Origin of the sequence: Sphingobium nicotianae (assembly GCF_018603885.1) — a bacterium.
GTDB lineage: Bacteria > Pseudomonadota > Alphaproteobacteria > Sphingomonadales > Sphingomonadaceae > Sphingobium > Sphingobium nicotianae.
Map to the genome: position 1 here is coordinate 110,730 of NZ_JAHGAW010000012.1, position 56,559 is coordinate 167,288.

General features: G+C 65.3%; 53 protein-coding genes and 1 pseudogene (2 of these 54 running past the window's edge). 22 read left to right on the forward strand and 32 right to left on the reverse strand.

Translation table 11 applies throughout. From position 1 onward, the window contains the following. Window positions 1–1,243, reverse strand: partial view of a phosphoglycerate dehydrogenase gene (gene serA, locus KK488_RS17475; protein WP_214624988.1) — the 5' portion only. 335 nt of this gene lie to the left of the window's left edge; only the first 1,243 of its 1,578 coding nucleotides appear in the window; its start codon is at window positions 1,241–1,243; its stop codon lies off the left edge, out of view. Window positions 1,244–1,360: 117 nt separating this feature from the next. Beyond that, complete coding sequence (locus KK488_RS17480) at window positions 1,361–2,503, reverse strand: phosphoserine transaminase (protein ID WP_214624989.1); 1,143 nt, start codon at window positions 2,501–2,503, stop codon at window positions 1,361–1,363. 221 nt (window positions 2,504–2,724) lie between these two features. Here KK488_RS17480 and KK488_RS17485 point away from each other — a divergent pair, with 221 nt between their 5' ends. Then, window positions 2,725–3,426 carry an extensin family protein gene (locus KK488_RS17485; protein ID WP_214624990.1) on the forward strand — a complete coding sequence of 234 codons (702 nt, stop codon included), beginning with the start codon at window positions 2,725–2,727 and terminating at the stop codon, window positions 3,424–3,426. A 68-nt stretch (window positions 3,427–3,494) separates the two neighbouring features. After that, entirely contained in the window at window positions 3,495–4,373 is an 879-nt protein-coding gene (locus KK488_RS17490) for an LOG family protein (RefSeq protein ID WP_214624991.1), read from the forward strand. 72 nt (window positions 4,374–4,445) lie between these two features. Here KK488_RS17490 and KK488_RS17495 read toward each other — a convergent pair whose 3' ends face one another. Continuing rightward, on the reverse strand, window positions 4,446–5,078 hold the full coding sequence (locus KK488_RS17495; RefSeq protein WP_214624992.1) for a c-type cytochrome: 633 nt from the start codon (window positions 5,076–5,078) through the stop codon (window positions 4,446–4,448). A 184-nt stretch (window positions 5,079–5,262) separates the two neighbouring features. Here KK488_RS17495 and KK488_RS17500 point away from each other — a divergent pair, with 184 nt between their 5' ends. The 4 genes from KK488_RS17500 (at window position 5,263) to KK488_RS17515 (ending at window position 8,714) form a co-directional block, all read left to right on the forward strand. Continuing rightward, complete coding sequence (locus KK488_RS17500; protein ID WP_214624993.1) at window positions 5,263–6,156, forward strand: prephenate dehydratase; 894 nt, start codon at window positions 5,263–5,265, stop codon at window positions 6,154–6,156. 214 nt (window positions 6,157–6,370) lie between these two features. Next, on the forward strand, window positions 6,371–6,709 hold the full coding sequence (locus KK488_RS17505) for a P-II family nitrogen regulator (RefSeq protein ID WP_214624994.1): 339 nt from the start codon (window positions 6,371–6,373) through the stop codon (window positions 6,707–6,709). Between the two features lie 17 nt (window positions 6,710–6,726). Beyond that, window positions 6,727–8,148: an ammonium transporter gene (locus tag KK488_RS17510; protein ID WP_214624995.1), complete on the forward strand. Its 1,422-nt coding sequence runs from the start codon at window positions 6,727–6,729 to the stop codon at window positions 8,146–8,148. 161 nt (window positions 8,149–8,309) lie between these two features. After that, window positions 8,310–8,714: an MAPEG family protein gene (locus KK488_RS17515; RefSeq protein ID WP_214624996.1), complete on the forward strand. Its 405-nt coding sequence runs from the start codon at window positions 8,310–8,312 to the stop codon at window positions 8,712–8,714. A gap of 10 nt (window positions 8,715–8,724) precedes the next feature. Here KK488_RS17515 and KK488_RS17520 read toward each other — a convergent pair whose 3' ends face one another. Next, window positions 8,725–9,159 (reverse strand): protein tyrosine phosphatase family protein, encoded by a 435-nt coding sequence (locus tag KK488_RS17520; protein WP_214624997.1) that lies wholly within the window; start codon window positions 9,157–9,159, stop codon window positions 8,725–8,727. 67 nt (window positions 9,160–9,226) lie between these two features. Continuing rightward, on the reverse strand, window positions 9,227–11,614 hold the full coding sequence (locus tag KK488_RS17525; protein ID WP_214624998.1) for an HAD family hydrolase: 2,388 nt from the start codon (window positions 11,612–11,614) through the stop codon (window positions 9,227–9,229). A gap of 263 nt (window positions 11,615–11,877) precedes the next feature. Here KK488_RS17525 and KK488_RS17530 point away from each other — a divergent pair, with 263 nt between their 5' ends. Beyond that, window positions 11,878–12,069, forward strand: a complete 192-nt coding sequence (locus tag KK488_RS17530; RefSeq protein ID WP_214624999.1) for a hypothetical protein — start codon at window positions 11,878–11,880, stop codon at window positions 12,067–12,069. A gap of 20 nt (window positions 12,070–12,089) precedes the next feature. Here the strand turns inward: KK488_RS17530 and KK488_RS17535 are convergent, their stop codons facing one another. Then, complete coding sequence (locus KK488_RS17535) at window positions 12,090–13,247, reverse strand: GNAT family protein (RefSeq protein ID WP_214625000.1); 1,158 nt, start codon at window positions 13,245–13,247, stop codon at window positions 12,090–12,092. 187 nt (window positions 13,248–13,434) lie between these two features. Here KK488_RS17535 and KK488_RS17540 point away from each other — a divergent pair, with 187 nt between their 5' ends. Beyond that, complete coding sequence (locus KK488_RS17540) at window positions 13,435–14,499, forward strand: fatty acid desaturase family protein (RefSeq protein ID WP_432653870.1); 1,065 nt, start codon at window positions 13,435–13,437, stop codon at window positions 14,497–14,499. A gap of 69 nt (window positions 14,500–14,568) precedes the next feature. Here KK488_RS17540 and lptG read toward each other — a convergent pair whose 3' ends face one another. The 8 genes from lptG to obgE form a co-directional block, all read right to left on the reverse strand. Further along, on the reverse strand, window positions 14,569–15,663 hold the full coding sequence (lptG, locus tag KK488_RS17545) for an LPS export ABC transporter permease LptG (protein WP_214625002.1): 1,095 nt from the start codon (window positions 15,661–15,663) through the stop codon (window positions 14,569–14,571). 3 nt (window positions 15,664–15,666) lie between these two features. Beyond that, complete coding sequence (lptF, locus tag KK488_RS17550; RefSeq protein ID WP_214625003.1) at window positions 15,667–16,878, reverse strand: LPS export ABC transporter permease LptF; 1,212 nt, start codon at window positions 16,876–16,878, stop codon at window positions 15,667–15,669. Window positions 16,879–16,971: 93 nt separating this feature from the next. Continuing rightward, window positions 16,972–19,002 carry an ATP-binding protein gene (locus KK488_RS17555; protein WP_214625004.1) on the reverse strand — a complete coding sequence of 677 codons (2,031 nt, stop codon included), beginning with the start codon at window positions 19,000–19,002 and terminating at the stop codon, window positions 16,972–16,974. Between the two features lie 81 nt (window positions 19,003–19,083). Further along, a complete protein-coding gene (gene spt, locus KK488_RS17560) occupies window positions 19,084–20,343 on the reverse strand; it encodes a serine palmitoyltransferase (RefSeq protein ID WP_250890642.1) in 1,260 nt (419 codons plus the stop codon). A 4-nt stretch (window positions 20,344–20,347) separates the two neighbouring features. Next, window positions 20,348–20,596 (reverse strand): acyl carrier protein, encoded by a 249-nt coding sequence (locus KK488_RS17565; RefSeq protein ID WP_214625005.1) that lies wholly within the window; start codon window positions 20,594–20,596, stop codon window positions 20,348–20,350. A gap of 277 nt (window positions 20,597–20,873) precedes the next feature. After that, window positions 20,874–21,782: an NAD-dependent epimerase/dehydratase family protein gene (locus tag KK488_RS17570; RefSeq protein ID WP_214625068.1), complete on the reverse strand. Its 909-nt coding sequence runs from the start codon at window positions 21,780–21,782 to the stop codon at window positions 20,874–20,876. An 11-nt stretch (window positions 21,783–21,793) separates the two neighbouring features. Further along, on the reverse strand, window positions 21,794–22,924 hold the full coding sequence (proB, locus tag KK488_RS17575) for a glutamate 5-kinase (RefSeq protein WP_214625006.1): 1,131 nt from the start codon (window positions 22,922–22,924) through the stop codon (window positions 21,794–21,796). Between the two features lie 193 nt (window positions 22,925–23,117). After that, the gene (gene obgE, locus KK488_RS17580) at window positions 23,118–24,182 is read right to left on the reverse strand and encodes a GTPase ObgE (RefSeq protein WP_214625007.1); all 1,065 of its coding nucleotides are present in this window, start codon (window positions 24,180–24,182) and stop codon (window positions 23,118–23,120) included. A gap of 266 nt (window positions 24,183–24,448) precedes the next feature. On the opposite strand from obgE, the gene KK488_RS17585 reads away from it, so the two are divergent. Together KK488_RS17585 and KK488_RS17590 are read left to right on the forward strand one after the other, a co-directional pair. Next, the gene (locus tag KK488_RS17585; RefSeq protein WP_214625008.1) at window positions 24,449–25,417 is read left to right on the forward strand and encodes a magnesium and cobalt transport protein CorA; all 969 of its coding nucleotides are present in this window, start codon (window positions 24,449–24,451) and stop codon (window positions 25,415–25,417) included. Continuing rightward, window positions 25,414–25,944: a GNAT family N-acetyltransferase gene (locus KK488_RS17590; RefSeq protein ID WP_214625009.1), complete on the forward strand. Its 531-nt coding sequence runs from the start codon at window positions 25,414–25,416 to the stop codon at window positions 25,942–25,944. The genes KK488_RS17585 and KK488_RS17590 overlap by 4 nt, the downstream gene beginning before the upstream one ends. Window positions 25,945–25,969: 25 nt before the next feature. Here KK488_RS17590 and KK488_RS17595 read toward each other — a convergent pair whose 3' ends face one another. The 4 genes from KK488_RS17595 to KK488_RS17610 all read right to left on the reverse strand — a co-directional run bounded on the left by KK488_RS17595 (window position 25,970) and on the right by KK488_RS17610 (window position 28,699). After that, window positions 25,970–26,542, reverse strand: coding sequence for a GNAT family N-acetyltransferase (locus KK488_RS17595; RefSeq protein ID WP_214625010.1), 573 nt, complete (start codon window positions 26,540–26,542; stop codon window positions 25,970–25,972). A gap of 231 nt (window positions 26,543–26,773) precedes the next feature. After that, window positions 26,774–27,043, reverse strand: coding sequence for a 50S ribosomal protein L27 (gene rpmA, locus KK488_RS17600; protein WP_214625011.1), 270 nt, complete (start codon window positions 27,041–27,043; stop codon window positions 26,774–26,776). Between the two features lie 28 nt (window positions 27,044–27,071). Then, the gene (gene rplU / locus KK488_RS17605; RefSeq protein WP_214625012.1) at window positions 27,072–27,437 is read right to left on the reverse strand and encodes a 50S ribosomal protein L21; all 366 of its coding nucleotides are present in this window, start codon (window positions 27,435–27,437) and stop codon (window positions 27,072–27,074) included. Window positions 27,438–27,565: 128 nt separating this feature from the next. Beyond that, complete coding sequence (locus KK488_RS17610) at window positions 27,566–28,699, reverse strand: citrate synthase (RefSeq protein ID WP_214625013.1); 1,134 nt, start codon at window positions 28,697–28,699, stop codon at window positions 27,566–27,568. Between the two features lie 80 nt (window positions 28,700–28,779). Between KK488_RS17610 and KK488_RS17615 the strand changes: the two genes are divergently transcribed. Both KK488_RS17615 and KK488_RS17620 read left to right on the forward strand, forming a co-directional pair. After that, on the forward strand, window positions 28,780–29,862 hold the full coding sequence (locus KK488_RS17615; protein WP_214625014.1) for a citrate synthase/methylcitrate synthase: 1,083 nt from the start codon (window positions 28,780–28,782) through the stop codon (window positions 29,860–29,862). 42 nt (window positions 29,863–29,904) lie between these two features. Then, window positions 29,905–30,438 (forward strand): hypothetical protein, encoded by a 534-nt coding sequence (locus tag KK488_RS17620; RefSeq protein WP_214625015.1) that lies wholly within the window; start codon window positions 29,905–29,907, stop codon window positions 30,436–30,438. Between the two features lie 41 nt (window positions 30,439–30,479). Here the strand turns inward: KK488_RS17620 and KK488_RS17625 are convergent, their stop codons facing one another. The 5 genes from KK488_RS17625 to KK488_RS17645 form a co-directional block, all read right to left on the reverse strand. Next, window positions 30,480–31,076, reverse strand: a complete 597-nt coding sequence (locus KK488_RS17625; RefSeq protein WP_214625016.1) for a gamma carbonic anhydrase family protein — start codon at window positions 31,074–31,076, stop codon at window positions 30,480–30,482. A 121-nt stretch (window positions 31,077–31,197) separates the two neighbouring features. Then, the gene (locus KK488_RS17630; protein ID WP_214625017.1) at window positions 31,198–31,788 is read right to left on the reverse strand and encodes a GNAT family N-acetyltransferase; all 591 of its coding nucleotides are present in this window, start codon (window positions 31,786–31,788) and stop codon (window positions 31,198–31,200) included. Continuing rightward, entirely contained in the window at window positions 31,785–32,330 is a 546-nt protein-coding gene (locus KK488_RS17635; protein ID WP_214625018.1) for a GNAT family N-acetyltransferase, read from the reverse strand. Before KK488_RS17635 ends, KK488_RS17630 begins: the two co-directional genes overlap by 4 nt. Further along, on the reverse strand, window positions 32,323–33,327 hold the full coding sequence (hemB, locus tag KK488_RS17640) for a porphobilinogen synthase (protein ID WP_214625019.1): 1,005 nt from the start codon (window positions 33,325–33,327) through the stop codon (window positions 32,323–32,325). Before hemB ends, KK488_RS17635 begins: the two co-directional genes overlap by 8 nt. 147 nt (window positions 33,328–33,474) lie before the next feature. Continuing rightward, window positions 33,475–33,696 (reverse strand): hypothetical protein, encoded by a 222-nt coding sequence (locus KK488_RS17645; RefSeq protein WP_214625020.1) that lies wholly within the window; start codon window positions 33,694–33,696, stop codon window positions 33,475–33,477. A gap of 442 nt (window positions 33,697–34,138) precedes the next feature. On the opposite strand from KK488_RS17645, the gene parC reads away from it, so the two are divergent. Both parC and KK488_RS17655 read left to right on the forward strand, forming a co-directional pair. After that, complete coding sequence (parC, locus tag KK488_RS17650) at window positions 34,139–36,430, forward strand: DNA topoisomerase IV subunit A (RefSeq protein ID WP_214625021.1); 2,292 nt, start codon at window positions 34,139–34,141, stop codon at window positions 36,428–36,430. A 95-nt stretch (window positions 36,431–36,525) separates the two neighbouring features. Beyond that, the gene (locus tag KK488_RS17655; RefSeq protein WP_214625022.1) at window positions 36,526–38,310 is read left to right on the forward strand and encodes a putative bifunctional diguanylate cyclase/phosphodiesterase; all 1,785 of its coding nucleotides are present in this window, start codon (window positions 36,526–36,528) and stop codon (window positions 38,308–38,310) included. Here KK488_RS17655 and KK488_RS17660 read toward each other — a convergent pair. The 3 genes from KK488_RS17660 to KK488_RS17670 are packed head-to-tail and all read right to left on the reverse strand — an operon-like array spanning window position 38,274 to window position 40,692. Continuing rightward, complete coding sequence (locus KK488_RS17660; RefSeq protein ID WP_214625069.1) at window positions 38,274–39,482, reverse strand: CCA tRNA nucleotidyltransferase; 1,209 nt, start codon at window positions 39,480–39,482, stop codon at window positions 38,274–38,276. The two genes, KK488_RS17655 and KK488_RS17660, sit on opposite strands and share 37 nt — an antisense overlap. A gap of 8 nt (window positions 39,483–39,490) precedes the next feature. After that, window positions 39,491–40,114, reverse strand: a complete 624-nt coding sequence (locus tag KK488_RS17665; protein WP_214625023.1) for a CoA pyrophosphatase — start codon at window positions 40,112–40,114, stop codon at window positions 39,491–39,493. Continuing rightward, window positions 40,111–40,692: a DUF1285 domain-containing protein gene (locus KK488_RS17670; RefSeq protein ID WP_214625024.1), complete on the reverse strand. Its 582-nt coding sequence runs from the start codon at window positions 40,690–40,692 to the stop codon at window positions 40,111–40,113. The genes KK488_RS17665 and KK488_RS17670 overlap by 4 nt, the downstream gene beginning before the upstream one ends. A 110-nt stretch (window positions 40,693–40,802) precedes the next feature. Between KK488_RS17670 and KK488_RS17675 the strand changes: the two genes are divergently transcribed. Further along, on the forward strand, window positions 40,803–41,183 hold the full coding sequence (locus KK488_RS17675) for a DUF1330 domain-containing protein (RefSeq protein WP_214625025.1): 381 nt from the start codon (window positions 40,803–40,805) through the stop codon (window positions 41,181–41,183). Window positions 41,184–41,199: 16 nt separating this feature from the next. Here the strand turns inward: KK488_RS17675 and KK488_RS17680 are convergent, their stop codons facing one another. Continuing rightward, window positions 41,200–41,730 (reverse strand): GNAT family N-acetyltransferase, encoded by a 531-nt coding sequence (locus KK488_RS17680; RefSeq protein ID WP_250890644.1) that lies wholly within the window; start codon window positions 41,728–41,730, stop codon window positions 41,200–41,202. A 149-nt stretch (window positions 41,731–41,879) separates the two neighbouring features. Between KK488_RS17680 and KK488_RS17685 the strand changes: the two genes are divergently transcribed. Next, window positions 41,880–42,251, forward strand: coding sequence for a dihydroneopterin aldolase (locus KK488_RS17685; RefSeq protein WP_214625026.1), 372 nt, complete (start codon window positions 41,880–41,882; stop codon window positions 42,249–42,251). Between the two features lie 360 nt (window positions 42,252–42,611). After that, window positions 42,612–43,373, forward strand: a complete 762-nt coding sequence (locus KK488_RS17690; protein WP_349356928.1) for an HAD-IIA family hydrolase — start codon at window positions 42,612–42,614, stop codon at window positions 43,371–43,373. A gap of 1 nt (window position 43,374) precedes the next feature. Here KK488_RS17690 and KK488_RS17695 read toward each other — a convergent pair whose 3' ends face one another. Next, entirely contained in the window at window positions 43,375–44,274 is a 900-nt protein-coding gene (locus tag KK488_RS17695; RefSeq protein ID WP_214625027.1) for a MurR/RpiR family transcriptional regulator, read from the reverse strand. Between the two features lie 314 nt (window positions 44,275–44,588). On the opposite strand from KK488_RS17695, the gene KK488_RS17700 reads away from it, so the two are divergent. From KK488_RS17700 to KK488_RS17720, 5 genes are all read left to right on the forward strand, one after another. Beyond that, window positions 44,589–46,766, forward strand: coding sequence for a TonB-dependent receptor plug domain-containing protein (locus KK488_RS17700; RefSeq protein ID WP_349356925.1), 2,178 nt, complete (start codon window positions 44,589–44,591; stop codon window positions 46,764–46,766). Window positions 46,767–46,924: 158 nt separating this feature from the next. Beyond that, complete coding sequence (locus KK488_RS17705; protein WP_250890647.1) at window positions 46,925–47,839, forward strand: phosphate/phosphite/phosphonate ABC transporter substrate-binding protein; 915 nt, start codon at window positions 46,925–46,927, stop codon at window positions 47,837–47,839. A 5-nt stretch (window positions 47,840–47,844) separates the two neighbouring features. Then, window positions 47,845–48,630, forward strand: a complete 786-nt coding sequence (locus KK488_RS17710; RefSeq protein WP_250890684.1) for a phosphonate ABC transporter ATP-binding protein — start codon at window positions 47,845–47,847, stop codon at window positions 48,628–48,630. 2 nt (window positions 48,631–48,632) lie between these two features. Further along, on the forward strand, window positions 48,633–49,637 hold the full coding sequence (phnE, locus tag KK488_RS17715; protein ID WP_349356926.1) for a phosphonate ABC transporter, permease protein PhnE: 1,005 nt from the start codon (window positions 48,633–48,635) through the stop codon (window positions 49,635–49,637). A 37-nt stretch (window positions 49,638–49,674) separates the two neighbouring features. Beyond that, window positions 49,675–51,774, forward strand: a complete 2,100-nt coding sequence (locus KK488_RS17720) for a phosphocholine-specific phospholipase C (RefSeq protein ID WP_214625031.1) — start codon at window positions 49,675–49,677, stop codon at window positions 51,772–51,774. A gap of 165 nt (window positions 51,775–51,939) precedes the next feature. Here KK488_RS17720 and KK488_RS17725 read toward each other — a convergent pair whose 3' ends face one another. The 4 genes and pseudogenes from KK488_RS17725 to glpD all read right to left on the reverse strand — a co-directional run. After that, on the reverse strand, window positions 51,940–53,427 hold the full coding sequence (locus tag KK488_RS17725; RefSeq protein ID WP_214625032.1) for an alpha/beta hydrolase domain-containing protein: 1,488 nt from the start codon (window positions 53,425–53,427) through the stop codon (window positions 51,940–51,942). 106 nt (window positions 53,428–53,533) lie between these two features. Further along, window positions 53,534–55,020: pseudogene (gene glpK / locus KK488_RS17730) on the reverse strand (glycerol kinase GlpK). Window positions 55,021–55,056: 36 nt separating this feature from the next. After that, window positions 55,057–55,866, reverse strand: a complete 810-nt coding sequence (locus KK488_RS17735) for an MIP/aquaporin family protein (RefSeq protein WP_214625033.1) — start codon at window positions 55,864–55,866, stop codon at window positions 55,057–55,059. 34 nt (window positions 55,867–55,900) lie between these two features. Beyond that, on the reverse strand, window positions 55,901–56,559 hold the final stretch of the coding sequence (gene glpD, locus KK488_RS17740; RefSeq protein ID WP_214625034.1) for a glycerol-3-phosphate dehydrogenase. Its footprint extends 826 nt past the window's final position; 659 of the gene's 1,485 nt are visible here — the last part of the coding sequence; the start codon falls outside the window, past its right edge; it ends in the stop codon at window positions 55,901–55,903.

The window sequence follows — 56,559 nt, forward strand, 5'->3', positions numbered from 1 at the left end:
TGACGCGCAGCAGCGAGTGATAGTCACCTTCGCGGTCATGTCGCACCTCCCGCACGTCGATGCCGCGCTCCTTGGCCAGGAACGGCGCATTCACCATGTTCACGGTGTCGCTGTAGCGGCGCATGATGCCCGCGAGCACCGCGCCGGTCAGCGGCTTGATGTTGAGCTCGGCCGCGCTGCCCTCGACCTCGACCGAAATGTTGGTGAGATTGTCGTGGGCGAGCTGGCCGACCAGACTGCCCAGCTTCTCGGCGAGCGCCAGATAGGGCTTCACCTTGGGCGCTTCCTCGGCTGAGAGGCTCGGCATGTTGAGCGCGTTGGTGACGCCGCCGGTCATCAGATAATCGCTGAGCTGCTCGGCGACCTGCAGGGCCACATTGACCTGCGCTTCACTGGTGGAGGCGCCCAGATGCGGGGTCGAGATGAAGTTCGGGGTGCCGAACAGCGGGCTCTCGGTGGCGGGCTCGACTGCGAACACGTCGAGCGCGGCGCCGGCGATATGGCCGTTGTCGAGGCCCGCCTTCAGTGCTGCCTCGTCGATCAGGCCGCCGCGCGCGCAATTGACGATGCGCACGCCCTTCTTGGTCTTGGCCAGATTCTCGGCCGAGAGAATGTTGCGGGTCTGATCGGTCAGCGGCGTGTGCAGGGTGATGAAGTCCGCCTTGGCGAGCAGCTCGTCCAGCGTCACCTTCTCGACCCCCATCTCGATAGCCCGCTCGGGCGTCAGGAAGGGATCATAGGCCGCGACTTTCATCTTGAGGCCGAGCGCGCGGCTCGCGACGATCGAGCCGATATTGCCCGCGCCGATCAGACCTAGAGTCTTGTTGGTGACCTCGACGCCCATGAAGCGGTTCTTCTCCCACTTGCCGGCCTGAGTGGAGGCATCGGCCTCCGGCAGCTGGCGCGCGAGCGCGAAGATGAGCGCGATGGCATGCTCGGCCGTGGTGATCGAGTTGCCGAACGGCGTGTTCATGACGACGATGCCCTTGGCGCTGGCATAGGGAATGTCGACATTGTCGACGCCGATGCCGGCGCGGCCGATCGCCTTCAGATTGGTCGCCGCGTCGATGATTTCCTTCGTCACCTTGGTCGCGGAGCGGATGGCGAGGCCATCATATTGGCCGATGATCTTGATGAGTTCATCGGGCTTGAGGCCGGTAATCTCGTCGACCTCGACGCCGCGATCGCGGAAGATCTGCGCGGCTTGGGGGTCCATCTTGTCGGAAATGAGTACCTTGGGCATGACGAATTGCCTTTCTGCAATTCGTCATCCTGGCGAAAGTCAGGATCTCGTGCGGTTGGGGTGAGCCTATCGCGCAGGAGATCCCAGCTTTCGCTGGGATGACGTTGAAAACGGGAGTTAAGCAGCCGCCAGCGCGGCCTTGGCCTCGGCATAAGCCCAGTCGAGCCACGGGCCGAGCGCGACCACGTCGGCCGTGTCGACCGTCGCGCCGCACCAGATGCGCAGGCCCGGCGGGGCATCGCGATAGCCGGCGATGTCGTAGGCCGCGCCTTCCTTCTCGAGCAAAGAGGCGATCTTCTTGATCATCGCCTCGTCGGCGCCCTCGACCGTCAGGCAGACGCTGGTGATCGACCGGCTGGCCGGATCCTGCGCGAGATGGCCGAGCCAGCTCCGGTCGCGCACGATGGCATCGAGCGCGTCGGCATTGGCCTGCGCGCGGGCGATGAGCCCCCGGGCGCCACCAATCGACTTGGCCCATTCGAGCGCAAAGATCGCATCCTCGACCGCGAGCATGGACGGTGTGTTGATCGTCTCGCCCTTGAACACGCCCTCGGCGAGCTTGCCCTTGGAGGCGAGGCGGAAGACCTTGGGCAGCGGCCAGGCGGGCGTATAGCTTTCCAGCCGTTCGACCGCGCGCGGGCCGAGGATCAGCACGCCATGCCCGCCCTCGCCGCCCAGCACCTTCTGCCAGGAGAAGGTGGCGACGTCGATCTTGTCCCAAGGCAGGTCATAGGCGAACACAGCGCTGGTCGCGTCGGCGAAGCAGAGGCCCTCGCGATCAGCCGCGATCCAGTCGCCGTTCGGCACGCGGACACCGGAGGTCGTGCCGTTCCAGGTGAAGAGCACGTCGCTCGACCAGTCGATCTGGCTGAGGTCCGGAAGCTGGCCATAGTCGGCGCGGATCACGGTGGTGTCGAGCTTCAATTGCTTGACGGCATCCGTCACCCAGCCCTCGCCGAAGCTTTCCCAGGCGAGCGTCGTCACCGGGCGGGCGCCCAACATCGTCCACATCGCCATCTCGAAGGCGCCGGTGTCGGAGCCGGGGACGATGCCGATGCGGTGCGTGTCGGGCAGGTTCAGCAGCTCGCGCATCAGGTCGATGCAGAGCGCGAGCCGATCCTTGCCGAGCTTGGAGCGGTGGGAGCGGCCGAGCACCTCGGTGGCCAGCTTCGCCGGGTCATAACCGGGCGGCTTGGCGCAGGGGCCGGACGAGAAATGGGGGCGGGCCGGCGCGCTCGCCGGCTTCGGAACGTCAGTCATGATATGCGTCTCCTTGCAGAGAGCACGCGCGGCGTTGGGACCGCGTGGCCCGCCGGCGGCCTTAGAGATTTCTCGCCTCAAGTCAATCAAGGACAGCATGTTGCGTGATGAAGCGTGATGGCGATGCGAATATGTCACGCCGACGCGGATCGGACTCGATTCGCCGCGCGGATGCGCAGATTTAACCTTTTGTTAACCATTATTAATCAGATTCCTGGCCAATGGTCGGGATGGGGTCATTCTCCCTGCTGGGCAGGCTGGCGGCGCTTCTGGCGCTGGTGACGCTTGCGGCCTGCGCCGATCACAGCGTGGTCCATCGGGGCCGGGTCGCGCGCCCGGCGCTTATGGCGCCGCCCAAGCCGCGCGTGATGCCGAGCAGCGAGAGTTTCAGGATGTGTGCGGCGCGCCTCGATGCGGCCCAGGTGCGCTACATGCCGCTGCCCAATGAGGACAAGGGCGGCGGCTGCCGGATCGTCGATGCGATCAAGCTCATGGATTTCGGCACGCCGACGGCCAATCTCGGCGCGATGACCTGTCCGCTCGCGGCGACCTTCGCAGCCTGGGCACGCAATGCCGTGGTTCCTGCGGCGCGGGTCTATCTCGGCACCGAAGTCGTGAGGATCGAGACGTTCGGCACCTATGCCTGTCGCGATGTGCGCGGGGCTGGGGGCACGATCGCCGGCAAGCTCAGCGAGCATGCCCATGCCAATGCGGTCGACGTCTCGGCCTTCGTGCTGGCCGATGGTCGGCGGGTAAGCGTACAGGGCGACTGGCGCGTCGACGGGCCGACGTCCGAGTTTCTGCACCGCATTCACGACAGCGCCTGCAAGCGCTTTCCGACCGTCCTCAGCCCCGACTATAACGCGGCGCATCACGATCACTTCCACCTGGATATGGGCGGCAAGGGCGGATTCTGCCGATAGATGGCGGCGACATGAGGTAGATATGGTCGCGGTTTCCTTCCGCCGCGAAATGGGCTAGCGGCGCGGAGATGGCAGACACACCTTCCGTCAGCGAGAGCAAGTTCCGTCCGGCGCGCGTCGAGGCGCGCGATGCGGAGCGGACCGTCCCTTCGCCCCAGACCCAGAGCAAGTCCTACAAGCTCGCCTTTCAGGACAATGAATTCCTGCTGCGGGACGATTTGCGCCCCGTTCGCTTCCAGCTCGAGTTGATGAAGCCCGAGCTGATGCTGGACGAGGCGAAAATCTCCTCGACCTTCGTCTTCTACGGCTCGGCGCGCATTCCCGAACCCGACGCGGCGCAGGCGCGGATCGATGCCGCACGCACCGATTATGAGCGCAAGGTCGCGGAGCGACTCCAGGTCAGCTCGAAATATTATGAGGAGGCGCGCCGCCTCGCGCGGATTTCCGCCCAGTTCCCCGTCAATGAGGAGGGATGCCGGAATTTCGTGGTCTGCTCGGGCGGAGGCCCGTCGATCATGGAGGCGGCCAATCGCGGCGCGGCGGATGTCGGCGCGACGACGATCGGCCTCAACATCGTGCTGCCGCATGAGCAGGCGCCCAATGCCTATGTGACGCCGGAGCTCTCCTTCCAGTTCCACTATTTCGCGCTACGCAAGATGCACTTCACGTTGCGGGCGCGCGCGCTCGCCGTGTTCCCAGGCGGCTTCGGCACGTTCGACGAGTTTTTCGAGCTGCTGACGTTGGTGCAGACCGGCAAGATGAAGCCGATCCCGATCCTCGTCTTCGGCAAGGATTTCTGGGCGCGCGTCATCAATTTCGAGGCGCTGGCCGAGGAAGGGGTGATCAGCCCACGCGATCTCGATCTGATCAGCTGGGTCGAGACGGCGGAAGAGGCCTGGGCCGTGGTCGAGGCCTTCTACGCGGACACCGACGCACCGGGCTGCTGAGCGCAACGAAAAAGGCGGGCCTTCGCGCCCGCCTTCTCGATCTCTTTGCCTGCCCCGGTAGAGTCGGCGTTTTCAGGGGTTGGCTGTCGCCGCCTGATTCGTCGGTGCCGCTGCCGCAGCATTGCCGCCCTCCGCCGGTGCAGCGGCATTGGCCGCGCCCTCGGGTGCCGGTGCCGCGTCGGCGGCGGGCAGCGGCAGGTTCGAGCCCTGCTTGTTCAGATAGGCGATGACGTTGGCACGATCCTCGGGCTTGCTGAGACCGGCGAAGCTCATCTTGGTGCCGTTTGCGAATTCACGCGGGCTGGTCAGCCAATGGTCGAGATTCTCGAAGGTCCAGGTGCCGCCCTTGCTCTTGAGCGCGTCGGAGAAGGCGAAGCCGGCCTTGCCGGTAGCGATCGCCTCGCCCACGGTCGCATAAAGATTGGGGCCGATGCCGTTGGCTCCGCCCTGATTGATCGTGTGGCAGGCCATGCACTTGGCGAAGACCTTCTCGCCGGCCGCGATATCCGCCTTGGCGAGCAGGGTATTGAGCCCCGGCCCAGCCGCCGCGCCGCCTTCACCCTCTTCCACCACGCCGGCAATGGCATAGCCCATCGGCTCGGGACGCTCGCTGTGGAACAGCTTGCTCGCGACAATGCCGCCGCCCAGCGCGATGATGCCGGCGAACAGGCTCCAGCCCGCAATGGTGTTGAAACGATCGCTCATTCGCCTCTTGTCTCCAGACTTGCCCGGGGCGCGACAGACTGCGTCGCGAGAGCCACCGGTGCCCCTTGTGGCGCTCCCTTAATGACTGCGCCGGGCGGGTGCAAGCCTGTGCGCGAGCGGGACGGCGAGGCGGGCGCGCGAGCCTTGCGGTATCGCGGTTCACGCCCTAAGCGCTGCGGCCACGATGGACAATTATCCGCTCCCAGCCCGGCGCCTCGTCGCCGAGATGACGGACGCCGCGGCTGGCGCTCCCGATCGCGCGATCGCTTTCCAGGGGGCCCCAGGCGCCAATTCCCATATCGCCTGCGTCGATTATGCGCCGGACGGCCTGCCGCTGCCCTGCTTCAGCTTCGAGGATGCGCTGGACGCGGTGAACGAGGGGCGCGCCGACCGGGCGATGATCCCGATCGAGAACAGCCTGCACGGCCGTGTCGCCGACATGCATTTCCTGCTTCCCGAATCCGGCCTGCACATCATCGACGAATATTTCCTGCCGATCCGCTATGCGCTGATGAGCGTGGACGACGCGCCCGTGGTAAGCGCGCTCAGCCATCCGCAGGCGCTCGGCCAGTGTCGCAAATATCTGCGCGCGAAGGGCATCCGCCCGATCGTCTATGCCGATACCGCGGGCGCGGCCGCCTTGGTCGCCGAAGTGCGCGAAAGCGGCGCGGCGGCGATCGCCCCGGCGCTGGCGGCGCAGCTCTACGGTCTCAAGATCCACGATAGTCATATCGAGGATAGCGAGGATAATATGACGCGCTTCGTCGTCCTTGCGCGCGAGCCGCGGCTGCCCGAGCCGGGGAGCGGGCCGGTCATGACGACTTTCCTGTTCGAGGTGAAGAACGTGCCCGCCGCGCTCTATAAGGCGATGGGCGGCTTCGCGACCAACGGCGTCAACATGACCAAGCTGGAGAGCTATCAGCGCGGCGCCAGCTTCTCCGCGACGGAATTCTATGCCGACATCGAGGGCATGCCCGGCGATCCGGCGGTCGACCGTGCGCTGGACGAGCTGGCCTTCCATACCAAGTGGGTGCGGCTCCTCGGCAGCTACCGGCAGGCCCGGCCCCGCTCGGTCTGAGGAGTCGGGCACGGTCATCACAATCATTTCCAAAAGCCTGAATCATTCCATTGATTTGACTCGGGCTGCCTAAAAAACGGGCAACCCTGCCGCTCTGCACAAAATTTGTGCGGCGCAGCGATGTGACAAGCATGTGTCACGCGCTTTAACGCGTCGTTAAGGGATTGGCACGGTCTTTGCAGAGAGTCCGCTGCACACCATACAAGGGGGCAGCATGAAACTCATCATGGCAATCATCAAGCCGTTCAAGTTGGACGAGGTGCGAGAAGCCCTCACCAGCCTGGGGATCGCCGGCATGACGGTGAGCGAAGTGAAAGGCTTCGGTCGGCAGAAGGGCCAGACCGAAATCTATCGCGGCGCGGAATACAGCACCAACATGGTTCCGAAGATCAAAGTCGAAGTCGTTTGTGACGATGCCCTCGCACCCCGCGTGGTGGAAGGCATCCAGCAAGCCGCCAACAGCGGCGCCATCGGCGACGGCAAGATTTTCGTTCTCGACGTCGGTCAGGCCGTGCGCATCCGCACGGGCGAAACCGGCGAGACCGCGCTGTAAGAAAGGGGCAGACTCTCATGAGCTTCGCAAAGAAATTATGCGGTGCTGCGTTGGCCGGTGGCCTGTCGCTGCTGGCCGCGCATCCGGCCTTCGCGGCCGATCTTATCAAGGCACCCGATGCCGCTGCAATGGCCGGCATGGTCAATAAAGGCGACGTCGCCTGGATGCTCGTCAGCGCCGCTTTGGTGCTGATGATGTCCATTCCCGGCCTTGCGCTGTTCTACGGCGGCCTCGTCCGCAGCAAGAACATGCTCTCGGTCCTCATGCAGGTGTTCATGATCGTCTCGGTCACCGGGTTGATCTGGTGCTGCTGGGGTTATTCGATCGCCTTCACCTCGGGTGGCGACAACCACTTCTTCGGTGGACTTTCCAAGGCCTTCCTGAGGGGGGTGGACGGCACGACCTTCGGCGCGACGTTCAGCAACAACGTCTATCTGCCCGAGCTCGTGTTCGTCGTCTTCCAGATGACCTTCGCCATGATCACGCCGGCCCTCATCGTCGGCGCCTTCGCCGAGCGCGTGAAGTTCTCGGCGCTGATCGTGTTCGTCGTCCTCTGGTCGACCATCGTCTATTACCCGATCGCACACATGGTCTGGTACTGGGCCGGCCCCGACTTCCTGGCTGACACGCCGACCGACTATGGCATGCTCTGGGGCTGGGGCGCGCTCGACTTCGCGGGCGGCACCGTTGTCCACATCAACGCCGGTATCGCGGGTCTCGTGGGCTGCCTCATGATCGGCAAGCGCATGGGCTATCCCAAGGAGCCGATGGCGCCGCACTCGCTGGTCATGACCATGATCGGCGCCTCCCTGCTGTGGGTCGGCTGGTTCGGCTTCAATGCCGGTTCCAACCTCGAAGCCAATGGCGTCACCGCCGTCGCCTTCGTCAACACGATGGTCGCGACTTGCGCGGCTGCCGTGAGCTGGGCGCTGATCGAGCAGTTCCATCACAAGAAGGCCTCGCTGCTGGGTGCCGTCACGGGTGCCGTTGCCGGCCTCGTCGCGATCACCCCGGCTTCGGGTTATGCGGCGCCGATGACGGCCATCGTCCTCGGCTTCGTGGTCAGCCCGATCTGCTACATCTTCGTGGCCTTCGTGAAGGGCAAGCTCGGCTATGACGACAGCCTCGACGTGTTCGGCGTCCACTGCGTCGGCGGAATCGTCGGCGCGATCGGCACCGCCATCGTCGCCGATCCCGCTCTTGGCGGTCAGGGCTTCTTCGACTACACCGTCTTCCCGGCGGTCGTCGGCAAGTATGACATGGGCGCCCAGCTGATCACGCAGATCAAGGCCGTGGTGGTTACCCTGCTCTGGTCGGGTATCGGCAGCGCGGTCCTCTACTTCGTCATCGACAAGACCATCGGTCTGCGTCCGAGCCCGGAAGCCGAGCAGGAAGGTCTCGACCTCTCCAGCCACGGCGAGCGCGCCTACAACAGCTGATCAAATTCGGACGGGGCGGTCCACTGGATCGCCCCGCCACACGATGTTCCTCCTGCGAACACGCCTGGGGCCGGTGCCAAGCGCATCGGCCCCTCTTTTCATTTGGTGCGGGCGGAGGCGGGGGGCATAGTCGGGCGCTCGACAACAGGGGGCGCGTGATCATGCCGATCGAACTCAAGATTCTCGCCTGGGGCTGCGTGCTCGCCCTGGTCCATATCTTTGCAGCGGTCCGCGTGAAGACGCAGCAATATGGCACCAAGTGGAACATGGGCGCGCGCGATGAGGACCTGCCGCCGCTGAATCCGCTCGCCGGCCGGCTGGCCCGGGCGCAGGCCAATTATTTCGAGACCTTTCCGATCGTGATCGCGGCGGTGCTGATCGATCAGGCGGCCGGCTTGCTCGGTCCGTCGACGGCGATCGGCGCGCTGCTCTGGCTGGGTGCGCGGATCGTGTATCTGCCGCTCTACGCCATGGGTGTCCCGGTGGTGCGGACACTTGCGTTCCTGGTGAGCTGCATCGGGATCGTAATGCTGCTCTGGCCGGCATTGATGACGGCCTTTCACTGACCGATAGGGGTCAGCTCTTTGCCGCGCCCGCCAGCGCGTGCATCATCTCGCGGATTGGCGTGACGTCATAGCCGGCGAGCGCAGCCGTTTCGGCAATCTCGTCCGGCGAGTCGCCGGCGCGGGCGCGGGTGAGCGACCAGAGCAGGGTGCTGCGCGTGCCGGAGCGGCAATAGCAGAGCGTGTTGCCCTCATTGTCCGCCAGCGCCTTATCCAGCGCATCGAGCTGCCAGGGCGCAAAGCCGCCGGGCGACACCGGGATGGCGATATAGGCGATGCCTGCCGCGCGCGCAGCCGCCGCGATCGCCCCGCCCGGGGTCTGGTCGGGCGATTCGTCTTCCGGACGGTTGTTGACGATCAGGGTCACGCCCAGCGCCTTGGCTTCCTCAACCGTCTCAATGCCGATCTGCGGCGCGACGAGGATCGATGACGTCAGTTGCTTGAGCATGCGTGCGTCTCCGCGGGGGTCGGTTGAGACCGAGTCCCTACGCCCTCAACGCGTTGCAGCGCAAGGCTCAGGCGGCGGCGCGCGCCTCGGCCTCGGCCGTCCGCTTGAGCACCACCGGGCGGAATACGACACTGAGCAGCAGCGGTTCGCCGGCCGGTGTGCCCGACGGTGGCGGCACCAGCAGGAACGCCGCGTCGCCGCCGGTGCAGTGCATCAGGCCGTCGCCGACATCCTCGAGACCCTCGGATATGCTGGGTGCAGGCAGGCTGTCCTCGGTTTGCTTGGGGTCGAGAAACTCGTCGACCAGATGGAAACTGGTTTCCTCGATCTGGACCCAGTCGGCGATGCGGCCGAACTGGATGCCTGCAGTGAACTGAGCCGCGCCGATCGGGACGAGCGCCTGATAATAGCCCTCGATCGTCGGGACAGCATCGACATCCACAATGGCGTGACCGCCGCTCGCATTCATCAGCATGACCGGCAGCTTGATCGCGCCGACATCGAAATCGGGCTTGCGCAGATCGAGACCGAAGCGGCGCGAGGCGAAGATCGACAGGTTGATCGGCAGGCCGTGTTGGCGCAGCTCGCCGGGAAGATACATGCGCATCGCATTCTTGATGTAGAACAGCCCGCGCCGACGCAGGCCCTGCGCGGCCGCCTCGACATCGACGAACTTGAAGGTGTCGTCGGTGCCCATGTTGACGTCGTGATTGAAATCGCCAAGCACCGCGACCTCGCTCTCGACCGGCAGGAACAGCAGGCGCGCGAGCGAGGCGGTCGCCATGCGGCGTCGCGCGTCGGGCGTGTCGCTGAGCGCCGGGCGGATCACGCCCTGGTCGGCGGCGCGGACGAAATCGAGGCAGGCGGCCTGGACGGCATTGCGCGCGACGCTCTGCGCGGCCTTCAGGCCGGCGTCCTCGCGGATCGGCGTGCCGTCCTTCTCATAGTCGATCGCCGATCCCTGCGGCAGGGTGCAGAGCTGCTCGAGGATGGCGATGGATTCCGAAAGGGCGTGGAGGATCTTGCGGTCGTGATGACCGGGGTCGATGAAGCCGGCCTTGTCCAGGCCCGGATCGAACGTCTCGCGCAGCAGCAGGTAGCGGCCGGTGACGGTGAGGTCCATGCGGTCGCGCAGCATCGGTTCGATCAGATTCTGCACCGAGCCGTTATAGCCCAGGTCCACCAGCATGACGCTGTCGCCTTCCGCCACGCCATGGCTGCGCAGATGTGCGATCAGCTTGTCGGCGGAGTGGCGTGACTTGGCCGCGATCTGCCGGACGACATCGGGCTTGACGATATGCCGTGCGAACTGGGCCTTGGGCAGAGCGGCAAGGCGCTTGGCTTCGGCGGGATCGAAATGCAGATGCCTGGCGAAGACCTCCGCCGAGCCGACCGGCAGTTCGGGCAGGATATAGCTTTCGATCGCGGCGCGGTCGGTCATGCTGGCGCGCGCGGCGGTCAGGCGGCTGATTTCGACCATGGCGGCGGTCGCGGCGCCTTCGGGATAGCGCGCCAGATAGGCCTGCGCCGGCAGATAGCCGTCACGCAGCAGGAAGAGCAATTTGGTGGGCTTGCCGGTACGCGCTTCCTGCGCGACGGCTTCCGCATGGAGCCAGCCGGCGAAAGCGTGGAAGATCGGGCCGAGCACGTCATGGCCGAGCATGGTCGTCGGCGTGTCGTCGCGGCGCAGCGCGATGGCGGCGCGATGTGGCTGATAGGCCGGGACCGAGACCCGCGTTGCCGGATCGACAATGCTCGCGGCGCTCGCCTCGAGGCGCAGCCGCTGCTCGCTCTCGCCGTCGAACTGCTCGAGATGGCAGCAATGAATGCCGAGGCGGCTGGGCGCGGTGACGTCCGCGCCGAGATTGTCGCCGCAGTGGAGGATGGTTGCGGGCGACACGCCGAGCTTGGCGAGCACCGGCACGAACAGACCGGCGGCCTTGGGCCGGCCATATTCGCTGGAACAGAAGATCCGGTCGATCATCGCGACGACCTCCTCGCCGGCGGCCCGCGTGATGAGCGTACGCAGCTGCGGCTCGGAGAGATAGGTGTCCGAAACGATGATGATCTTGAGGCCACGCGCCTTCGCCGCCTTCATCAGCGCGACGGTCGGCTCGAAGGCATAGCAATGCCGTGCTTCGGCTTCGAGTTCAGCGTCGACGAACATCGCGCGCTGCGCTTCCGTGGCGGCGGGCAGGCCGTGCGCATAAATCTCTTCGATGCTGACCTCGATGCGATCCTGCAGCAGCGGAATGGCGCGGCGCGCGCGCGTCTCGGCCCAGGCGCGCGCTTCCATGCCGGAACCGGGAAAAGGCAGGTCGGCAAAGACGTCGATGGGCAGATTGCAGTTGCGCCAGAGTAGGGTGTCGAAGCAGTCGAGCGACAGGATCTTGATGCCCTGCGGCGCGGAATCGAGAATCTGCGCGAAATCATAGGCGCGAACGGCGAGAGTCATGTGATGCGTCCCCTGCGGGCGGTCTGGTCCGCCTGCGTTTATTGACGATCAGGGTTAGCAAAGGATTAAGTGGGGCGTGGGCGACGCTCCCATTCGTGGATGCAATTCACGCAATCGCCACGTCTATTTCAGCAATGGACTCCATTTACATAGGAAGCTAACCGTTTGTCCGGACACTCGGTTGTCCATTCACCCGGAGAGGATCGAACAAGATTCGCGAGCCACGCTTCATGCCGCGCTCGCCAACAGTCCGGAGGATCATCATGGATTTCCTGCGCTTCCCCAATTGGGGCATCGGCACGGGCACGGCCCTGGCCAATCGCATGGACATTGCACCGTCGAGCAGCGGCTACGAGGATCTGGATACGGTCCTCCAGGACGCGCGTCTGCGCCGCGACATTGCGCGCCGGCCCGATCTGACGCCGTTCGTTCGCGATGAACCGAAAGCGGCCTGAGCGATCCGCCGGTGGGTCGCTCAGAGCGACTTTTCGTAGACGATGTAGCTCTTGTTGACATGGCTGTCGATCGCCTGCGCGATGGCATTCATCCCCTGATTGTCGTCGAGGATCCAGCCGATTTCCCCGCGCGTCGAGCCGTAATCGGCGATGGCGGAGCGGCGGATATATTCGATCATCATGAAAGCGAGCTGGCTCGCCATGCGCGAGCTCTGCAGCCGTTGCACGACGCCCATCAGCGGCACGCGCATCGTGCGGCATTTCGGCGCGCGCAGCCACCAGAGCAGCTTGGCCCAGTTGAACGGGAAGAGCGAGCCGTTCATGCCCTTCAGCGGCTCGTTGAGGTCCGGCAGGGTCATCATGAAGGCGACCGGCTCGCCATCCAGTTCGGCGATGCGAATCAGATCCTCGAAGACGATCGGCTTCAATTTCTTGCCGGTGAAGGCGACTTCGCTGTCGGTGATCGGCACGAAGCCCCAGTTCCTGCCCCAGGCATCGTTGAGGATGGCGAGGATGATCGCGGCCTCCTCGTCGAACCTGGACTTGTCGACCTTGCGGATGCGGATGCGCTCATTCTTCTCGCCGGACTGGACGATGCGCTGGATCAGCGGCGGGAAATCCTGCGTAATGTCGAGCTCATAGGTGTTGAGCGTCTTGGCCGGCGTATAGCCCGCGCCTTCGATCCAGGGCTGATAGGCGGGGCTGTTATGCCCCATCATGACGGTCGGCGACTGGTCGAAGCCTTTGACCAGCAGGCCCGGTTCTTCCCAGATGGAAAGAGAGATCGGCCCGAGCACACGCGTCATGCCGCGATTGCGCAGCCAGTCCTCGGCGGCGTTGATGAGCGCGCGCGCGGCATTGGCGTCCTTGGCCTCGAACAGGCCGAAATTGCCGGTGCCCGGCCCCATGCCCTGCTCGGGCGGTACGGTGAGCGCGAGATGATCGATATGGGCGCTGATCCGCCCCACGACCTCGCTGCCGCGCCGGGCGAGGAAATATTGATGCTCGGCATGCTCGTGGAACGGGTTCTTGCCCGGCGTCAGCAGACCATAGACCTCGTCCTTGAGCGGTGGCACCCAGGCCGGATCGTCGGCATAGATGGCCCAGGGCAGATCGACGAAAGCCTTGAGGTCGGCCTTGCCGGAGACGGGCGTGATCACTAATTCGGCTGTCGACACGGCTCTTGCCCCCGCCTGGTGCCCCTGTGGGCGTTCATCCAGGCGCCAGCACAGACTGGCTGGAGGGCGGCTTGTCAACCCGCGTGCCGCAGCAACGTGACGAAATCATATTGCTGCCATGATATGCGCACATTCGCGCGCCAGAAGAGCGACTAGGACCATGGGTATGAACGCGATCGACTCCGGCATGGATGCCCGCGCGGCCACACGCGAGAAGGCGGCGCGCGCGCTCGCGACGATGCCCGACGATACCGTCATGCTGCGCGCCGCGGTCGATCTCACGCGCGATCTGGTGACGGCGCGGGCGGCGATCTACTGGCCGGATTTCCTGCTGTCGGCGGCGCTCGGCTATGGCGCGCTGGCGGTGACCATCCTCGCCGGCCAGGTCTGGCTGATGCTCGTGGCGGGGCTGGTCGCGTCGCTCGCGCTCTATCGGGCCTCGCTGTTCATTCATGAGCTGACGCATATCCGTCAAGGCGCGCTTCCCGGTTTCCGCTTCACCTGGAATCTGCTGGTCGGCATTCCCTTGCTGATGCCCTCCTTCCTCTACGAGGGCGTGCACACCCAGCATCATGCCAAGACGCGCTACGGAACGGTCGACGATCCGGAATATCTGCCGCTGGCGCTGATGAAGCCCTGGTCGCTGCCGCTGTTCATCGTCGTGGCGCTGTTCCTGCCGGTCGGCTTGCTGCTGCGCTTCGGCATCCTGACGCCGCTCGGCTTGATCTTTCCGCCACTGCGCCGCTTCGTGGCCGAGCGTTATTCGGCGCTGGCGACCAATCCGGCCTATCGCCGCCGCGCGCCCGACAAGGACCTGGGCCGGATGTGGCGCTGGCAGGAGGCCGGGGCGAGCCTCTGGGCGATCGCGCTGCTGGCGAGCCCGCTCGCCTGGGGCTGGCGTCCGCTGGTCACCTGGGTGGCGGTGCTGTCCATCGCCGCCGTGATCAACCAGTTGCGCACGCTCGTCGCCCATCTCTGGGAGAATGAGGGCGATCCGATGACCGTCACCGGCCAGTTTCTCGATTCGGTCAATGTGCCGCCCCCCGGTCTGTTTCCTGCGCTCTGGGCGCCGGTGGGGCTGCGCTATCATGCGCTGCATCATTTGCTGCCCAGCATGCCCTATCATTCGTTGGGCGAGGCGCACCGGCGCCTGGTCGCGCATCTTGATCGCGGCTCGACCTATGACGGCGCCAACCATCCCGGCATGCTTGTCCTGGTCGTGCGGATTGCGCGGAGCACGATGCGGGTGTGACGTCATCCCCGCGAGCGCTGGGACCTGTGCGGAACTGCGCAGAGGCGGGAGACCCCAGCTTATGCCTGGTTATTCTTCCGTTGTGATCAGCACCGCCTCGCCGACCAGCAGGAACAGCAGGAACGGGGCCCAGGCGGCGAGCATGGGCGGATAGACGCCGAGATTGCCCATCGACAGCGCGAAATTGTCCGCCACGAAGAAGGCGAAGCCGAGCGCCATGCCGATGACGGCGCGCACGAACAGCTTGCCCGAGCGGGCGATGCCGAAGGCAGCGACCGAGCCGAGCAGCGGCATCAGCAGGGCCGAGAGTGGCCCGGTGATCTTGTGCCACAGCGCTCCCTCGAGCGAGGCGACCGGCCGGCCCGACTCGTTCAGGGTTCGGATCGCATCCTTCAGCTCCGTGAAGGAGAGGCTGTCGGGGTCGACCGACGACAGGGTGAATTGATCCGGCCGGATGCCCTTGCCCACGGTGATCGCCGCGACATCGCGGCTGGTGCCGAGCGTCACGTCGAAGATGCGGACCTTTTCCAGGCGCCAGTCCCTGCCGGTATAGTAACCGTTCTTGGCGGCGATCACGGAAATGAGGCGGTCGCCGTGGCGATCGTAAATGTCGACATTCTGCAGACGCACCTGTCTGCCGGAGCCGGTGATGGTGCCGGCACGGATCAGATCCTCCCCGTCACGCACCCATACGTTGGATTTGACGCCTCGATCGTTCGGGATCGGCCCGAAACGGGCTTCCTCCCAGGCGGTCAGGGTCGCGGTCGCGCGGGCCGTGATGCGCTCGTTGAAGACATAGCTGATGATGGCGACGCCGAGCGCTGCGAGCATGAGCGGCGCCAGGATCTGGTGCGCGGAGAGCCCGCCGGACTTCATCGCCACGACTTCGCTGTTGGCATTGAGGGTGGCGAGCATGATCAAGGTGCCGAGCAGCACGGAGAAGGGCAGGAAGCGCGAGATGATCTGCGGCATGCGCAGCGATACGTAGCGCCACAGTTCGCCGTCGCCATTGCCGGGATAGGCCAGCACGTTGCCGGCCTCGCTCAGCAGATCGAGCATCTGCAGGACCAGGACGAGCATCGCCAGCATGGCAAGGCAGCGCAGCAGGAAGGTCTTGCCGAGATACCAGGCGATCGAACGCGACGGGAAGAAGTTGAGCAGCATCGTCTAGGCTCTCGCGCGTCGCTGGCGCCGGTTGCCGAACCAGGTGAACAACGACTTGATGAGGTTCAGCAGCTTGGCGAATTGCCGTTCGAGCGCGCCGATTGGCTGGCCGCCTGGCACATAGGCGGTCTGATAATACATCCAGGCGATCAGGCCGGCGAAGATCAGGAACGGCCCCCACAGCGCCAGGAACGGATCGACCTTGCCGAGTTGGCCGACCGACTGCGCATATTGATTGACCTTATGATACAGCACGATGAACACGATCGAAAGGAAGACGCCGAGCGCCGAGGTCGATCGCTTGGGCGGAATGGCGAAGGCGACGGCCGCCAGCGGCAGCAGGAACATCATCGCCACCTCGACCACGCGGAAATTGAAATTGGCCCAGGCCTGCGCGCGGCCGATCGACGAGGTCTTGCGGGAGATGCCGGCCTTGAACAATTCAGGCAGGCTCAATTCCACGTCGCCGTCGCCGCGCGTGCGGAACTGTTCCATCTTGGGCAGGTCGATCGGCAGATCGTGTGACGAGAAGGAGAGGATGCGCGGCTCCTGGAAGTTGCGGGCGTTATGCACCAGCACACCGTCGGAGAGGCGCAGGATGATCGTGTCGGGATCGTCGGTGGCGAGGAACTGGCCGCGCGCCGCGGTCACTGCGAGCGACTGGCCGCTCTTGCTCTGCATCCGCGCGAAGATGCCCGAGAGCTTGCGGCCCTGATCGGCGCTCTGCTCGATGCGGATGGTGAACTCGCCGCCCAGATTGGTGAACTCGCCCACCTTGATCGAGGCGCCGAGCGCGCCCGAGCGCAGCTCGAACCGGAGCCGTTCGTAGGCATATTTGCTGTGCGGCTGGATGAAGCCGACGATCGCCAGATTGAGCACGGCCAGCACGAAGGCGAACATGTACGGCACCTTGAGCAGCCTGGTGTAGCTGAGGCCGACGCCGCGCAAGATGTCGAGCTCGGACGACAAAGCGAGGCGGCGGAAGGCGAGGAGGATGCCGAGCATCAGGCCGATCGGAATGCCGAGGCCGAGATATTCGGGCAGCAGGTTGGCGAGCATGCGCCACACGACGCTCACCGGCCCGCCTTCGGTCGCCACGAAGACGAACAGGCGCTGCATCCGGTCGAGCACGAGCAGCATCGCCGCGATCGCCAGGCTCGCGAGCAGGGGGACCGCGATGAGGCGCGCCATATAGCGATCCAGAGCGGTCAACATGAAGATACTCGCGGCATGCTAGGGGCTACGTTCCGGCCGTAGGATGGTTGCGGCGCCCGGGCAACCTCTGAGTGTATTGGGCGGGCCAAACGGTCAGATCGCCGCCGGAGCCTGCTGCCCGTCGCGCGGCCCGTCATGCTGCATCGTCATCGCCTCTTCGATGGCGTGGGCGAGCTGGGCAACGGTGAAGGGCTTGCGCAGGATCGGGAAACCCGAGATCTTGGCGGCCATGCCTTTGTCGCCGGCAAAGCCGGTGACGAAGACGACCGGCAGGTTCGCCACGGCGGAGCCCAGTGCCTCGATCATTTCCGGGCCGGACATGTCGGGCATCAGCACGTCGGAGAGAATGAGCGCGATGTCGTCGTGCGAGGCCAGCAGATGCGCGGCCTTGACCGGGTGATCGCAGGCGATGCCGCCATGGCCCAGCGCGGCGAGCGCCCCCAGGGTCGAGCGCAGCACGCGCGGATCATCCTCGACCACCAGGATGTTGAGCGACCGCTGCTCGCCCGCTGATGCCGGCTCGTCGCCGGCCGCCGCGCCTGCCGGCAGCGACGTGCCCTGGATGGTCGCGAAGCCCTGATCGCGGACCAGCCGGGGCATGACGAGGCGGATGCTGGTGCCTTCGCCCGGCGCGCTTTCTATGTCGATCGCCCCGCGGCACTGGCTGACGAAGCCGAAGATCTGGCTCATGCCGAGGCCGGTGCCTTTGCCGACTTCCTTGGTGGTGAAAAAAGGCTCGAACACCCGCTCCAGCACGTCCTTGCTCATGCCATGTCCGGTGTCGCGCACCACCAGGCTGACATGGTCGCCTGCCGCGCACTGGCCGATCTCATGCTCGGCCAGCGTGATGGTGCGGGTCGAGATGGTGAGCGTGCCGCGCCCGTCCATCGCGTCGCGGGCATTGATCGCCATGTTGACGAGCGCGCTTTCAAGCTGGGCGCGGTCGACCCAGATGGCCCAGTCATCTGCCTGAAGATCGAGCTCGATCTTGACGCCGCTCCCGATCACCCGCCCGATGAGTTCCTCCATCCCGGCGAGCAGCGCGTCAATGTCGACCCGGTCGGGCAGCAGCGGCTCGGCGCGGGCGAAGGCGAGCAGCCGTTCGATCAGCGCGGCGGCATGATTGGCGCCCTCAATCGCGCCGTCGAGATGCGTGACCGCCTTGGCCGGATCCTTGACCAGCTGACGGCGCGCAACGTCGATGCCGCCGATCACAACAGCGAGCATATTGTTGAAATCATGCGCGATGCCGCCGGTCAACTTACCAAGCGCCTCCATTTTCTGGAGCTGGCGCAGGCTCTGCTCGGTCTGGATGCGTTCCTCCATCTCGCGCTGGAGCTTGGCATTGGCATCGCGCAACTGCTCCGTGCGCTGAAGCACGGCGATCTCGAGATCATCGACACGCGCGGCCTCCGATGCGGCGAGGCGGCGCACGAAGACCCGCTCGTTGAGCGCGGCATTGGCGAACCAGAGCGCTCCGACCACCGCGACAAGCAGGCCGAGGCCGATCAGGCCATAGCTGTCATTGAGGCGATCGACCTGCGATTCCGACCGGTCGACCTGCACGTCGTGCCGTTCCCGCTCGATCTCGGCGAGCCGCGTGATCGCCTTGAAAGCATCGGCGATGGCCCGCACGGAGGGCTCCTTGCGCGTCGCTTCGAGCTGGCCGAGCGCGCCGAGCGCCTGATCATAGCGCACACGCAGGGCAATCTCGGTGAGCGTCGCGCCGCGCTCGGCCATGGCGGTGCGCAGGCGCGCGACGGCCGCGCCCTGCCGATCATTGGTGCGCGTGGTGCGTTCAAGCGCGATCAGCTCGCGCATCGCGGTCGTCCATGCCTCCTGGAACTGACGGCCAACTGCGGGATCGTGGCTGATCACATAGCGCGCCAGCAGCGTCTCGGCGCTGCCGATGTCGGCCTCGACGGTCTTGGCCTGCAGCATGACCTGATAGCTGTGCCGCTGCAGCGCGATGGCCCGATCACGCAGATCCGAGGCGTGGTCGGCGCGGTAGATGAGAATGCCGAGCGCGCTCGCGAAGATGATCGCGAGAGCGAACGGCACCAGCCGCCGCCAGAGCGGCAGTTCGTCGGTGTCGTCGTCCAGGCCTTCGGTATCCTCAGCCATGATCGGAAGGGTCTAGACCATGGCTCGGACGGGGGGAATCCTTTTTGCTGACCCTTTGCACGAGCGGGGCCGACCCCCGTCTCAACCCGGGATTGCGCCCGTCTGACGCCCGGCCGCCGCGAAGATGTCGAGGATCTGGCCGACCTGCGCGCTCGAATGTTCGGCGCAGAGCGAGCAGCGCAGCAGATAGGTGCCGGCCGGGGTCGCCGGTGGGCGCGCCATGTTCACATAGAGGCCAAGCTCCAGCAGCGCCTGCCACATCATCACCGCCTGCGTCTGGTCGGTGAGGATGACGGCGATGATCGCGGATTGCGGCGTCTGGGTCCCCAGGGTGAAGCCGAGATCGATCAGCCCCTTGTGCAGCCGCCGGCTGTTCTCCCACAGATGCGCGCGCTTTTCGCTCGCGTGCATGAGCTTGCGGATCGAGGTGGCCGCGGTCGCGACCACGCTGGGCGGCAGCGAGGCGGTGAACACATAGGGCCGGCACATCAGGCGCAGAACTTCGAACTTGGGATGATCCGAGACACAGAAACCGCCGACCGTGCCGACCGACTTGGAGAAGGTGCCGACGACGAAATCGATCTCCTTCTCGACGCCCTGCTCCTCATAGACGCCGCGGCCATTGGGGCCGAAGAAGCCCATGCCGTGCGCCTCGTCGACCAGGATCATGCAATTGGGGTGCTTGCGCACGGCCGCAACCATCTCCGGCAGCGGGGCGACGTCGCCGAGCATCGAATAGACGCCTTCCAGCACGACCAGCTTCTGCGCCTCGGCCGGCAGGCGGCCCAGGCGCTTGTCGAGATCCTCGACGCTGTTGTGACGGAAGCGTACGATCTCGGCATTGCCGAGGAAGCAGCCGTCATAGATGGAGGCATGGCTGTCGGCATCGAGGACGACATAGTCGCCCTTGCCCGCCAGCGTCGAGATCATCCCGAGATTGGCCTGATAGCCGGTCGAGAAGACCATGGCATGCTCGGTCCCGTAGAAGTCCTTGAGGGCGTCCTCGCATTCCCTGTGGCCCTGATAGGTGCCGTTGAGCACGCGCGAACCCGTCGTGCCGGAGCCATATTCGTCGAGCGCCCTCTTGCCCGCCGCGACCACGTCCGGATCGAAGGTCATGCCCATATAATTGTAGGTGCCGAGCAGGATCGTCTCCTTGCCCTTGATCACCGCCAACGTCGGCGACTTCACTTCGGTCATCACGATCGCGAAGGGATCGCGCACGCCGGTCGCCAGCAGCGCCTCGCGCTCGGCGATGATCGGATCGAACTTGGAGAAGAGATCCGCCTGCGCTTCGGTGACCCGCATCGTCGCGGCCGTTCCTTCGATGACATCGCTCATAAGCTCAGCCCTCCCCCTTCAGCGTCATCACGGCATCGACCAGCTGGCCGACCGTCTCGATCTCGGCCTGCATGTTCATGGTGATGATGATCTCGAACTCATCCTCGATCGCCGCGACGAAATCCATCACCGTCAGGCTGTCCCATTCAAGATCGCCGGCGAAGGTGGTCGCATCGCTGAGCGCCACGCCCTTCTTGTTGAAGGGCTCGATCTGCGCGGCGACCTGCGCATAAACGTCCTGACGATCCGACATGATTGCTCTTTCTGTGCTGGCCGTGCGGCTTTCCCGCCGAATGCCCCGTCCGGCCCGCCTATGGCAAGGGAATAAGGCGGCATTCGGGCATGAATGCGGACGAGATGAACGAAGGATTATATCCGACATGCGTAATTTTCGATCCAAAGCGGCCTGGAATGACAAGGGTGCGCCCTACCGCTTCCTGTCCCGCTCAAACCCGACCGGCGCGCGCCGTCCCGCTCGCAACCGTTCACGTCCAAGACCTTGGCGATTCTCTGCGATGGACGACGATAGTCTACGGCTTGAGTAGTCCCTTCGCCCGATAGGCCTGCGCGGTCGTGGCCAGTCCTTCCTCGGTCGGGATCGCTGGTGCCCACAGCGAGGCGGGCGGGCGCAAGGCGGCGCGGGCGACCCAGTCGTCATGGCAGAAATAGGCGGCACGATCCGGAGTCAGGCGGGCCTTGTCGCCGCGCAGCAGCCGGTCGATGCGGGCGCCGAGGCGGACCAGGGGAGAGGGCATGGCGATGGTGCGGACGCGGGGCCGGCCCACGGCGCGGCCGATCGCGCGGGCGAACTCGGTGTGGCTCCAGCCGGTGTCGCGATTATCGTCTGCCTCGTAGATCATGCGCGAGGTTTCGTCCTCGCCGCGCCCGGCGAGCAGGACGAGCAAGTCGGCGAGATCGTCGACATGGATGACCGAGAGGCGCCCGCCCGGTGGCAGCAGGACGAAGCCGCGCGCCGCCATCTGGAAGAGTTCGAGCAGTTCGGCGTCGCCGGGGCCGAAGATGGCGGGAGGGCGCACCATGGTCCAGTCGCGCGCGTTTTCCGTCACGTGCCGTTCGGCCTGCGCCTTCGACCAGCCATAGTCGGAGAGGTGCGGCTCGCGCGCGGCGAGGGATGAGACATGGACGAGGCGGGCGATGCCGGCCCGTCTCATGGCGGCGAGGAGCGCTGCCGTTCCGGTCGCGTTGCCGGCCTCGAAGCCGGCGCGGGTCGGCGCGTTGACGACGCCGGCGATGTGAATGACGGCATCGGTGCCATCGATCAGCCGGTCGAGCGCGTCATGATCGTCCAGCGATCCGGCGATCCACTCGATCCCCTCGCGCGGCGCCTGTGGCCGGCGCGTCAGGGCGCGCACCCGGTGTCCGGCCGCGAGCGCCGTGTCGAGTGTCGCCTTGCCGACGAACCCGGTGCCGCCGGTGATCGCGAAAAGGCTCAGAGCAGCACCATATAGTCGCGGTGGACCATCGCGGCGCGCTGCGTCCCGCCGAGCAGGGCGGCGACATCTTCGCTGCGCTTGCCGATGATTCGCTCGGCGTCCTTGCTGTCATATTGGGCGAGGCCGCGCGCGATGATTGCGCCATCCGGCCCGCTGATGTCGATGACGTCGCCGCGCGCATAGGCGCCGCTGGTCGCGACGATCCCGGCCGGCAGCAGGCTGCGGCCCTGTTTCAGCGCATTGGCGGCGCCGGCATCGACGCTGAGCTTGCCCTTCACCGTCAGTCGCCCGGCGAGCCAGTCCTTGCGGGCGCCCCGCCGCGCGGAGGCCAGGAAGAGCGTGCCGCGCCCGCTGGCCTGCCAGGCGCCCAACGGCGCGGGCACGCGGCCCGAAATGATCGCCAGATGCGCGCCCGCGCCAGTGGCGATCTGCGCGGCCTGCAGCTTGGAGATCATGCCGCCCGACCCCATCCCCGAGCTGCTGTTGCCGTCCGCCATCGCGAGGATCGTCTCGTCGATCTTTTCGACGCGCGGGATGATCGTCGCGGCGGGATTGCTGTGCGGATTGGCCGTGTAGAGCCCGTCGATATCGGAGAGCAGCACGACGGCGTCCGCCCGTGCCGCCTGGCCGATCCGCGCGGCCAGCCGGTCATTGTCGCCGAAGCGGATTTCCTCGGTGGCGACGCTGTCATTCTCGTTGACGACCGGCACGACGCCGAGGCCGATCAGGCGGTCGAGCGTCGCCGAGGCATTGAGATAGCGGCGCCGGTCCTCGAGATCGCCCAGCGTCACCAGCATCTGCGCTGCGGCGATGCCATGCGTCGCGAGCAGGTCCGCCCAGACCTGGCTGAGCGCGATCTGGCCGACGGCGGCGGCCGCCTGCGCATCCTCCAGGGTCGCGCGCCCGCCCTTGGGCAGGCCGAGGCGGCGCGCGCCGAGGGCGATCGCGCCGGAGGAGACGATGACGATCTGCTGCCCCGCCGCGCGCCGTGCCGCAATCTCTCCGACCAAGCTCTCCAGCCAGGCACGGTGCACCGATCCGTCCGGCGCGACCAGCAACGCCGAACCGACCTTGACGATGATGCGGCGCGTGGCCTCGGCCGGGAAGCCGGTAAGGGGGGCGGTCATGCGCTAACGTCTTCTCGAGACGATGACTGCTTTAAGACCCGCGTCACCCCGGACTTGATCCGGGATCCAGCTGCCTTTTGGACAGGATCGTCCATGATCGATGCGGTGCGAGGAAAGCTGGACCCCGGATCAAGTCCGGGGTGACGAAGTGCGTTTTCCAGCGACCCCCTCATGACGAAAGTAGCATGCCCTCTCAGATCGGCGACCATGGTTTGGCCTCCTCGGCATCCTCGCCGCTCTCCTCCTGCGCGATCTTCGCCGCATCGCCGAGCAGGTCGATGATCGCGTCGAGCAGCTTGGGGACGCCCTCGCCCGTCGCGCCCGAGATGATGAAGATCTTGCCCGCCCCGGCCTTCTTGAGTTGCTTGGCGATGTCCTTCATCAGCTCGGGGCCGAGCAGGTCGCCCTTGTTGAGCGCGATGAGCTGCAGCTTCTCGTCCAGCCCCTCGCCATAGGCCGCCAGCTCCCCCTGCACGATCCGCCAGGCCTCGACCGGATCGTCCCCGGTCGCGTCGATCAGGTGGATGAGCACGCGGCAGCGCTCGATATGGCCCAGGAACCGGTCACCGATCCCCGCGCCTTCCGCCGCACCCTCTATCAGGCCGGGAATATCGGCGAGGACGAACTCGCGCCCCTTGTGCAGCACCACGCCGAGCTGCGGCGTGGTCGTCGTGAAGGGATAGTCGCCGACCTTGGCCTTGGTGTTCGTCACCTGGTTGATGAATGTCGATTTGCCGGCGTTGGGCAGCCCCACCAGCCCGACATCGGCGAGCAGTTTCAGCCGCAGCCAGACCCAGCGCTCCTCGCCCGGCCAGCCGGTGCCGTGCTGGCGCGGCGCGCGGTTGGTCGATGTCTTGTAGCTCGCATTGCCGCGCCCGCCGTCGCCGCCGCGCAGCAGCACCACGCGCTGGCCGACCTGCGTGAAGTCGGCGAGGACGTCGCTATAGCCTTCCTCGTCCGGGTCGGAGATGACCTGCGTGCCCACCGGCACCTTGATCACGAGATCCTTGCCGCCCGCGCCGGTGCGGTCGCCACCCTCGCCGTGGCCGCCGCGCGGCGCCTTGAAATGCTGGGTGTAGCGGAAGTCGATGAGCGTGTTGAGGCCGGGCACCGCCTCGAAGATGATGTCGCCGCCCTTGCCGCCATTGCCGCCGTTGGGGCCGCCATATTCGACATATTTCTCGCGCCGGAAGCTGACCGCTCCCGGACCGCCCGCACCCGAGCGAATGAAAATCTTGGCCTGATCTAGAAAATGCATGGCGGGCACATAGGGATTTTGCGGCGAAAGGTGAAGCTTTGAGGAAAGTCGGTGCCTCGAAGCCCCTCTCGACACGAACGGAGAGGATAAGCTTCGTCGGGTTGAAGCTGTTCGTACAGCGGTTCGCAAACGACTCAGCCCGCAGATAGATTTGGTGACCTTGCCCTGGCCTGCGTTCGACCTCGTCCATCATGCAATCCCCGCCACCGGTTTTCATCGCGATTCGGCCATGCTAGTCCGCCGGCCAGAGCCAATGGGAGCCACGGATGACGGTCATTGCGGCACGACGCTATCGCGAGGGCAAGATGGCCGAGGACGTCACGCTGGACTGTGTCGCGCCCGAGCCGCTCAGTCCCAGCGAGTTCGTCTGGATCGGCCTGCACGAGCCGAGCGCCGAGGAGCTGCAGAGCGTCGCCGATTGTTTCGGCCTGCACCCGCTGGCAGTCGAAGACGCGCTGAAAGGCCTGCAGCTTCCAAAGGTCGAGCAATATGGCGACCAGCTCTTCCTGATCCTGCGCACGGCCCATCTGGAGGGCGAGCAGATCGCCTATGGCGAGACGTCGATCTTCCTGGGCAAGGGCTTCATCGTCACCGTGCGGCACGGGTCGGCCCGGGCTCACACCGATCTGCGCGCCCGGCTGGAAAGCGCGCCGGTGACGCTCGCGCACGGGCCGGACTATGTGCTGCACTCGATCATGGATTTCATCGTCAACGGCTATTTCCCGATCGTCGAGGCGCTGGAGGAGCAAGTGCTGGCGATGGAAGCCGAGGCCGAGGCGGACTTCCTGGATCGCTCGGCGATCAAGCGCATCTTCGCGATCCGGCGCGAGATCGTCCGCTTCCAGCGTCTGCTGGGTGTGATGACCGACGTCGCGGCGCACATGGTCAATCACGAGCTGCCCCACGTCGACGCGGACATGGTCCCCTATTTTCGCGACGTGCTGGATCATGTCCGCCGCGTCGAATATCGCGTCACGGGCCTGCGTGAGTTTCTCACCTCGGCGGCCGAGACGAGCAGCCTGCTGGAGCAGCAGCGCCAGGGCGACATCACGCGCAATCTCGCCGCTTGGGCGGCGATCCTCGCTGTGCCGACCGCCGTCGCGGGCATCTACGGGATGAACTTCAAGTTCATGCCCGAGCTTGACTGGCGCTATGGCTATCACATCACCGTGGCCGGCATGGCGATCGCCTGCGGTTATCTCTACTGGCGCTTCCGGCGCTCGCGCTGGCTGTGATCGCGGCCCCCATTCTCGAAACCGAGCGTCTGCGCCTGCGCGCCCATTGCCGCGCCGATTTTCCTGCCATGAAGGCGCTCTGGCAACATCCCGCGACGATCCGCTTCATCAGCGGCGCCGGCCAGGACGATCAGGCAGTCTGGTTCCGCCTGCTGCGCTATGGCGGCATGTGGCCCTTGCTCGGCTTCGGCTTCTGGGTGTTCGAGGACAAGGCGACTGGCGCCTATCTCGGCGAAGGCGGCCTGCTCGATGCCGCGCGGGGGATCGCGGCGCTGGAGCAGATGCCCGAAGCCGGCTGGGCGTTGATCCCGGAGGCCTATGGCAAGGGCCTTGCCACCGAGGCGATGCGCGCGGTCCTCGCCTGGGCCGACGCGCGTCTCGACGCGGCCCGCACCGGCTGCATCATCGATCCGGGCAACGCGCCCTCGCGACGCGTTGCGGAAAAGCTCGGATATGGTGATGTCGAGCGGGTGGACTATCGCGGCGAGACGGTCGTCGTGATGGCCCGGGAGCGTCAACGCGGTTGAACGCCGTGTGCCTCCGTGGACCGGCTCAAGCCGCCATCACCCCCGCATCGCCATACAGCTCCGCCACCACGTCGGGTCGCATGTCCGCTTCCCCGCTGTCTTCGAAGAGCACGGTGAGGACATCCTCGCCGCGCGCCGTGCTGTGGACACGGACGAACTCGCCGGTCGGCCGGAAGCCGAGTTTGCGCAGCACCCGGCTCGACGCGGGATTGTCGACGGCATGGCAGGCGCGGATCGTGCGGTGGCCCATGGCGCGGGCGGCATGGACGAGCGCACTGGTGGCCTCCGTCGCGAAGCCGAGGCCCCAATAAGGCCGCGCCACCCAATAGCCGAGCTCAACCGCGCCATCCTCGCAGGGCTTGAGCCCGCAGCCGCCGATCAGCCGCGGCGTTCCCTGCGTGCGCGAGAAAGCGAGCAGGCGCGGATGGCGATGGTCGATCGGCAGCGCGAGGAAGGCCTGCGCATCGTCGATCGAATAGGGAAAGGGCACGCGCCCGAGATTGCGAGCGACGGTTTCGTCGTTCAGGGCAGCGCTCAGCGCGGGGGCGTCATCGGCCCAGCCGGGCCGCAGTAACAGTCGGGAAGTACGGGCGAACATCTTGAAGTCTCTCCTGGCGCGCACGGCCATTGCCGTGCGTTGATGACGAACTTGCGACAGGCTTGAGACCCCCGGCCTTTGCGTACGCAAAACGGGCCAAGCGCTGTCTGGATCCCAGGGAGACAAGAAAAAAGGGAGGAGGGGCGACCCCTTCTCCCTTGGTGCAGTGCGGACCGGTCTCCCGGTCCCCAAGGGATCGCCCTTATGAGCGATCCCGTTGGTATCGCTCGATTATTCCGCGGCTTCCGCCATCATGTCGACCGATACATATTTGCGGCCGAGCTTGCCCTCGTGGAAGGCCACGCGGCCTTCGATGAGCGCGAACAGGGTATGGTCCTTGCCGATGCCGACATTGCGGCCCGGATAGAATTTGGTGCCCCGCTGACGGACGAGAATGTTGCCGCCGAGGACGGTCTGGCCGCCGAACTTCTTCACGCCCAGGCGCTTCGATTCAGAATCGCGACCGTTGCGCGACGAACCGCCAGCTTTCTTATGTGCCATGGTCTATACTCCTCGTATCTCTAGCGGCTCAGGCTTCGGCGGCTGCGGGCGCAGCGTCGTCGGCCTTCTTGGCGGCGACCTTCTTCTTCGGCGCTTCGCCGCCGATCGACACGATCTTGAGGATCGTGTGCTGCTGGCGATGGCCGTTGCGACGGCGATAATTGTGGCGGCGACGCTTCTTGAAGACGATCACCTTCTCGCCCTTGGCCTGCGCGATGATCTCCGCGGAGACGGCCACGCCCTTGCTGTCCTTGATCTCCGAGCCTTCGCCCGTGAGCAGGACATCGTCCAGCGTGATGGTGTCGCCGGCTTCGCCCGCGAGCTTCTCAACGACGATCTTGTCTCCGGCGGCGACGCGATACTGCTTGCCGCCCGTACGCACGACTGCGAACATGGGCTGAACTTCTCTATTAAAACTGCTTAGCGCGAACGACATGGCACAGCCACGGCTGCCCGCGCGGGAAAGGGCCCCTTAGTGGCGCCCTCCGATTCTGTCAACGGCGCAAATCCGGCTTTCCCGACTCAATCGGCGGTCGGCATCGCCCCGTCATAGCGCCCACGCGGGCGGATGAGCGAGCCGGTCGTCACTTGCTCGATCGCGTGAGCGACCCAGCCGACGCTGCGCCCGAGCGCGAACAGGACGAACGGCGCGTCGTCCGGCAGCGCCAGCGCGCGGGCCAGCGCGCACAAGGCGAAGTCGATATTGGGCGGCTGTCCACCCACCTCGCGCACCGCATCGCGCAGCCGCGCCATGACCGGATCGAGCGTGAGCCGATCGAGCAGCGGGACGGCGCGCACATCTCCTTGCGGATAGAGCATATGGCCGAATGCCTGCAGTTCGTGGCCGGCGGCGAGCCATTGATCCAGCGCCGCTGTGATGCCATGCCGCTCCGCCTGGCCGACCAGCATCGCAAGCGACGCACCCGCCGCGCCATGGCGCGGGCCGGACAGGGTGGCGAGTCCGGCGAGCAGGCAGGCGGCGATCGATGCGCCCGTCGAGGCGGCAACGCGCACCGTGAAGGTCGAGGCATTGAGATCATGGTCGGCGATCAGCACGAGCGCTTGTCTCAGCAAGTCGGCGCCGGTCGCATCGACGCGCCAGGCGGCGGCTAGGCGAGCATGCAGTGGGTCATCGCTCTCCGGCAGCCCGAAGCCGCTGGCGAGGCGCGCGACACCCCGGGCGCCGTCGATGCCGAGCTGGGTCGGGGAGCGGTGCAGGCTGGCCGGGGCAGCGACGGCCAGGTCGGCCAGCGCGGCGAAGGGACTGGCGAAGGCGCCGTGATCCGCTTCGGCAAAGTGAGGCGGCGCGGCCTGCTCCCACAGCAAGGCCGCGATCTCCTCCAGCGTCGCGGTTGCGGAGAGGGCAACGGCATCCTCGCCGCGATAGATCAGCCGGCCGCGATCGATCGTCGAGAGGCGGGTCGGGATGCTCGGCTCGCCCCAGCTGATCGCGCCCGCCGCGATGGCGCCGGCCTTGCGCGGACGCTTCTGCCGGGCGGCGAGCCGGTCGATGTCGCTCGCGGCATAGAGGCTGCGGCGCGGATCGGCCGGGTCCGGCCGCGCGCCGATCCAGCCGCGGCTGACATAGGCATAGAGCGTCTGCGCCCGTACGCCGAGCTGCGTCATCGCGTGGGCCCGGCCGATCCAGTCGCTCATAGTTGATTCACTTGATCAAGATTGATGAACATCGGTTGGTGCATCATGGGAGGCTCCTTCGAGGTCAAGGAGGAATGTCGATGGCCGGTGGACTGGATGACGTGATCGCGGCGGAAACCGTGCTTTCGGATGTGGACGGCGCGGCCGGTCGGCTGGTCATTCGCGGCCATGCGCTGAGCGAGATCGCCGGCAGCTGGACCTTCGAGCAGGTGCTCGCCCTGCTGTTCGATGGCTTCTTCACCGATCTGCCGGACGAGGCCGCGCTCCGGCGCGCGCTTGGCGAAGCGCGCGTTGAAGTCGGCCACGGCATCGCGCCCCTCCTGCCCGAGCTCGCGGCGCTCGGCCCGTTCGACGGGATGCGCGCCGGCGTCGCGCTCCTGCCGGACGGCGCCGGGCTCGGCGACGCCCTGCGCCTGATCGCCGCGCCGGCTGTATTGCTGCCCGCCATCGTGCGGCTGCAAGCGGGGCAGGCAACGATCGCGCCCGATGCCGATCTTCCCCACGCCGCCGACATGATTCGCATGCTGACAGACGAGGCATCGGGTCCGAAGGTCGCGGCGCTGGAAACCTATCTCGCCACGGTCTGCGATCATGGCCTCAATGCCTCGACCTTCGCGGCGCGCGTGGTCGCCTCGACCGGCGCCGGCCTCATGTCCTGCGCGCTGGCGGCCCTCAGCGCGCTCAAGGGCCCGCTGCACGGCGGCGCACCCGGGCCGGTGATCGAGATGCTGGATGCCATTGCGCAAGCGGGCGACGCGCGCGGCTGGCTGACCGATCTCGTCCGGTCGGGCGGGCGGATCATGGGCTTCGGACATCGCATCTACCGCGTGCGCGATCCGCGTGCCGATGCGCTCAAGGCGGCGGTTCGGCGGCTGGCCGGCAGCGCGGGCGACGCCCGGCTGCGCTTCGCCGAGGAGGTGGAGCGGACGGCGCTCGGGGTGCTGAGGGCGCACAAGCCCGGCCGCGTGCTGCAGACCAATGTCGAATTCTACACCGCCCTGCTGCTTGAGGCGGTGGGCTTCCCGCCCGATGCCTTCACTGCCGTGTTCGCGGCGGGGCGCATGACCGGCTGGCTGGCGCATGCCCGCGAGCAGGCGCTGACCGGGCGGCTGATCCGCCCCCGATCGTCCTATATCGGGCCGCAGACCGATCTCGCCGCCTGAGGCGGCCGATGAGTCGTTGAACCGTCACGAACGGGCGCCTACATGGCGGGGATCATGCTTCGCCGCCTCGCCGCCTTCATCGCCCTGTTCGCCCTCGCGCCGGTCCCGGCCGAAGCGCAGACACGCGCCTTTCCCTCGCTCGCCAAGCGGCCGATCGAATCGCGCGATCGCTCGACGCCCGCGCCGCAGGTGGTGCAGCCCGCACCGACCGATCCGGCGCTCGCCGCCGAAGTCGCCAAGCTGGACCAGCAGGCCTCCGGTGGCGATGCCGCCTTCCAGCAACAAATCGCCGAGGGGCGCGCCAGCACGGCCGCCGCCAGCGGATCGGCGCCATCGAGCGAGGCCTGGGTCAAGGCCCAGGCCTCGATCAGCGCGCTCGACAGCGCCCGCTACGAGAGCGTCGCCGCGATGGCCGGGCTCGACACGCTCTTTATCAATCGCCAGGACAATGCGGATGGCGCCCGCGTCGCCGCCGATCTCGCGGCGATCGATCCGGTGCGCACGAAGGTGCTGGCGCTCGTCGACGCGCAGAATGACGCGCTGGACGGGCTCAGGAACTCGCTGAAGCAGCCTTGATCCAAAACCGTGCTCCTGCTTTCGCGGGAGCACTTGCTGGTTCAATCGTGGGCCGATAGTCCTCTGAGCGCCCCGGCATGTTCCGCGCCTTCCTGGACATAGCCCTTCACGCCGCGCTGCATGCCGACGATATCCGCGTCGCTGAGGTCACGCATGAACTTGGCCGGCCGCCCGCTCCACAGCTGGCGCGCGGGCATCTTCTTCTTGGGCGTCAGCATCGCGCCGGCCGCCAGCATCGCGTCGCCCTCGATCTCGCAACCGTCCATCACGATGGCGCCCATGCCGACGAAGGCGCGATCGTGCAGGATGCAGCCATGGACCAGCGCCATATGGCCGATCAGCACATCCTCGCCGATGATCGCGGGATGGCCGCCATCGCCATAGTCGGTCTCGACATGGACCATGCTGAGGTCCTGGATGTTCGAGCGCGCGCCGACCCGGATATAGTTGATGTCCGCCCGCAGCACGCAATTATACCAGATGCTCGCCTGCGGCCCGATCTCGACATCGCCGATAATGCGGCAGCCCGGCGCGATGAAGGCGCTTTCGTGGATGCGCGGCGTCTTGCCGTTGAGGGCCAGGATGGTGACGTCCGGCCAGCGGATGGCGGCGTCGGCGGGCGAGGTGATGATCGACATGGGCGGGATATGGCGCCGATGGCGGCTGGAGATCAACGGAATATCGCTGGGCGTGATCGGAGCCGATGGGCGCTTTCCTCGACAGGCAAGGAAAAGCGCCGCGTCTTGCATGACATTCGGTTTATCCCCGAATGCGAGCCAGCCACGCTTCCCGCGTCAGCTGATAGACCATCGTCGGATTGTCCTGCGGCGGATAATCGGTGTCGACATAGTCGAGATCGGCGCGGCGGCTCATGCCGAGCTTTTCCATCAGCCCCCAGGACGCCCTGTTTCCCTGCGAGGTCTGGCCGAACAGGGTGGTGATGCCGAACCGCCCGAAGGCAAGGGCGAGTACGGCCTGCGCGGCCTCGCGCGCATAGCCCTGCCCCCAGGCATCCTCGCGCAGCGCCCAGCCGATCTGCGGCTGCCCGCGCAAAGCCGCAGGCGCCTCGTGCGTGTCGATCGTCGAGAGACCGCAATGGCCGATCAGGCAGCGGTCGTTCCGGCGCTCCAGCATCATGAAGGAGAAGCCATGCTTGGCCCAGCCTTCCGCCCGGCGCCGGAAGCTCTCATGGACCCGATCGGACGGGACCGGTCCGCCGAGATGCGCCATCACCGCGTCATTGTTCATATGCTTGAGCCAGACGGTGCGGTCGCCGGGCGCCTCGGTGCGCAGCAGCAGGCGTTCTGTCTCGACGATGATCTCGGTCTTGAGGCGCGACGGCGCGCTCATGGCCGGCGCGCGATGCTGTAGGTGACGTGGCGCCGCAGCGGGCTGTCCGGCGCCTCGGCGGGATGGTCGAAATCGAGATCGGGCTGGCGCACCATGCCGAGCCGTTCCATCAGCCCCCAGCCGCGCGTATTGGCGAGCACGGTCATCGCTCGGATGTCCGGCGCGTCGCTATTGGCGAAGCCCCAGGCCAGGCTCGCTAGCGCCGCTTCCTTGGCATAGCCCCTGCCCCAGCTGTCCGCGCGGAAGCGCCAGCCAATCTCGATGCGCCCCTCCAGCGGCGTGCCGGCCGGCCCGGGCTTGAGGCCGCAAAAGCCGAGAAAAGCCCCATCCTCACGCCGCTCGACCACCCAGAAGCAATAGCCGTGCTCGGCCTGAAATCCGCGCTGCCGATCGATGGCGTCCTGGACCTGCTCGGCCGTCTGCGGCGGTCCGAGAAATTCCATCACCGCCGCATCGGTGCAGAGGGCGAGCAGGGCCGGATGATCCGCGTCTCGCCAGCCGCGCAGCGTGAGCCGCTCGGTGGGGAGCGCGAACTCAGCCATTGAGCAGCCGCGCGGCGTCCATCGCGTGATAGGTGAGGACACCGGTGCAGCCCGCGCGCTTGAAGGCCGTCAGCGTCTCGAGGATCAGCGCATCGCGATCCCCCGCGCCGACCGCGGCCGCGGCCTCGATCATCGCATATTCGCCGCTCACCTGATAGGCGAAGACCGGCACGTCGAAGGCGTCCTTCACTCGCGCGACGATGTCGAGATAGGGCAGGCCGGGCTTCACCATCACGCTGTCGGCGCCTTCGGCGAGGTCGAGCGCGACCTCGCGCAGCGCCTCGGCGCCATTGGCCGGGTCCATCTGGTAGTTCTTCTTGTCGCCCTTCAGCAGCCCGCGCGATCCGACCGCGTCGCGGAACGGGCCATAGAAGGCCGAGGCATATTTGGCAGCATAGGCCATGATCTGGACATTGGCATGGCCCTCCGCCTCCAGCGCCTCACGGATCGCGCCGATGCGCCCGTCCATCATGTCGCTGGGCGCGATGATGTCGGCGCCGGCGGCGGCCTGGTTGAGCGACTGGCCGATGAGCACGTCGACGGTCGCGTCATTGACCACATAGCCGGCCTCGTCGAGCAGGCCGTCCTGGCCATGAACGGTATAGGGATCGAGCGCGACGTCGGTAAGCAGGCCGATGTCCGGCACCGCATCCTTGATGGCGCGGATCGCCTGGCACATCAGATTGTCGGGATTGAGCGCCTCGGCGCCATCGTCGCTCCGCCTGTCCGCTTCCGTATTGGGAAAGAGCGCGAGGCAGGGGATGCCGGCACTCGCCGCATCCTTCGCGCGCGCCACGGCAAGATCGACCGACCAGCGCGAGACGCCGGGCAGGCTGGCGATCGGCTCCTGCGTCTGCTTGCCGGCGGTGATGAACAGCGGCCAGATGAAATCGGCCGGCGAGAGGCGATGCTCGGCATGCAGCGCCCGGCTCCAGGCCGAGGCGCGCGTGCGGCGCATGCGGATGGCGGGATAAGCGGGCGCGGGGAAAGTGGGCATATGGGCGCATTAGGCCCCGGCGCGTCGCCGTTCAACCGGGAAGCCTCCGTGTTCCTGCGAAAGCAGGAACCAGGGCGCAACCGACGAGCCTAACTGCCCTGGGCTCCTGCTTCCGCAGGAGCACTGCTTTGATTGCAGGAGGTGCTTCTACAGCGTGACTGTCAGCGTATTGAGCGCGGCGACGCCTGCGGGATTATAGGCCGCCCAGACCGGCAGCAGCCCGGCCGCCCCGACCGACAGGCCACACAGCACATAGCCGACCGCGGTCAGGATCGGCGGATGCGCGACGCCCGCGCGCCGGTTGCGCGCGGCCGACGACAGAACGAAACTCAGAAGCGCGCTGTAGGTCAGCCCCGCAAATGCCAGCATGTCTCACTCATAATCTCGAAACGGAACCGGCCGCGCATCCCTGTTTGCCCGATGCGTGGCCGGCTGGTTCGATAAACCCGCGGTGGTTAATGCCGGGTGTCACGCGCGGCCGCAGTATCAATGCGACAGGACGTCCCTGTCCTACACGGCGCCGATCATGGCAGGATACGCGCCCGCTCCTTCTCATCGTTTCGTCAATCTCCATCATCCAGGCCGTTCCGCGCCCGCGACCCGACTTGTCCGCGATTTGCCATGTGTCATATGCACGAGGTTCGTGATGTTTAGATAGGTAATAAATTGATATAAATAGGTTATCTGTTTTTCATCTTCATTCCGAAACAGCCGAAGTTCACATCATGAAGAGGGTTTTCTGCGCCCGGCCCGCCAGAACGCGCGCAAATATCCCGGTGGGCAGTGCGGTCATCGCTTGCTAGGGGGCGTCATGACCGACCTTCCCCCGCCGACCGACGGCATCAAGGACCATCCGTTCGATTCCGCCTTGTCCGAGCGCTACCTGGTCTATGCGCTCTCCACGATCACCGCCCGCTCGCTGCCCGATCTGCGCGATGGCCTCAAGCCTGTGCATCGCCGCCTGCTCTGGGCCATGCGCCTGCTGCGGCTGGAGCCGAGCGGCGCCGCGCCCGACGTGCTGGTCGCCAACCCGGCGCGCAACAACACCAGCTACAAGAAATGCGCCCGCGTCGTCGGCGACGTCATCGGCAAATATCATCCGCATGGCGACCAGTCGGTCTATGATGCGATGGTGCGCCTCGCGCAGGATTTCTCGCTGCGCACCCCGCTGGTCGATGGCCAGGGCAATTTCGGCAATATCGACGGCGATAATGCCGCCGCCATGCGCTACACCGAGGCGCGTCTCACCCAGGCCGCCGCCGATCTCATGGCCGGCCTCGACAATGGCACGGTCGATTTCCGCCCGACCTATAATGGCGAGGAGGAAGAGCCCGAGGTCTTCCCCGGCCTCTTTCCCAATCTGCTCGCCAATGGCGCCAGCGGCATCGCGGTTGGCATGGCAACCAGCATCCCGCCGCACAATGTCGCCGAGATCATCGACGCCGCCAGCCTGCTGATCGAGAATCCCAATGCCGAGCATGCGGCCCTGATGACACTGATGCGGGGGCCGGACTTCCCGACTGGCGGCCTGCTGGTCGATCCGCCCTCGGTCATCTCGGATGCCTATGCGACCGGGCGCGGCTCGCTGCGCCTGCGCGCGCGCTGGCACAAGGAGGATGAGGGGCGCGGCACCTGGATCGCGGTGGTCGACCAGATCCCCTATGGCGTCGCCAAGGGCAAGCTCATCGAGCAGATCGCCCAGCTCATCGCCGACAAGAAGCTGCCCATCCTGGCGGACGTGCGCGACGAATCGGACGAGGTGCTGCGCATCGTGCTGGAGCCGCGCGCGCGCACCGTCGATCCGGACGTGCTGATGGACAGCCTTTATCGGCTGACCGACCTGGAGAATCGCTTCCCGCTCAACATGAACGTGCTGGGCGCGGACCGCACGCCGCGCGTGATGGGCCTCAAGGATCTGCTGCTTGCCTGGTTGGTCCACCAGATCGACGTGCTGGTGCGCCGCGCGCGCCACCGCATCGAGCAGATCGACAGCCGGCTGGAGCTGCTCGACGGCTATATCATCGCCTATCTCAATCTCGACCGGGTGATCGAGATCATCCGCACCGAGGACGAGCCAAAGCCGCTGATGATGGCGGAGTTCCAGCTCACCGACCGGCAGGCCGAGGCGATCCTCAACATGCGGCTGCGCAGCCTGCGCAAGCTCGAGGAAATGGAGCTGCGTCGCGAGCATACGGAGCTGACCGGCGAGCGCGACGATCTGCAGAAGCTGGTCGATTCGCCGGCGCGGCAGAAGACCCGGCTCAAGAAGGATCTGGCCGAACTGCGCAAGCGCTACACGCCGGATCAGGGCATCGGCGCGCGCCGCACCGGATTCGAAGTGGCGGGGCCGGCGCGCGAGATTCCGCTCGAAGCGATGATCGAACGCGAGCCGATCACCGTCATCATGTCCCAGCGCGGCTGGATCCGCGCGATGAAGGGCCATGTCGACCTCGGCTCGACCGACGCGCTCAAGTTCAAGGAAGGCGATGGCCCGGCCTATGCCTTCCATGCGCAGACCACCGACAAGCTGCTGCTCGCCGGATCGGACGGGCGCTTCTACACGCTGGCGTCGGACAAGCTCCCGGGCGGCCGCGGTTTCGGCGAACCGGTGCGGCTGATGATCGATCTTGCCAACGAGACTGGCATCATCGCGCTGTTGCCGGCGCGTCCCGAGGGCCGGCTGCTGCTCGCCGCGAGCGACGGGCGCGGTTTCTTGGCGCCGATGAGCGAGATCATCGCCGAGACGCGCAAGGGCAAGCAGGTCGTCAATCTCAAGGACAAGGCGGCGCTCAAGATCGTGCGGCCGATCGCGCCGGGCGACGATTCGGTCGCGGTGATCGGCGACAACCGCAAGCTCGTCATCTTCTCGCTCGCCGAGTTGCCTGAGATGACGCGCGGTCAGGGCGTGACGTTGCAGCGCTATCGTGACGGCGGCCTCTCCGACGCGACGACCCTGGTGCTGGCGCAGGGTCTCAGCTGGGCGATGGGCGGCGAGACCGGGCGGACGCGGACCGAGACCGATCTGCTGCCTTGGCGGGCGGCCAGGGGCGCGGCGGGGCGCATGCCGCCGACGGGCTTCCCTCGCGACAATCGCTTCGATTGAAGCAATCGCCGGTGTTTTGTTGATGGTTCAACAAATTAGGCCGGCCCGTCGCGTACTTTAGTCTAAATTTACCATGGCAGCTTATGCCCATGGCCATGACTGTCCGCGCAAAACGGGACGTACACGGCACGACGGCCGCCACGAGTGGGCGACCGACACATCGTCGCGCCCGGCGGATCGGCGAGGGGGCGGGGGCTCCGGCTGGCGGTTTTTCGGCGCTTTTGCGGGCTTTGCCCTATCCCGCCGCGCTCCTCGGACTGTCCGGCGACCTGATCGATATAGTTGGCATCAATGATGAATTCTCCCGATTCGATGAAGACGTCTCCGTCGCCGTGCTACCGCTGGAGCGACGCACGGCGAAACATTTCGACTGGCGAGAACGCGCACTGGCCATGTTCACCTCCCGCCGCGCATCGGATCGATTCGAACTGGAATTCCAGGGGCACCTTGGCGCGCGCGTGTTCAGCTGCTCGCTCACCTGGGTCGAGGGCGAGGATGGGCAGGAGTCCATGCTGCTTTTCACCGCGACGGACCGTACCAGCGAGCGCAAGGCCGAAAGCACGCTGCGCAAGGAATTGCTCACCGACAGCTTGACTTCGCTACCCAACCGCATCGGCTTTGTCGAAGAGATTGAACTGCTGGTCGAGGAGCGCAAGGACACGCTTGGCAAGGCGGGCTACGCGATCATCGCGCTCGACCTCATCCGCTTCTCCCGTATCAACGAATCGCTCGGCGCCATGGCGGGCGACGAGCTCATCATCACCGTCGCGCGCCGCGTGAAGTCGGTGCTGCGCGCGGGCGACGTGCTGGCGCGGATCGGCGGCAATGAGTTCGCGATCTTCGCGCATGTCGGGCACGGGCTTTCCGAGGTGCTGCAGATCGCCGATCGCGTCCGCAAGGCCTTCGAATCGCCGATTCGGCTCTCCACCTATCTCATCAACGTCGAGGTGGCGCTGGGCTGCGCGCTGGCGCAGGATGATGACGAGGATCTCGAAAATCTGCTCCGCCAGGCCCAGGCGGCGGTCAAGCGCGCCAAGAAATCCGGCACGCTGGAAGTCTATCGCGCCCATGTGCTGCGCGAGGCGCTGAAGCGCTTCACGCTGGAAAATCGCCTGCGCGAAGCGATCGAACATGGCGAGATGTCCATGGTCTTTCAGCCGCTGATCAATCTGCAGACCGGCGCGGTCAAGGGCTTCGAGGCGCTGGCGCGCTGGGAGGATTCGGTGCTCGGTTCGGTTTCGCCGGTCGATTTCATCCCGGTCGCCGAGGAATCGGGCCTGATCGTGCCGCTCGGCCGCTGGGCGATGTGCGAATGTGCGCAGACGCTGGCGGACTGGGACCGCCGTTTCGGCGAGGCGCTGCCGATCACGATGAACGTCAATCTCTCGCCGGTGCAGATGGTGCGCGACAACGTACCGCGCGCGGTCGAGGAAGCGCTGCGCTATGCCGGCATCGACGGTAATCGCCTGTGCATCGAGCTCACCGAAAGCGCGCTGATCGCCGATCCCGACAAGACGCGCCAGCTCCTCGCCGCGCTGCAGGCCATGAACGTCACCGTTGCGATGGACGATTTCGGGACCGGCTTCTCCAACCTCGCAAGCCTCCAGTCGCTGCCGATCGACCTGCTCAAGATCGACCGCAGCTTCGTCACCGACATGATCGGCGACGAGGACAAGATTGCGATCATCCGCGCCATCATCAGCCTCGCGGGCGCGCTCGGCATGCAGACGACAGCCGAAGGCATCGAGAAGCCGGAAATGGCGGAGGCGCTCGCCAGGCTCGGCTGCCACTATGGCCAGGGCTATTTCTTTGCCAAGCCGCTACCGACGCTCGAAGCCTATCGCTACTGGCTCGACCGCAGCGCCGACACGATCATCTGAGCCGCCATTGCGCGGGTTTCCGCCGCAGCCGGGAAGCCCGCCGCGATCCACGCCCGCTCGATAGCCTGCAGCGTTCGCGCGACCTGGGGGCCCGCCTGCAATCCCATCGCGATGAGATCGCCGCCCGAGAGAGGCAGCCTGGGGATGTCCCATGCCGCCAGCTTTGCCGCGTCCTCGCCTGGAAAAGCGAAACCGAGCAGGATCTGATCGACGGCGCTTTGTGGCCCCAGCCGGTAGGCCAGTGCCTGCGCAGAGTCCGCATCGGTGGGCGTCAGCGCTTTCTGAAGGCGCAGTCGCGCCTTGTTGGAGAGCCGTAGTCGCGCGCCGACCTGCTCGGCCAGCATGCCATCGCGCGGCAGCAGCGCGGCGAGGCGGCGCAGGCCGTCGGGCGCGACGCCGGCCTTGGCCTCCGCCGCGACCAGTGCACGCAAGGCGGTCACGCCGTCGCGATCGATCTCCGGGAGCACTGGCTTCAGCACGTCATCCTCGACCATCGCGGCCAGCACTGCGGTTGGATCGGGCAACGACAGGAGGCGGAGCAATTCGTCCGAAATGCGCTCGCGCGAAAGCGCCATGAGGCTCGTCGCGTGTTCGACGCAGGCAACATAATCGGCGGTACTGCGATCCAGCGAGCCGAAGCGGGCGACAAAGCGGAAATAGCGCAGGATGCGCAGATGATCCTCGGCGATCCGAGCATGCGGATCGCCGATGAAATGCACCCGTCGCGCTGCAAGGTCCGTCCGTCCGCCGAAATAATCGTCGAGCGTCCCATCGAGCGGATTTGCATAGAGCGCGTTCATCGTGAAGTCGCGCCGCGCCGCATCCTCGCGCCAGTCGGTGCCGAAGGCGACCGTCGCGCGCCGTCCGTCGGTCGAGACGTCGCGGCGCAGCGTCGTGATCTCCACCGGTGCGCCGCTCAGCACCGCGGTGATCGTGCCGTGGGCGATCCCTGTCGGCACCGCGCGCAGCCCCGCCGCCTTGACGCGTTTCACAACCTCCTCGGGTGTGTGGATGGTCGCGATGTCGATGTCCTTGACCGGGAGCCCGAGCAGCCCGTCCCGGACGGCGCCGCCCACGAAGCGGGCCTGGCCTGCTCCCGCGCCCAGCGCATCGCAGAGTCTGATGAGGCCGGATTGCTCGCGCCACCGGGCGGGCGGCAGGGTATCGGGCAGAGCGTCGCTCACGGGCGGTTCTGCATCAGGGCTGCGTCGGCGGCCTCAATCCGCCGCGCGAGATTGACCAGCATCGCCGCCGTCACGCCCCAGATGCGCCGGTCCTCCCAGATATATTCATAATAGCTGCGCTTGCTGCCCTGCCAGTCGACCGTCTCGTAACGGCGATTGACGGGATCGAGGAGGAAATCCAGCGGCACCTCAAAGATCGCTTCCACCTCCGCCTCGGCGGGATGAAGCGGCAGATCGGGAGGAATGATGCCGACGATCGGCTCGACCGAGAAGCCGGTGCCGGTGCGGAACATGTCCGAGCGGCCGAGGATCTCGACATGCTCGCGCGGCAGCGCGATCTCTTCCTCCGCCTCACGCAGGGCGGCGGCGATCGCGTCAGGATCCTCGGGATCGAGCCGACCGCCGGGGAAGGCGACCTGCCCGGCATGTGCGCGCAGGTTTGCATGGCGCTGGGTCAGGATCATCCCGGGCTGCGGCCGGTCGGTAATGGCGATCAGCACGGCGGCGGGCGTGAAGGGGCCGTCAGGCATCGGCCGGTTCTGGTAAAGGAACACGTCCTGCACCTGCTCACGGTTGAGCGTGGGCGAGAGCGCGGCGGCGAGGCGGGCGCGCAGGGTCATGGCGCTACCGTCTCCTGGGGTTCAAGCGCATGAAAGGCGCCGCCTGACCAGAGGCCGGGTGGGTCATGGCCTTCCTCGATGGCGAGCTCGGCCAGCGCATAATAGACCGGGCGGGCGATCCGCGCGCGCAGCCCGGCATCCAGCATCAGATAGGGCCGAGGGCCATGCGCGCCTGCCTCGACGACGATGGCATGCGCCGCGTCCGCCATTTCCCACAGGCCCGTCGCGCCGATCCGGAAGCGCAGCGCGCGCGCCTCGCCCATACCCTCGCTTCCCATCTCGATCGCGATGAGTGGCGCGTCGTCGACGTCGATGTCGAGCATCTCGACTGGCGTCACCAGCACATGGCGGCCATCGGCCTCTCGGCGCAATAGGCGGGCGAACAGGCTGACGAGGGCGGGCCGCAGGATGGGGCGGCCCTCATGATACCAGCGCCCTTCGGCATCGATCCGCATCCCGCTGTGGCCGCAGCGGTCCGGGTGCCATTGCTCGACCGGATAGCGCGCGGCTCCGCCCCGGTCGGCGGGCAGGCCGGCGATGATCGGTCCGGGGGTCGGATCGGGCGGCGGGTCAATCATGGTCCAGCAGATAGGCATGTGCGCCCGCCTTGGCAAAGGGAAGGCTCATGCCCGCTTGCGGGCGCATCCGGGAAAGCGCACCTTCACCGCGTAAAAATGGGAGGGAAGGCATGATGCGCGGAAGAATGATGACGGGCATGGGCGGCGTGGCCCTGCTGGCGGCGGGTTATGCGGCGGGCGCGGCCGATGCGCCGAAGCCCAAGGGCTATATCCTCGCCGAGGTCAATGTGACCGATGCCGAGGGAATGAAGCCCTATGCCGCCGCCACGCCTGCAATAATCGCCAGATTTGGCGGCCATTATATCGTGCGGGCCGGCAAGACCGCCTCGCTGGAAGGCGCGCCACCGGCGCCACGCATCGCGGTGATCGAGTTTCCGAGCTTCGCGGCCGCGCAGGCCTATTACAACTCGCCGGAATATTCGGCAATCCGCCCGGTCCGCCAGAAGGCGGCGACCAGCCGGCTGTTCCTGGTCGAAGGAACGGCGCCCTGAGTCTTGCCGCGCAATCTTAACGCGCAGTTCTAGTCTGCCCGGCGAGGGGAAACGGCAGGCCGCGTGGGCCGAGTGTGCCGGTGATGGGCAGGGCCATGCCAGCCGGCTGGCGCGTGAGCAGCCGGTGCCGCTCGACCGGACCCGGGACGTCCCACCCTGCCGTGCGCCGCGCGTCGAAGCCCCAGAAGCGGCCATAATATTCTGGATCGCCGATCATCACGAGCGGATCGCTGTCCGGCGTCCGGTCGACGGTCTCGATCAGCCAGTCCATTAGCGCCCGCCCGATGCCGTGGCGCTGCGCGTCCGGCTGGACGGCGACTGGGCCGACCATGATGAGCGGGCTCTGCGTCCCGTCCGGTTCGTGCAGGGCGACCGGCCAGCATTGCAGCGTGCCGAGCAGGCGGCCATCGGCATCGCGGGCGGCGAAGCTCAGGTCGGTGAACCAGGCCATGCCGAGACGGATGCGATAGGCGGTGCGGCCGTGGCGATTGGGGCCGAAGGCCGCGTCGAGCAGCGCGGCGATCGCCGCGTCTCCCGTTCCCGTCAATGACTCTATCCCGATCGCTGGCACCGTCACCGCTTGCCGTCCGCCTTCGTAGCGGGCAATAGCGCCCGAGGCGGCGGCCTTTAGCGGTTCGCGTCCAAATGAAAAGCGCAATTTAAGGGCGACGAATGACCGGGCCAGGCGGAGCGACGATGGACGATAGGCTGGTGCTCGAGATCGACGATCTCGAAGTCGACGTGCTGACCGGCATCTACTCGGAGGAGACCCATCTCCCCCAGCCGCTGCGCATGAGCATCCGCGTGCTGCTGAAGCATGCCGATCACTACGAGCCGGACGCGCCGCTCAGCATGTCCAAGAATTATATGGACCTCAAGCACGCCGCGACCACCGCGCTGACCCGCGGCCAGCATTTCACCCTGATCGAGGCAGTGGCCGATCACATCATCGACACGCTCTTCCTGCAGGACGAGAAGGCGCTGCACGTCACGGTCAAGATCGTGAAGCTGGCGCTCTCCGAGCGGCACGAGAAGATCGGCATCACGCTGGGACGCTGGCGGAAGTGACCGATGCATGCATGTGGATGCTGCGGTAGCCGCAGCGAAGCGGCGAAGAAATGAGACGCTGTTCTCATCGCTGGGTCACGCCCAGTCTGTGCTGAGAGCCTAGCACTATGTCTACGACCATGTGCGGTCGCACAGCGGGATAGCTGGGCTGACGCCCGCCGATGCCGCCAGGCGGCTTGTGCGACACCGCCAGACGGCACCATGACCAAGTTTTCTGCGTTGTTCAAAGGTTCAATCACCGGCACTAGACCTCGATGAAATCGATAGCCGAAAAATGAGAAAATCTCATCTTTTACTGCAAAGAATAGTGAGTATATAGGATGGATTCGCTGGATCGGTGGGGAGGGGAATTTGCTGGATGTGCCGATAAGCCGAGGGCAAATCGCGCGCCAGTTCCTGAGCGCGGCGAAGGGCGTCCTGCTGGATTGGGATGGTTGCGTCGCTATTGAGAATCGCGTGTTGTGCTCGGCGAAAAAGCTGATCGAGCAGCATGCCGGTCGCATCGCGATCGTTTCGAACAACTCGACTCATGTCTCGGCAGATCTCGCCGCCGTCCTTGCAAGACATGGCCTGGACGTGCCGGAACACCGCATTCTGCTCGCTGGTGTGGAGGCGATCCGGCATGTCTCAGCGCGGGGAGCGAGACGTGTCATGATGATCGGCTCGCCGAAGGTGAGACAGTTCGCGCGTATGCAGGGCATTGTCCTGGTCCGGGAGAACGCCGACCTTGTCGTTCTCGCCCGCGACGCCCGTTTCACCTATGCCAAGCTGGAGCGGGCGGCGAATGCTTTGCAGCGCGGGGCCGATCTCGTGGTGGCAAATGTGGACCGCACACATCCGGGCATCGGGAATCGACTTGTCCCTGAGACCGGCTCGCTACTGGAGGCATTGCTGGCCTGCGTCGACGGCGTCCGGGACAAAATGCGGGTGATTGGCAAGCCGGCGCCCCTGCTCTTTGAGCTGGCCTGCGAACGACTGTCCGTCACACCGGGAGAAGCCGTGATGATTGGCGACAATCCGGAGACCGACGGCGAAGGTGCGAGGCGCGCCGGCATCCACGCAATCCTCGTCGGCGGTGCATCGCCGCTCCGGCTCGAGCATTTGATCGAGCCGTCTGTCTGACCTAGAAACGCTTGATCGAAAGGACGTCGAACGTCTTCTTGAGGACGTCCGTGGCATGATCATAGTCGACCAGGGCAAGGCCGGCAATAAGTGCGTCGACCACGCAAAGCTGCGCGATCCGGCTGGTCATCGCCTCGGTCCGGAAGCGCGTCTCCCGTGCCATGGTGAACAGGACGACGTCGGCGAAGGCCTGTATCGGCGATCGCGCGAAATTGGTGATGACGATGGTTTTCGCGCCGGCCTCCTTGGCCAAGCGCGTGGCGGCGACCGTCTCCAGCGTCGCGCCGCTATGCGAGATGGTGATCGCCGCGACATCAGGTCCGCAGCGCGAGGCGCTGATCGCCTGCACATGGCTATCGGTAACGGCGCGCGCATCGATGCCGATGCGCAGCAAGCGATAATGGGCATCGTCGGCGATCGGAGCGGACGAGCCGATGCCATAGACCTCCACACGCTTGGCTGCCCGCACGACCGACACGGCCTGCGCGAGCGATTCGGGTTCGAGTACGGAAAGCGTGTCGCGCAGTGCCTGAATGCCGGAATGGAAGACCTTGCGGCAGACAGTGTCGATGTCATCGTCCCGATCGAGATCTTCATGGATGAACTGGACTGGCTGGACGATCTCCTGGGCGAGGCTGAGCTTCATTTGCTGGAAGCCGGAGAGGCCGATGCTGCGGCAGAAGTTGATGACACTTCCCTCGCTGACACCCGTCGCTTCCGAAAGTTCCGTGACCGACATGCCGACGATATCCTCCGGCCGCTCGAGGATGAACTGGGCGATCCGCTGGGCGCTCCGCGCCATGTTGGGCTGCGCGACGCGAATTCGGGTGAGCGCGTTGTCGACGGGGCGCGTATCGGTCTGGTTGGCCCTGCCCTTTTGGGCGTCGTTTCGAATCGCCATCGTCGTCCTCATCCCCTGGCGTCCGCATCCTCTCTCAGCAGGGCGGCCGCATAAATTGAGTTTCGCTCAATAGGATGTGAGCGGCCTCAAAGCCAGCAAAATCAGGCTCATGCGTCGCCTGAAAACTCATATGATAATGCGATATGCTCATTTTAAATGTCAAAATTATATGAGTATTTTTCATTTCTCTGTCACATCGACTCCCTAGAGGAGGCTCGTCCACGGCAACCGATCAATGCCCTCCGCGCCGGCAAGGTGCGGCGGAATCATCAGCGATGCCCGTGAGAAGACGAACCATTCCTGGGGGACGAACCGTGACCAAGCGCTCTTATCATCCACTCGCCCATGTTCTGGCGGTCCTGTCGGTAGCCGCGACATGGTCTGGCGGTGCCGCCCATGCCGCCGATGTCTCGGAAGCGGCGGATGCGGCCGAAGGTGGCGCCACGGATCGCGACGCGATCATCGTGACCGGCCAGCGTGTCGAAGTCTCGCGCACGGCCGACGAGGCAGTCCAGTTCGGCAATTATGTCCAGATCGTCGGCGCGCAGGAAATCGAGGCAAGCGGCGCGAGCAATTTCGCGGAGCTCGCCCAGTTCCTCATCAAAGGCGCAAACGTCGGCTATTCGCCGGACGAGGGCGAATATACCATTCGTCTGGACGGCGGCGGCGACCGCGACACGCTTGTCGTCCTCGACGGCGTGCCGCTTTACGATCGCGGCCCGGCGCTGGAGGAGATCTGGGGCACCACGACCATCGACCCGCATATGATCGAGCATGTCGAGGTCTTTCGCGGCGGCAACAGCCTCTTCTTCGGTTCCAACGGCGGCATCGGCGTCGTCAGCATCGTGACCAAGCGGCCGGACGGCAAGAACGGCGTCGAGCTGGGAGCATCCTACGGCTCGTTCAATTCGCGTGAGCTGTGGGGTGATGCGCGGGGCACACTCGACAAGGAAGGCCGCCTCAGCGTGATGGTTTACGGCAGCGTCCAGAACACTGACGGCCCGCGCATCTTCAATCCCGCCGACTTCGTCGACAATGTGAAGATCGCCGGTGGCGTGCAGCCCTATCCGCTCAACCGCAACAATGTCGGCGTGAAGCTACTATACGCTCCCACCGAAGCGACCGAGCTGCGCCTCAACGGACAATATACCCAGATCGAGTTCCAGGACGCTTTCCCGGACAACGAGACCTATTCGCCCAATCGCGTGCGCTACCCAATCATCGACGGCAGCCTCGCTCACCGCTGGTCGGACAAGCTGCTGACCGAATTCTCGGCCTATTGGAGCAACCCGAAGCTCAACAATACCGAGACCTATGCCGAAATCTGCCGGCAAGTCGCGGGCTGCATCAATCCGGACAATGGCAAGGCAGTGGCCTTCGGCGTCGCGACCGGCCGCTCCATTGCCTATGACTATAAGGGGTTTGGAGCGGCCTCGAAGGTCAGCGGATTCATGGAATATGGCCTCAATTTCCGGAACACCTTAACGCTTGCCGATATCGGCGAAGCGGTCCTTGGTATCCAGCGCGTCGGCTATCGCAACGACTCAGACCCGGTGTTCAAGATTTCCAACAAGTGGAACAACACGACCGGCGTCTATCTTGACCTGCGCCCCAAGCTTCCGTTCAGCCCGAACACGAACATCAGCCTGGCCGGCCGCCTGGATTTCTCCAAGGCGTTCGACAGCAAGTTCATCTGGAAATTCGGCATTCGCCAGCCGATTGGTGATTTCTACGTCCGCGCCAATGGCGGCACATCCTACAGCCTGCCGAAGACCAACGAGCTGTTCATGCAAACGGTGACGCAGGTCGGCAATCCCGACCTCAAGCCGGAATCGACGAAGACCTTCAACGCCGCGGCCGGCTTTGCGAAACTGCTGGGTGACGTCAATGTCAGCGCCGAACTGGGCTGGTTCCATACCGACATCTCGCAGCGCATCCAGTCCACGTCGGGCCTGACGCCAAACACCTATTTCAACAATACCGCACTCACCCAGATCCGCGGCCTTACCGCCGACTTCAGCCTCTCGATCGGCAAGCAGTGGTCCTTCACCAGCAGCTTCACGCGACAAAAGGCGCATCTCAAGGGCTCCGACCTGCAGATCAACGAGACGCCGGAATATATGATTCAGGGCACAGCGGCCTGGAATTCGCCTGATCAGCGTTTCCACATCAGCCTGTTCCCGCGCTACCAAGGGCCGGAATATTCGACCGGCGGACCCAACAACAAGTTTCGCCACAATTTCGGCAATTATTTCGTGATGAACGGCTCGATCGCCTTCTGGGCGGGCGAGGAACGCCAGCACCGCTTCCAGCTCCGCGTCGTCAACATTTTCGACAAGCTGTATGCAGAGCGCTACGGCTACGGAAACATGCGCTTCAGCCAGGCCGCCGTGCAGGGCAAGCTCAAGACCACGGACGATGCTTATTATTACGGCTATCCTTTCGAGGGCAAGCCGCGCAGCGTCTTCTTCTCCTACCAGACGAACTTCTGAGGAATGCGGGAGCGACGTCTCGGCGCCGCTCCCGCCGACAAGCCGATGAACCTCGTCGCCCCTCTGCCCATCCATCGGCACCTTTCATCGCGCTGTCACGCCGAACGCCTAGCGCTCGGCGTGATTGGCGCCGCGCGCCGAGGGTGGAAGGAACGATGATGAGGATAGGCTTGGCTTTCGTGGCGCTTGCAGCACTGGTGGGCCTGTCGGCCTGTGCGGGGAGCAAGCCGGACACTCCCCCCCTCAAGGTGCTTCTCATCCCCGCGGATGGCGGAACGGAAAGCGGCACGCTGGCGGATTATCGGCCGCTGTTCGCCGCGGTCGGCAAGAGCGCGGGCCTCGATTTCGATCTCAAGGTCGCGCAATCCTATGGCGCCGTGGTCGAGGCGATGTGCAACGGCACCGCGGACATCGCCTTCGTCGGACCGGTGACTTACCTGCAGGCAAAGCAGCGCGGCTGCGCCGAGCTGCTGGCCGTCGCGGTCAAGCATGGCCAGTCGGTCTATTATGCTGGCCTGTTCGCCAGGAAAGACGCGCCCATCCACACCATCGGCGACCTGCGCGGCAGGGATGTCGCCTTTGGGGACGTCAATTCCACTTCGTCTTTCGTTTTTCCGATGGTGATGCTGCTCGATGCGGGCGTCGATCCGGTCAAGGATCTGCGGGCGATCCGGCTGACCGGAAGCCACGCGAACAGTCTGGCCGCGCTACTGGAAAGGCGGGTGGATGCCGCCGCCCTTTCGTTCGACTCCTATGAGAAGGCCGTGCGCGAAGGCGTGCCCGGCGCGACCGAGGTCGCCGTCGTCGCCCGCAGCGAGCCGATCCCCTATCCGCCCCTGATCATGGCGAGCCGCCTTTCCCCAGCGCTCAAGGACAAGCTGCGGAAGGCCCTTGAAGCAGTGGCAAAAGCACCCGGGATCAAGCCCGAGATGATCCGCGGCTATGGCGGCGCGCAGGTTGACGGCTACAATGCTCATTTTCCCGCCGAGCGCTTCGATGGCGCTGCAGCCAAAATGGCGCTGCTCAGCGATGCGTTGAAGGGTGAAATCCTCAAGAAATCCTCGGAGCGGTGAGCGCCATGGGGATGGACATCCGCTTCGAGGGCGTCGGCAAGGTCTGGCCAGATGGCACGCGTGCCCTTGCAGATATCGATCTTCATGTTCCCGCTGGCCAGTTCTGCATCCTGCTGGGACATTCCGGCGCCGGCAAATCGACATTGCTGCGGATGGTCAATGGCCTGGAAACGCCGAGCGAAGGCCGCGTGCGCATAGCCGGCGAACCGGTGGACAAGCGCTCCCTCCCCGCTCTGCGCCGCCGCATCGCCATGGTGCACCAGCATTTCGGCCTCGTGCAGCGCGCGAGCGGCGCTGCGAACATGATGGCCGGCGCCCTGCCGGCGATGCCGTTGTGGCGCGTGCTGACGGGCCTCTACCCACGTGCAGTCCGGACGCGGGCTTGTACCCTGCTTCATGCCGTGGGCCTGGAGGAGGCACATCTCGCGCGCCGCGCCGAACGTCTCTCCGGCGGTCAGCAGCAGCGGCTCGGCCTGGCCCGCGCCTTCATGCTCGATCCGGCCATCATCCTCGCCGACGAGCCGGTCGCGAGCCTCGATCCTGCGCTCGGCCACGAGGTGCTGGAGTTGCTGCGTGTTCAGGCGCGCGAGCGCGGCACGACCGTCCTGTGCAGCCTGCACCAGATCGATCTCGCCCGCGCCTTTGCCGACCGCATCGTGGCGCTGCACCGCGGCCAGGCGATCTTCGACGGCCCGCCGGCCAAGCTGGACGAACGCGACCTCGCCATAATCTATGCCAAGCGCGACGGCATCGAGCCAAGCCAGCCCGCGATCCTGCGAGCGGCCGTATGAGGGTGGCCGCATCCCTGCCGCCGGAGCGCTGGCACTTCCCGCAGCCCTATGGCGTGCGCAGCCTCCTCGTCCTGATCGCAGCGATGGCGCTGCTCTTCTACACAGGCCAGCGCGTCGAGGTCGGCCGCATGGCATCGCTGGTCGGGTCGGGCCTCCTCGCCAAGACCGGACTGGTCGAGGCGCCGGAGACCGGCAAAGGTCTCGACACCGTGCTTGGCCGCCTCGTGCCGATCCAGCTTGCCGATCGGCAGGAGGTTTCGCGCATCGAGAATTTCGATCCTGACCGCTTGCCGGCCTTCGCCTATCTGGAGGAAGTGCGTTCAAGCGAGCGCACGTTGAATCCCGCCACGCTCAAGCTCGAAGCCCGGCCGGTCATGAAGACCTATCTGGTCCAGCCACTGGGCTATGCCGCCCATATCGCCATCAAGACGCTGGAGACTCTGGAAATCGCGCTCTGGGGCACGATCATCGCTGTCGCGGCCGGCCTGCCGCTCGCCATGCTTGGCGCCCGGAACATGATGCCGCTGATGCCGGTGCGCACGCTTGCACGCGGGCTGGTCGGCTTCCTGCGGGCGGTGCCGGAACTCATCAGCGCGCTCTTCCTCGTCCTGGCGTTCGGTTTCGGGCCGATCGCCGGCTTCCTCGCACTTGGCTTGCATGGTGCCGGCGTGCTCGGCCGCTTCTTCGCCGACGAGATGGAGAATGCCGATGTTCGGCCACAGGAGGCCCTTGCCGCGATCGGCGCAGGGCGCCTCGCCATCTGGCGCATGGCCATTCTGCCGCAGGTCATGCCGCATCATATCGCGAGCACGCTCTACATTCTGGATCGCAATGTCCGCATGGCCACGGTGATCGGTCTCGTCGGAGCCGGCGGCATCGGGCAGGAGCTCAAGGGCCGCTACGACATGTATGATTACGGCCATGTCGGCACGATCCTGCTGGCCATCTTCCTGGTCGTCCTGCTGCTCGACCAGATTTCGGTCCGCTTGCGCCGCCGCTTCCTGTGATCCTTTTCTGTCTCACCTCCCTGAGGAGTTCGGTTCCATGACCATGAATAGTCGCCGCGATTTCCTGAGAGTCATGGGCGCACTTGGGGCCTCGGCCGCCACGCCCGCCAGCATTGCCCGTGCGCTCGCCATTCCGGCCAAGCGCTCGACTGGCACCATCAAGGACGTCAAGCACATCGTCATCCTGATGCAGGAGAACCGGTCCTTCGATCATTATTTCGGCACGATGAAAGGCGTGCGGGGCTTCGGCGACCCGCACACGGTGCCCTTGCCCGGCGGCCGCTCGGTCTGGGAGCAATCGAACGGTGCGCGCACGCTGCCGCCCTTCCACCTCGATACGGACAAGACCAACGCGATGAAAGTGCCCGGGACGCCGCACAGCTTCTCGGATGCACAAGCCTCCTGGAACCAGGGGAGCTTCGGCCTCTGGCCCAAGTTCAAGACCGACTATTCGATGGGTTATTACCGACGCGAGGACATTCCCTTCCAGTTCGCGCTCGCCGAGGCGTTCACCATCTGTGACGCCTATCATTGCTCGATTCCGACCGGCACCGATCCCAATCGCATCGTATTCTGGTCCGGCTCCAGCTTCGACCCGGCTGAATGGTCGAAGGGGCGCAACTGCCGCGACGACAAATCCGAGCCCAACAATCTGCGCTGCTGGATCAAGGGCGCGCTGCCCGAGCCCGGCTACACTTATGCCGGCAACGCACTTGAATGGCCGACCATCCCCGAAGTGCTGGAGGCGGCCGGCGTCGACTGGCGCATCTATCAGGACCCTAATGACAACTGGACCGGCGCCATGCACGGTGGCCTCGCCTTCAAGGGCTTCCGCGAGTGCAAGCCGGGCTCAGGTCTCTACGAGCGCGGCATGCGCGAATATTCGCTCGCGCGGCTGGAGCAGGACGTGAAGGACGGTACGCTGCCTGCTGTCTCCTGGGTGCTACCCCCCAAGGAGTGGTCCGAGCATCCCTCGGCCTCGACTCCGATCGAGGGCGCCGAGTTCACCGCGCGGGTGCTCGACGCGCTGACCGCCAATCCGGATGTCTGGGCGAGCACCGTCTTTTTCCAGACGTTCGACGAGAATGACGGCCTGTTCGACCATCTGCCGCCGCCCGCACCGCCCAGCTACAATCTGGACGGCACGCTCGCAGGCAAGGCGACCTTCGATCTCGGCGGCGAATATTTCGACGATCATCTCGATCAATATACCTCGCATGACGACAATGTGACCGGCCCGATCCGTCCTTGGGGTCTCGGCCCGCGCGTGCCTATGTATGTCGTCTCACCCTGGAGCAAGGGCGGCTGGGTGAACAGCGAGACCTTCGATCACACCGCCGTCGGCCGCTTCATCGAGAAACGCTTCGGCGTCACCATTCCCGCGATCAGCCCCTGGCATCGCAAGATGTGCGGCGATCTCACCAGCTGCTTCGACTTCAGCATGCAGGGGGACCGGACCTTCCCGCCGCTGCCCGATGCCACAGGCTCTGTCGCCGCGCTGGCGAAGCATCTCGAGCGTCCCAAGATAATGCCGCCGCGCACGCAGGCAGGCATATTCCAGGAACAGGGACTGCGCCGGTCTCGCGCGCTGCCTTACGTCCTTCATGTCGATGCGGTGTCGATAGGGGACATGCTGTCGCTCCGCTTCGTGAACGAAGGCGCTGCCGGCACGACCTTCCATGTCTATGACCATCACCACCTGGACCGATTGCCGCGGCGCTACGCCGTCGAAGCGGGCAAAAGCCTTGAGGATGGCTGGCAGCGCGAGCCGGACGGCAGCGCCGATCTGCTCGTGCTCGGCCCGAACGGCTTCATGCGCGCCTTCCGCATCGAGGGGACCGGCATGCTGCCCGCCCTGAGCGCGCGCTACAACATCAAGGGCAAGGCGCTCGAGGTGACGGCGACGCAGGGCAGCGCGACGATCGGCCAGCTCACGCTCGGCGAAGACCGCTATGGCATCAATCCGCCTGGCACGCTCGCCCTTGCTGCGGGAAAACCCGTCCGCGCGCTCTGGCCCGTGGCCCGGAGCCAGGGCTGGTACGATTTCGCGATCGTCGCCCCCGGCATGGCCATTCGCCTCGCGGGCCGCCTCGAAGATGGCAAGCATGGCGTCAGCGACCCCCTGATGCACGTCTGAGGCCTTCGCTATCCGAGCGCTGAACCATCGGCCAGCTGCCTGCTCCTCCGGCTCTTTCTCATCTTGAATATAGCAGCATGCGGTAAGCCGCGGCATCCGTCGTTGCTGATAGTGTGACCTTTGGGCAATCCAGACTGCCGGTATGGCACGTAGGTTGCGGCCGTGTCAGGGGACGCTGGCGCGCCGAGCCTCCGCGACAATCGCCTTGCCATCCTGCGCCGTCAGATAACGGCTAGCAACCAGCTCTTCCACACTGACACTGACTTTTGCGACATAGTCTTCGTGTGACGGATAGAGTGCCTTGAGCACCGCTGGCTCGATCGGCTTCTCATGCCCTGCAATTCTGCAAAATGACTGTCCGGTCGAGTTACCGTTCCACTGACTGGTGGGCGCGTCCAGATAGGGAGTTCGAACACCACCAACCACATTGCCATATTTGTCGGTCTCGGGCGCGCCGCCGACGAGGCGAATCGCCTGCCCCGGCGGGGGCGATATGCCTTTTTCGACCCAGCTTTCGAGATTATGCAATATGGCGTTTAAGGGATAAGCGCTGGGAAAGCGGCTGCGCGGGCCCTGATCGCAATTCATCGGCGGCACGTCGCGACCGGCCTTCTGGATATCGACGGGCCGGGCAGAATAGAGCAGTTCGTCCGGCGTTGCATGTCCCGATCCGGAGATGTCGTAATATCTGAATGGATCGGCCCGATTGTCGGAATCAGGGCGCCTTTGGCTAACGGCCTGGAGATAATCCGACTGGCTCATGACATGCATGACCGGTACACCGCTGGCGGCGATCGTGCGGCGACGACGCGGATCACTTTCGGGAAGGGGTGCGGCGCACTGATTGATCGGGATCGGGTTGACGGCGACGACGATCATATAGCCGTCGTACATCGGCTTGCCGTCGTCGTGAATGACACGAGGCTGCACCGCATCGATATATGTGATGAGATAGGCTCCGGTCTGGGAGTAGCCCCATCCGTAGAGACGTTTGGCTTTCGATGCGCCTGCACCGTAGCGGAAGGGATTGGACGGCGCCGAACTGCGCAACCAGGCGCCCAGTTGGGTATAAATGTCCCAGACCAGTCCCGTCTCGGTTTCGCGCGTATCGCCGCTGCCCTCCCGGACCGCACAATTTTTCGGATCGTCGAGGGGCAGCGGATTCTTCCAGGAGATGGCCGCGTAACGCTTCGGATCGAAGAGCTTCAGCGGGAGGGCGGCGACGGGCTTGGCGGTGATGCCGACCCACGCATCCCCGTTTCGCATGATCTCCTCGCGGTGCATCGCCCAGCCAATGTTCAGATCGAACTTGTTGCTCGGATTGAGCATCTCGACGATCACTCGCCCACTGAATTTGGCGCGGTCGCCTGGCCGGCGAATGAGCACGCGCGTCGTGTATGGGTTGTTGGCGGATCGGATCACGGCCGGGCCGGGCGCGGGCCAGTCATAGACATTTGCCGTTCCGCTGACGAGCCGTTCTTCCTCGACATAGCCCCGTTCACCCAGCGCCTCGGGAACAGTCGTATAGTTTGCGCTGCCGAAGGCATGTGAGGCGGCGCTTTCCGGGATGGGGACCGATACAGAGGGAAGGGGCGTTCGCGCCACTAGCGGGCTGGCTAATGACAGGAGAAGCAGTTTGATCAGTGCCTTCATTGCGGTTCTCCCCGGGGAAATCAGAGTGGAAAAGGCGCTCTTTTGATGCGCTCAACGTCATCCGCGATTGTCTTCATAAACTCGAATGCCTGTTAGGATTTAAGCGTCAGAGAGTTCTTTGAACCGCGGCATGCCATCCGGTGACCTGCGTTTGGCGACGCGACGCGTCCATCTTCGGCTGAAAGCTTCGCTCCCGCGCCCATAACTCAGCGATGGCCGGCAAATCCGGCCACACGCCGGTTGCTAGGCCCGCAAGATAAGCGGCACCCAGCGCGGTCGTTTCGATACTCGCCGGGCGCTCCACCGGCGCATCCAATATGTCAGCGAGAAACTGGCACAGCCAGTCATTGGCGGCCATGCCGCCGTCGACCCGCAGCGCGGATGTCGCGGCGCCCGAGTCTGCGCGCATCGCGTTGACGAGATCCATGGTCTGGAACGCCACCGACTCCAGCGCCGCCCTCGCGAGATGCGCGTCCGTCGCATCAAGCGTCAATCCGCAGATCAACCCGCGCGCATCGGGATTCCAGTAAGGCGCGCCGAGGCCCACGAAGGCGGGAACCATATATATATACCATGATTGTCCGGCACGCGCGTCGCCATGTCGTTCGTCTGCGAGGCATGTGTGATGATTTTCAGGCCATCGCGCAGCCACTTCACCGCCGCACCCGCGACGAAGATCGAGCCTTCCGACGCATAGGTCATTTGCCCGCCGAGCCGGTATGCGGGCGTCGTGAGCAGGCTGTTCTTGGAAATCACCGGTTTCTCGCCGATGTTCATCAGCATGAAACAGCCCGTGCCATAGGTGGATTTGGCCATCCCCGGCTCAAAGCAGGCCTGGCCGAACAGCGCGGATTGCTGGTCGCCGATCATGCCGGCGATCGGGATCGAGCGTCCCAATATTTCCGGCGAAGAATATCCGAAAACATGGGCGCTGTCGTGGACTTCGGGCAGAAGCGCTGCGGGCACGTCGAATATCTTCAGCAGCTCCTCGTCCCATCGCTGCTCCACGATGTTAAACAGCAATGTTCGTCCGGCATTGGTCACATCGGTCGCATGTATGGCGCCGCGCGTCAGACGGGAGAGCAGGAAGGTGTCGATCGTTCCCAGCGCCAGGTCGCCGCGCTGTGCGGCGACGCGGGCGCCCGGCACATTGTCCAGAATCCAGGCCGCTTTCGTGGCCGAGAAATAGGGGTCGATGAGCAGGCCGGTCTTTTCCGTGATGATCGGCTCCAACCCGCGCTCCTTCAAGCCCGTGCAAATATCTGCAGTCCTGCGGTCTTGCCAGACGATCGCATTGTGAATGGCGCGGCCCGTCGATCTCTCCCATATGACCACCGTTTCGCGCTGGTTGGTGATGCCGATCCCGGTAATGTCCGCCACATCGATCCCCGCTTGCTCGACAGCTTCGCGCAGGACGATGACCGTGTCGGACCAGATGTCCTCGGGATCATGTTCGACCCAGCCGGATGCAGGATAATGCTGCCTGAACTCGCGCTGCACCGTTGCGATTGCACGAGCATTTGCGTCAAAGACAATGCACCGGCTCGACGTCGTCCCCTGGTCGAGCGCCAATATGAATTTTTGTCCGGTCATCTTGGATATCCTCTGGTCTGCAGGGATGATGCGCACTCAGTTGCCGTTGCCCGGGAATTTTTGCCGCGCGGGAAGAAAGGGGCGGATCATCCACTGATACATGGATGCGCCGACCACGCCGCCGCAGAGCGGACCGGCGATGGGAACCCACCAATATTGATCCGGTGCCGGGAATGCCGAAGCGCCCCAGCCCATCAAGTAACAGAAGATACGCGGCCCCAGGTCGCGCGCCGGGTTCAGAGGCCAGGCCTCCAGATAGCCGGCGGATGCGCCGATCGTCGCCACGAGCAGGCCGATGATCAGGGCGCTTGCATTCGCCTGGGGCGCGGAGGTGTTGAATTCCTCGGTGATCGCGAAAATGCCCAGGAGGAGGATCGCGGTCAGGACGATCTCGTTGAAGAAGGCGCGGATCGGGGTAATCCCCGCGCTGGCATGGGTGAAGAACACGCCTGCCGCGCCGCCGGCTGCCCGATCGAGCCCATGAGCAAGATTGAACGCGTCGATGACCGGCTCGAACATCAGAAAGACGATCGCCGCACCAGCAAATGCCCCGGCTGTCTGTGCCAGCCAATAGGGGATGACCTTTGCCTTGGGAAATTTTCGATAGATGAGGAGCGCCAGCGTCACGGCAGGATTGGCGTGGGTGCCTGAGACCGCGCCTGTCACGTAAATCGCGATGGTGACCGCAAGCCCCCAGGTGATGCAGACGCCCCAATAAGCGGTTTTGTAGGGGCTGGGATCATAGAGCGTATACATTGCGGCAGCCGAGTTCCCGATCGTGATGATGATCAGGACGGCAATGAACTCCGATATGAGTTCGCCGACAAAGGCTTTATATCGCAACATTTTCCCCTCCACATGCTTCTTATTGCCTGGCTGTCTACGCGGCTTCCTTGAGATACCGGTCCAGCCGACCGGTTTGTTTTTGAGAGAGATGCAGCCCCAGTTTGGAGCGCCGCCACACTATGTCGTCGGCTGTTCTGGCCCACTCCCGACGGATGAGATACCTCACCTCGACCTCGGTCAGTCCGGCGCCAAACTGCTCTCCCACCTCATTCCGGGATCTCGCATCGCCGAAAATATCCCAGACCAAACTGCCATAACTGCGCGCCAATCTGACATGGGTCTGGGTATCGAGGAAAGGCAGCTTCGCGCTGAGCCGGGACGTCAGCCCCTCCAGACCGCCAGCGCCCAGATCGCCTCCAGGCATCGGGGCGGATTTCGTCCAGGGCCCCTGAAGGCCCGGCAGCGAAGTCCTGACAATGTTCAAGGCTTCCTCGCCAAGCGATCGGTGCGTCGTAATCTTTCCCCCGAAAACCGAAAGGACAGGCGCGCCATCCTTTTGTGTCTGGAAATCGAGCACATAATCCCTGCTTATGTCGGACGGATCGCCATTCGCGTCATCGTACAGAGGGCGTATTCCGGCGAAGCTCCAGACCACGTCGCTTGGGGAGATCGGCCTGCGGAACCAGCGGTTCACCGCCTCGCACAGATAGTCGATCTCTTCGGGAGAAGCCGATACCTGATCGAGAGGATCGA

Excerpts from the sequence above, each read along its gene's own strand:
- KK488_RS17635 (WP_214625018.1), bottom strand. The coding sequence starts at position 32,330 with ATGGCTGAGTTCGCGCTCCCCACCGAGCGGCTCACGCTGCGCGGCTGG.
- KK488_RS17630 (WP_214625017.1), bottom strand. The coding sequence starts at position 31,788 with ATGAGCGCGCCGTCGCGCCTCAAGACCGAGATCATCGTCGAGACAGAA.
- KK488_RS17565 (WP_214625005.1), bottom strand. The coding sequence starts at position 20,596 with ATGTCGGATCGTCAGGACGTTTATGCGCAGGTCGCCGCGCAGATCGAG.
- lptF (WP_214625003.1), bottom strand. The coding sequence starts at position 16,878 with ATGTTGACCGCTCTGGATCGCTATATGGCGCGCCTCATCGCGGTCCCC.
- obgE (WP_214625007.1), bottom strand. The coding sequence starts at position 24,182 with ATGCATTTTCTAGATCAGGCCAAGATTTTCATTCGCTCGGGTGCGGGC.
- KK488_RS17710 (WP_250890684.1), top strand. The coding sequence starts at position 47,845 with ATGGGGATGGACATCCGCTTCGAGGGCGTCGGCAAGGTCTGGCCAGAT.
- KK488_RS17670 (WP_214625024.1), bottom strand. The coding sequence starts at position 40,692 with ATGATTGACCCGCCGCCCGATCCGACCCCCGGACCGATCATCGCCGGC.
- parC (WP_214625021.1), top strand. The coding sequence starts at position 34,139 with ATGACCGACCTTCCCCCGCCGACCGACGGCATCAAGGACCATCCGTTC.
- KK488_RS17645 (WP_214625020.1), bottom strand. The coding sequence starts at position 33,696 with ATGCTGGCATTTGCGGGGCTGACCTACAGCGCGCTTCTGAGTTTCGTT.
- KK488_RS17705 (WP_250890647.1), top strand. The coding sequence starts at position 46,925 with ATGAGGATAGGCTTGGCTTTCGTGGCGCTTGCAGCACTGGTGGGCCTG.
- KK488_RS17555 (WP_214625004.1), bottom strand. The coding sequence starts at position 19,002 with ATGGCTGAGGATACCGAAGGCCTGGACGACGACACCGACGAACTGCCG.
- KK488_RS17520 (WP_214624997.1), bottom strand. The coding sequence starts at position 9,159 with ATGCTCAAGCAACTGACGTCATCGATCCTCGTCGCGCCGCAGATCGGC.
- KK488_RS17530 (WP_214624999.1), top strand. The coding sequence starts at position 11,878 with ATGGATTTCCTGCGCTTCCCCAATTGGGGCATCGGCACGGGCACGGCC.
- KK488_RS17510 (WP_214624995.1), top strand. The coding sequence starts at position 6,727 with ATGAGCTTCGCAAAGAAATTATGCGGTGCTGCGTTGGCCGGTGGCCTG.
- hemB (WP_214625019.1), bottom strand. The coding sequence starts at position 33,327 with ATGCCCACTTTCCCCGCGCCCGCTTATCCCGCCATCCGCATGCGCCGC.
- KK488_RS17515 (WP_214624996.1), top strand. The coding sequence starts at position 8,310 with ATGCCGATCGAACTCAAGATTCTCGCCTGGGGCTGCGTGCTCGCCCTG.
- KK488_RS17490 (WP_214624991.1), top strand. The coding sequence starts at position 3,495 with ATGGCAGACACACCTTCCGTCAGCGAGAGCAAGTTCCGTCCGGCGCGC.
- KK488_RS17720 (WP_214625031.1), top strand. The coding sequence starts at position 49,675 with ATGACCATGAATAGTCGCCGCGATTTCCTGAGAGTCATGGGCGCACTT.
- KK488_RS17610 (WP_214625013.1), bottom strand. The coding sequence starts at position 28,699 with ATGAGCGACTGGATCGGCCGGGCCCACGCGATGACGCAGCTCGGCGTA.
- KK488_RS17625 (WP_214625016.1), bottom strand. The coding sequence starts at position 31,076 with ATGTCGATCATCACCTCGCCCGCCGACGCCGCCATCCGCTGGCCGGAC.
- KK488_RS17665 (WP_214625023.1), bottom strand. The coding sequence starts at position 40,114 with ATGACCCTGCGCGCCCGCCTCGCCGCCGCGCTCTCGCCCACGCTCAAC.
- KK488_RS17675 (WP_214625025.1), top strand. The coding sequence starts at position 40,803 with ATGATGCGCGGAAGAATGATGACGGGCATGGGCGGCGTGGCCCTGCTG.
- KK488_RS17595 (WP_214625010.1), bottom strand. The coding sequence starts at position 26,542 with ATGTTCGCCCGTACTTCCCGACTGTTACTGCGGCCCGGCTGGGCCGAT.
- KK488_RS17620 (WP_214625015.1), top strand. The coding sequence starts at position 29,905 with ATGGCGGGGATCATGCTTCGCCGCCTCGCCGCCTTCATCGCCCTGTTC.
- KK488_RS17495 (WP_214624992.1), bottom strand. The coding sequence starts at position 5,078 with ATGAGCGATCGTTTCAACACCATTGCGGGCTGGAGCCTGTTCGCCGGC.
- rpmA (WP_214625011.1), bottom strand. The coding sequence starts at position 27,043 with ATGGCACATAAGAAAGCTGGCGGTTCGTCGCGCAACGGTCGCGATTCT.
- proB (WP_214625006.1), bottom strand. The coding sequence starts at position 22,924 with ATGACCGCCCCCCTTACCGGCTTCCCGGCCGAGGCCACGCGCCGCATC.
- KK488_RS17500 (WP_214624993.1), top strand. The coding sequence starts at position 5,263 with ATGGACAATTATCCGCTCCCAGCCCGGCGCCTCGTCGCCGAGATGACG.
- rplU (WP_214625012.1), bottom strand. The coding sequence starts at position 27,437 with ATGTTCGCAGTCGTGCGTACGGGCGGCAAGCAGTATCGCGTCGCCGCC.
- KK488_RS17485 (WP_214624990.1), top strand. The coding sequence starts at position 2,725 with ATGGTCGGGATGGGGTCATTCTCCCTGCTGGGCAGGCTGGCGGCGCTT.
- KK488_RS17525 (WP_214624998.1), bottom strand. The coding sequence starts at position 11,614 with ATGACTCTCGCCGTTCGCGCCTATGATTTCGCGCAGATTCTCGATTCC.
- KK488_RS17695 (WP_214625027.1), bottom strand. The coding sequence starts at position 44,274 with ATGGCGATTCGAAACGACGCCCAAAAGGGCAGGGCCAACCAGACCGAT.
- KK488_RS17540 (WP_432653870.1), top strand. The coding sequence starts at position 13,435 with ATGGATGCCCGCGCGGCCACACGCGAGAAGGCGGCGCGCGCGCTCGCG.
- KK488_RS17685 (WP_214625026.1), top strand. The coding sequence starts at position 41,880 with ATGGACGATAGGCTGGTGCTCGAGATCGACGATCTCGAAGTCGACGTG.
- KK488_RS17505 (WP_214624994.1), top strand. The coding sequence starts at position 6,371 with ATGAAACTCATCATGGCAATCATCAAGCCGTTCAAGTTGGACGAGGTG.
- spt (WP_250890642.1), bottom strand. The coding sequence starts at position 20,343 with ATGAGCGATGTCATCGAAGGAACGGCCGCGACGATGCGGGTCACCGAA.
- KK488_RS17585 (WP_214625008.1), top strand. The coding sequence starts at position 24,449 with ATGACGGTCATTGCGGCACGACGCTATCGCGAGGGCAAGATGGCCGAG.
- KK488_RS17480 (WP_214624989.1), bottom strand. The coding sequence starts at position 2,503 with ATGACTGACGTTCCGAAGCCGGCGAGCGCGCCGGCCCGCCCCCATTTC.
- KK488_RS17725 (WP_214625032.1), bottom strand. The coding sequence starts at position 53,427 with ATGAAGGCACTGATCAAACTGCTTCTCCTGTCATTAGCCAGCCCGCTA.
- KK488_RS17735 (WP_214625033.1), bottom strand. The coding sequence starts at position 55,866 with ATGTTGCGATATAAAGCCTTTGTCGGCGAACTCATATCGGAGTTCATT.
- KK488_RS17655 (WP_214625022.1), top strand. The coding sequence starts at position 36,526 with ATGACTGTCCGCGCAAAACGGGACGTACACGGCACGACGGCCGCCACG.
- KK488_RS17615 (WP_214625014.1), top strand. The coding sequence starts at position 28,780 with ATGGCCGGTGGACTGGATGACGTGATCGCGGCGGAAACCGTGCTTTCG.
- lptG (WP_214625002.1), bottom strand. The coding sequence starts at position 15,663 with ATGCTGCTCAACTTCTTCCCGTCGCGTTCGATCGCCTGGTATCTCGGC.